The following is a 56,750-nucleotide window of genomic DNA, read 5'->3' as shown; positions in this document are numbered from 1 at the left end:
GTTGATCGTCGCGATGACCGCGGCGATCTGCCGGATGGCGTGTACCGCCCCGTCGGATTCGGTCTGGATCGCGGCGACCTGCGCGGTGATCTCCTGGGTGGCCCGGGCGGTCTCCTGGGCGAGGTCCTTCACCTCGGCGGCGACCACCGCGAACCCCTTGCCCATCTCGCCGGCCCGGGCCGCCTCGATGGTCGCGTTGAGGGCCAGCAGGTTGGTCTGTTCGGCGATCGAGGTGATCAGCGCGACGACCGTGCTGATCTGCGCGGACGCCTCGCCGAGCCGGGACACGCTGGTGTTGGTGTGCTCGGCGGTACGGGCGGCCTCGGCGGCGACCCCGGCGGCCTCGTTGGCGCTGTTCGCGATCTCCCGGATCGACACGCCCATCTCCTCGGCCCCGGCGGAGACCGCCTGCACCCCTTCGGACACCCGGCCGGCCGATGCGGACACCGTGCCGACCTGGGCGGAAGTCTCCTCCGCCGACACGGACAGCTCGCTGGAGACGGTGGACAGCTCCTCGGCGGCGGAGGCGAGGACATCGGCGCTGGTCCGCACCCGGCCGACCATGTCGCTCATCGCCTGGGCGGTGTGGTTGAGGGCGTCGGCCATCCGGCCGACCTCGTCGCGGCCGGTGACCTCGGCGCGGGCGGTGAGGTCACCGGTCCGGATCCGGTCCAGCACGGTCACGCACCGCGACAGCGGCCGTACGATCATCCGGCTCGCCCCGAGGGCGAGGACCACCCCGATCCCGGCGCTGAAGGTCAGCATCAGCAGCACCCGCCACCTGGTGCCCTGGTAGCGGCTCTCGGCGGCGGTCTCCTGCGCGGCGGTCTCGGCCACCGTCAGGTCGGACAGCCTGGCGAGCTGCCCCCGCACCTCGGTCATCAACGGGACGATCTGCCGGGTCCGCACGGCGTCGATCTTCGCCCGGTCGCCGGCGGCGGCGAGCGGCAGCAGCGTGCCGCTCAGCACGTCGGCGTACGACGCCCAGGCCATCCGGAACGCCTGCAACGCGGCGCCCTCGTCGCTGCCGGTCGGATAGCCCTGATATCCCTGCGCATACTGGTCGACCTGGTTCTGCGCGTCGGTCGGGGCGCCGGTGGCGGCCTGCCGGGCCGTGGCGTCGCTGGCGAGCAGGTCGTCGGAGGCCGCCAGCCAGGTCCGGTTGACGGCACTGCGCAGGTTGCCGATCGTCTCCAGTTCGAGACTGTTCTGGTAGCCGGCTTTCACCATGTTGTTGGTGGTGCCGAGACTGTCCATGGCGAACAGGCCGTCGGTCACGCTGAGCAGGGCGACGACGAGCACCGCGAACATGATCTTCATACCGACTCTGCGGTCGGACAGCAGCCTCACCGAATCACACTCTCACAGGTCACGGTGTCCGGGCCGTCGGTTGCCGCGCTGTGTAGGGTCGCCGGTTGTGAGTGACCTCAGCAGCATCCGGGTGATCGGCGGCCGGACGTACGACTTCAGCCGCCAGGCCGTCGTGATGGCGATCGTGAACCGGACGCCGGACTCGTTCCACGACAAAGGCCGCACCTTCGCCCTGGAGAAGGCCACCGAGGCGGTCCGTCACGCGGCCGCCGAGGGGGCCGACTGGATCGACATCGGCGGCGTCCCGTTCGCTCCCGGCCCCGAGGTCACCGCCGCCGAGGAGCTCGACCGAGTCCTGCCCGTCGTCGAGGCGGCCCGCGACCTGGCCGTCGTCTCGGTCGACACGTTCCGCCCCGAGGTGGCCGCCGAGGTGATCCGGCACGGCGCCGCCGTCGTCAACGACACGTCCGGGCTGCGCGATCCCGCGATGGCCGACGCGGTCGCCGGCACGGACGCGCAACTGGTCATCTGCCACAGCCTCGCCGCGCCGCGCACCCTCTACCCCAGTCCGCGATATCGGGATGTGACCGCCGAGGTCGGCGACTTCCTCCGGCAGAAGGTCGCGCTGGCCCTCTCCCGCGGCGTGCGCCCGGATCAGATCATCATCGACCCGGGCCATGACCTGAACAAGAACACCCTTCACTCGCTGGAGATCACCCGCCGCCTCGACGAGATCGCCGCCATCGGCTACCCGATGCTCGCGGCCCTGAGCAACAAGGACTTCATCGGCGAAACCCTCGACCGCCCGCAGCAGGAACGACTCGCCGGAACGCTGGCCACGGTCGTCTTCAGCCTGCTGCGCGGCGCACGGATCATGCGGGTGCACGACGTCCGGGCGGCCTCCGACGCGATCCGAATGACCGAGGCGATACTGGGGTGGCGGGAACCCGCCTACCTCAAACACAACATCTGAGATCCGCTTCTGATCGCCGGGCCGCGGCCCGGCATGCGGCGGTACGCCGTTCGTGCCCGGAGAAAGGCACAGCGTGTGCCGGTCGGAGGTCCGGCACACGCTGTCTTCGCTCCGCCGGGGGGACGGGCGGTGGTCACCGGGCCGCGGTCGTCGCGAGGTGGGTTCGGATCGGCCGGACGAAGCCGATGCCCTCGCCCGGCCGCTCAGCCCGGGATTGAAGGTCATCGTTGCATTCATGTTGCGGAAGGGCAACAGTTCACCCCCGATTGTTTCCATCCGACACACTTCGCGCCCGTTCAGCGGCGGGTCGACCCGTTTGGTGGCTACTGACATGATGCGGACGCAGCGACATCGCCGACTCCACCCGGACACCGCCCGCGAGCAGCGGCGCCACGTCAAGCGGGTGAAGGAGGAACCGGCCCGTGCCGCAGCCCGGTACACCGACGCCGGCCTTGCCCCGGCCGGTGGGTCCGCTACGAGGTGACGCGGGACCGGGGGTCGGGTCCGGCCGGTGGTCAGGCCTTGCGGGGCAGCCAGAGCCCCACCACCGCCCCCACCGCGATCACCGCCGCGCCGGTCAGCACCGCCGGCCGCGTACCGTCGATGAAGGCATCGAAGCTGCTGAAACCGCCCAGCGAACTGAAGATCGACGAGAGAGCCGCCACCCCGGCCGCCACCCCGAATTCGCGGATCGTGTTGTTGGTGCCGGACGCCACGCCCTGCTCGTTCACGTCCACGCTGGCCAGCACCATCGTGCTGACCGGGGCGAAGGTCAGCCCCATCCCGATGCCGGCGAGCACGAACGCCCCGATCAGCGAGGTGTAGGACGCGGTCACCGACAGTCCGAGGGCCATCCACAGCAGACCGGCCGCGAGGAACACCTGACCGGCGACGATCAGGATCCGCTGGCCGATCCGGCCGGCCAGCATGCCGGCCAGCGGCGCGACGATCATCGGGGCCGCCGTCCAGGGCAGGGTGCGCAGGCCGGACTGCAGCGGGCTGGCGCCCTGCACCACCTGGAAGAACTGGGAGAGCAGGAACACCGAGCCGAACGCACCGGCGGAGAAGGTCAGGGTCACCGCGTTGACCAGGCTGAAGCCGCGGCTGCGGAACAGGCGGAGGGGCAGCATCGGGGTCCGGTTGCGCGCCTGCCAGAAAAGGAAGCCGGTGAGCATCACGACCGCCGCGCCGAGCATGACCGGGACCCGGCCGCTGGTCCAGCCCCGGTCGGGGCCGTCGACGACGCCCCAGATCAGCAGCAGCATGCCGCCGGCGGACAGGATCAGGCCGATCGGGTCGAGCCGGCGGCCGTCGCCGCGGGATTCGTCGAGCGTGGTCGCGGCGAGCACGACGGCGACGACGCCGACCGGCACGTTCAGCCAGAAGATCCAGGACCAGTGCAGGCCGTCGACGACCGCGCCGCCGACGACCGGGCCGACGGCGACGCCGAGCCCGGTGATGCCGCCCCAGATCCCGACCGCCGCGTTGCGCAGGTGTGCCGGGACCGCCCGGGCGAGCAGGGTCAGCGCCAGCGGGGTGATCGCGGCCCCGCCCAGTCCCTGCACCGCGCGGGAGGCGGTGAGCTGCCACGCTTCGGTGGACAGCGCGGCGGCCGCCGAGGCGAGGGTGAAGACGACGATGCCGCCGAGGAACATCCGGCGCCGCCCGAGCCGATCGCCGAGCGCGGCGGCGGTGAGCAGGAACGCGGCGAACGGCAGCGTGTACGCGTTGACGAACCACTGCAGGTCGGTGATCGAGGCGTGCAGTTCGGTGCGGATCACCGGCAGCGCCGTGCTGACCACGAGGTTGTCCAGGGAGACCATGAAGGTCGGGATGCCGACGGCGGCGAGCACGGCCGCCAACGGCCGGGTCTTGGCGGGTGCTCGGGAAGCGAGGGTGGTCACGACGTACCCCTAAGTTGTTATCCGCTGATAACTAAGACCGTAAGCATCAACTGATAACCTGTCAACGTGTCTCGGATCCGTCTCACCGCCGCGGAACGCCAGGAGCAGATCGTCGCCGCCGCCCTGCAGGCCTTCGCCCAGGGCGGATATGTCGGCACGTCCACCGACGAGGTGGCCCGCCTGTCGGGCGTGTCACAGCCGTACGTGATCCGCATCTTCGGCTCGAAGCAGGAGCTGTTCCTGGCCACGGTCCGCTACGCCGGCCAGCGCATCGAGGCGACATGGCGGGCGGCCGCCGACCGGGAGCCGACTCTGGCCAGCCTGGGCAGCGCCTACACCGACCTGCTCGCCGAGCGCGAACTCCTCGCCGTCCTCCTGCACGGCTTCGCCGCCAGCGCCGACCCGGTCGTCGGCGACGCCGTCCGAGCCTGTTACGGCAACATGTACCAAACCGTCCGCGACCTCACCGGCGCCACCCCGGAGGAGGCCCGCGACTTCTTCGCCATGGGCATGCTGATCACCGTGCTCGGCACGATGCGCATCCTGGGCCCCGGCGCCGTCCCCCCACAACCGTGGATGACCTCGCTGCTCAGCACCTTCCCCGACCACACCGCCTGACCGCACCGCAGGGCAACCCCACGTCACCGTCAACCCCGCGGATGTACGCCGTAAGCCCACCCGCCGCGCCCCATCCCCGCCGCGCCCATCGCAGGCCGTGCCCCATCCCCGCCGCGCCCATCGCAGGCCGCGCCCCATCCCGTGCCGCCCCCGATCGCAAGCCGCGCCCCATCCCACGGCACGCGCCACCGCGCCGGTCTCATCCACATCGGCGGCTCGGCGGGACCGGCGTAGGTGGTGGCCGGGTCGAGTCCCACCCCCGAATGAGGACGGTGCATCACCGCAGTTGCGGCACGTGGCCGGCCCGGTCAGCGCCCGCCTCCGGCCGAGGACGGTGCACCACGGGTCGCCTGCTCAGGCCTCGATCGGCTGGGCGTCCGCCGGTGATCCGAGGCGGTGGCGCAGGTGTCGGACGTCCCGGCTGCAGAGCATGCCGACCACGGCGACGGCGATGAGCAGGGCCGCACCGACCAGCGTGCGCCGGACACCGACGGCTTGGGCGATCGGCCCCGCGAGCAGCTGGCCGATCGGAATGGCGATGAACGAGCCGAGCATGTCGTAGGAATAGACACGCGCCAGTCTCTCGGCGGGTACGTGTTCCTGCATGGTGGTCTCCCAGGCGATGCCGAACTGCTCCACCCCCACACCGGCGATGAATGCGGCGCCGAGCAGGAAGCCCGGCCGCGGCGCGAGGCCGAGGGTCAACAGCGGGAGTAGTTGGAAGGCCGCGCAGACGACGCCGAACAGCAGAAGGCGGCTGACCCGCAGTCGCAGGGCGACGAGGCCACCGACAATCATCCCGACGGTCTCCGCGGCCAGCACGAAACCCCAGGTCGCGCGGCCGAAGGTGGTGTTCGCGACGACGGGCCCCAGCGTGGTGAGTCCGCCGATACAGGCGTTGATCAGCGCGAATCCGGCCACCACGACCCACAGCCAGGTTCGCGAGCTGAATTCCGCCCACCCGGTCCGCAGATCGGTGACGATGCCTCCGCCACCGGGAGCCTCGTCAGGTGGGACGACGCCGGTTTCCGGCGGGTCCGGTAGGGGGTGAGCGCCGATCGGTTCGGTCGGCATCGTCCTGACGAACACGAACAGCAGAGCCGCGAGGAAGAAGGTGGCGGCGTCGCAGGCGATACCCCAGCTGGGCCCGACCGCGGCCACCAACACCCCACCGGCCGCCGCCCCGACGATGGCCACGCCGTTGAGGAACAACCGGCTCCAGGCATTCGCCTGCTGACGTTCCTCGGCGGGCACGGTTTGCGGTAGCAGCGCTGCCGATGCCGGCATCGCGAGCGCGCTGAACACGCCGTTCAACGCACTGAGTGTCGTCAGGACGGTCAGGGTGGCGGTGCCGGTCGAGAGCGTCGCGGCGATCGCCGCCTGGGTGACCCCCGCGGCGACGCTGGTGCCGACCATCACCAGGTGCCGCGGCAGGCGGTCGGCGAGCACTCCGCCGAAAAGCAGGAAGACGACGTTGGCGATGGTGCGGGACCCGATCACCAAGCCGAGCGCGCCGGGGGAATCGGTCAGGTCGAGGACGGCGAACGCCAACGCGATGGGAGCCATGGCGTTACCGAGGGAGCTGACCAACCGGCCGGACAGCAGGAATCGGAACGGTGCGTGTGCAAGAGGGCCGTGGACTCTCACGCCGTCGCCTTCATGGTGAACAGCGCGACCGTGGTGCTCGTGCGTAGCGCTCCCGGAGTGCGGGGTTTCTGCGCCGCCTCATGGAGGCCGCGGACGACCTCATTGATCCGGTCCCGAGCGGCACGCCACACCCGCGGATCGACCCACAGCTCGGCGTCGGCGAGGGCGTTGACACCACCGGGCTCGGCATGCTGCGCACGGCGTCCCAGCTCGCCGGAGATCGCGGCGTAGACGGCCCGGTCCGGCTCCGGCGCGCCACCGCCGGCAGACGCGCGGGCCGCATGAAGGGTGGCGTCGTACCGGTACCGCTTGGCCAGGCCACCGCGAATGCGCTCCGCACCGGCCAGCTCGATGACCCCGGCGGTGTACAGCGTGCGCAGGTGATAGGCGGCATTGGCGCTGTTCATCCCCAGCTCGCGGGCCACCTCGGCGGCCGTCATCGGTGCACCGGTGAGCAGCGACAGGATGTGCAGTCGGGCCGGGTGAGCGACAGCGCGCAGCGTCACCTGATCCTGCTTCCCACCAACCCGCAAAGACATGTTTGCGAGCCTAGGTGTCGGCCACCGGACTGTCCATTCCCGACGGTCGCGGCGCTGTCGGCTCCTGCGGTGCGCAGAGGCCTGCATCAGTGGGCCGAGCCGATGCGGCGATACCGCACCGGGGCACCGCTCAGGGCACCACCAGGAAGTCGGTCACGAAGCAGGCCACCTCGCCGTCCGCGGTCCGCCCGACGTAGGTCGGATAGAACCCGTCTCCCCACCCCGACTCCGCCATGATCAGGTTGGCTCCGGTGTCCGGGTCGATCACGTGGTCGAAGTGGCCCGGGATCGGCTCCTCCGGGAACTCGTCGGGGTCGAAGGTCTCCTCGAACTCCTCGGTGTCCCACCCGGCCAGGATCCGCGAGACGCTGAGGTCGGCGAAGCCGCCGGCCCCGGTCTCGACGCCGTAGCCGAAGAACTCGCCGGGCGCGAGATCCGCCGGCTCGTCGCTGGCGACCAGAGCCAGCTCCCACGACATGACCACGCCCGGTCGCACGGTGACCTGCAGCGCCGCCACCCGCCGCTGCCACTCGCGGCCCTCTTTCTCCAGGATCGCGACCCAGGCGGTGACCGGGTGGGTCCCGGGGGTGACGGGGACCGTGAACGGCTCCTCGTCCTCGTCGGTGACGCCCGGGTCGAAGGCGGCCAGCTGCCCGGTCGGCAGGACCAGGCTGCCGGCCGGGTGCGGCTCGACGACGTAGGTCACGTCGTCCTGAACGTGGCGGGAACCGGCCTCGAGGAGTCGGTCGAGATCAGACATGCGGGCAAGGTACCGGACCGGTACGACACCTACCCGATGTGCACCCAGACGTCATCCAGTGTTCCGTTGAACTGGTCGTTGTTCGGGCCGGCGCCTTTGCCGCCGACGGTGAGCGGGGAGGTGGTGTCGACCGCGACGGTGGGCGGGACGGCGACGCTGGCCTGCAGCACGTCGTCGACGAGCAGGGACAGGGTGGGGCCGGTGCGCCGGCACTCCAGGCTGTGCCAGCCGCCGTCGGCGATCGAGACCCGGCTGCGGGCGAGGTAGACGACCTGGTCGCCGAGGCCGCAGCTGGGTTTGCCGGAGATGCCGTCGACCTGCAGCTTGTACTGGCCGCCGCCGGTGGAGTAGCCCTTCTGCAGGATGTTCTCGCCGCTGGAGGTCTCGGCCGGGGCGAGTTGCACGCCGGCGCCGTAGCGGATGGGCCGGGTTCCCGGGTTGAGGTCGGGTCCGGAGGCGGTTTCCAGGACGAGGCGCGGGCAGGTGGGTCCGGTGCATCGGGCCGGGAAGCGCAGCGCCTGGCCGTTGCCGTGCGGCACGGCGGTCGTCGTGCCGCCGTGGCGGGTGACGGCGCGCAGCAGGTGGCCGTGGCCGGACCCGTCGTCGTAGGTGCCGTCGGCGACGGTCGAGTCGAAGTTGTACGACGCCACGTAGTCCGCGGTGGCCGGCGCGTCCTCGAGTCGCGGCCCGATCGCCCCGAACTCGGCGTACCGCTTACGGGGCAGCCCGCCCACGGTGGTGAAGTCGCCGACCGCGCTGACCGAGCTGATCTCCGGGTTGGCGGCCATCGACCGGGTGCCGGCGACGCCGTTGGCCTGCGGCGCCCAGTCGAGCAGGTTGCCCTGCGGGTCGACGGCGGCGAGTTTGCCGCGCGGCACCGAGCCGTCGGTGCAGCTGCCCTTGGCCCCGTTGTTGGTGGTGGTGCAGGCCTTGTCGAAGTGGCCGCCGACGTAGACGGTGCCGCCGAGCACGGTGATCGCCTGGGCGTCGCCGTCGAAGACCCGGGTCCACCGGGTGGCCCCGGTCCGGGTGTACGACACCGCCCGCCCGCCCTGCCCGCCGAGTGCCGCGTACACCCCGTCGGCGGCCGCGGCGAGCGCGAACACCTGGGAGACCGGCTTGGGCAGGAAGGTCGGGTCGAGGACTCCGGTGACCGGGTCGACCGCGCTGAGCCGCAGGGTGTATCGGGCGCCGTCGGTCCGGTGGAAGCTGCCGCCGAGGTAGATGCGGTCGGCGGCGGCCGCGATCGCGCGCACGGTGTCGTCGGTGGTCGGCGCCCAGGGGTCGAGGGCCCCGGTGCCGGTGTCGAAGGCGGCCAGGTTGGCCCGCGGAACTCCGTCGACCGCGGTGATCCGGCCGCCGAGGTAGACCTTGCCGTGTCCGGCGGCGAGCGCGGCGGGCTGGCCGAGGACGGTGTGCCGCATCGGGGTGAGCGCGCCGTCGGTGGCGCCGAGTCCGGCGATCGCGTCCCGCTTCACGCCGTTGATCTGGTCGAAGTCGCCGGCGGCGTAGACCGTGTCGCTGTCCACGGCGAGGGCGCGCACGGTGGCGTCGGCGCCGGGTTTCCAGTCGAGCAGCGCCCCGGTCCGGGAGTCGAAGGCGGCCAGCCGGGTGCGCGGCACGGTGCGGCCGCCGACGATGGCGCGGGTGAAGTTGCCGCCGACGTATACCGTGCTGCCGCGGTAGGCGACGGCGTAGACCGAGCCGTTGAACGACGGGGAGGTGACCGGGCTGGGCGAGACGAGGTCGGCGAACGCGGTGCCACCGGCAGCCAGTACTACCACCGTCGTACCGACTATGAAGGCATTTTTCGGGAATTTCGCCACGTTCGTAGCTAACTTCCCTACCGCGCAAAAGGTGTCGCGGCGCATTATGCTGCCGCGTACTGGAGTCGAGAAAGGGGAATGCCCGTGCGGATCGCCGTACCCGTCGCCCTGATCGCCACGCTGGCCCTGGCCGCCGGGTGCGAGGTGAAGGTCAATCCCGCCTCGATGCCGGCGCCGTTCAGCGTCGCGCCGGTCCCGTCCGCGTCGGCCGGCCAGCCGAAGTATGTCTGCACCGCGGTCTACAAGATCCTCACCGACGGCGCGGTCAAGCTGGCCGGATTCGCCGCCGGCAGCGACGACACCGCCACCGAGGGCCTGCAGAAGACCTTCGGCGACATGGCCACCCAGGTGCACGCGGCCGGGGCGAAGTCGGACGACGCCGCCCAGCGCGCCGCGGTGGACGAGGTGGCCGCGGCGCTGACCAGGGGGAGCCGGTCGGACGACCCGAAGGCGTTCCTGAACGGCGAGTTCAGCACCGTCGGCCAGAAGATCGACGGCACCTGCGGTTAGCCGCTAGACCACCAGGCTGAGCAGCATCACGCAGCCGAAGCCGACCACCGAGATGATCGTCTCCATCACCGACCAGGTCTTGACGGTCTGCCCGACGGTCATCCCGAAGTATTCTTTGACCAGCCAGAAGCCGGCGTCGTTGACGTGCGAGAAGAACAGCGAGCCGCAGCCGATCGCGAGCACCAGCAGCGACAGCGTCGGCCGGTCCAGGGTGGCCGCCAGCGGCGTGACGATCCCGGCCGCGGTGATCGTGGCGACGGTCGCCGAGCCGGTCGCGACCCGGATCCCGACCGCGACGAGGAAGCCGAGCAGCAGCGCGTTGATGCTCGCGTCCTTGGCCGCGTCGGCGATCACCCGGCCCACGCCGCTGTCGACCAGCACCTGCTTGAAGCCGCCGCCGGCGGCCACGATCAGCAGGATGCCGGCGATCGGGGGCAGCGCGCCGCCGACGATCCCGGAGGTCTCCCGGCGGTCGAAGCCGGCCCGGTGACCGAGGCTCCACATCGCCAGCAGCACCCCGAAGAGCAGCGCCACGATCGGTGTCCCCAGCACGTCGAGGACCTTCCGGACGCTGTTGTCGTCGGGCAGGGTGAGTTCCGCGACCGCCCGCGCGAGCATCAGCACCACCGGCAACAGTACGGTCAGCACCGCCGGCCAGAATCCGGGGTTGCGCCGCACGGCTTCCGGTTCCCGCTCCGCGGCACCGTCAGCATCAAGATCAACGTCAGGACGGCGCGGTACGTCGACGGGCACGCGCGCCGCGATGAGGTTGCCGAAGAGCGGGCCGGCGACGATCACCGTGGGAATCGCGCAGATCAGCCCGAAGATCAGGGTCAGCCCCAGGTCGGCGTGCAGGCTGTCGATCGCCACCAGCGGCCCGGGATGCGGCGGCACCAGTCCGTGCAGCACGGAGAGCCCGGCCAGCGCCGGAATCCCGATCCGCAGCAGCCCCACGTCGGTCCGCCGGGCCACCAGCAGCACGATCGGCACCAGCAGCACGACACCGATCTCGAAGAACAGCGGCAGCCCGACGAGCGCCGCCACCCCGGCCATCGCCCAGGGCAGGACGGTCCCGGAGACCCCGGTGACGAGCCGGTGCACGATCCCGTCGGCGCCACCCGACTCGGTCAGCAGCGCCCCGATCATCGAGCCGAGCGCGATCAGCACGCCCACGCTGCCCACCGTGCTGCCCAGCCCGGTGGTGAACGAGGTGACGATCTTGGCCGGGTCGGCGCCGGCCACCAGGCCGAGCACGCCGGTTCCGACGATCAGGGCGAGGAACGGATGCCACTTGGCCCCGGCGATGAGCAGGACGACCGCCGCGATGCCGAGCACCGCGGCGACGATCAGCTGGCCGGTGCCGGCATCGGTGATGGTCGACATGACGCGCGGTTACCCCGCCGTGGCGCTTTTCACGCCTGTTTCCGCAGCACCCCGTCCAGGGCCCGGGCCACCACGCGCGCCTCGTCGGTGGACATCAGCCCGGTGAAGTGCCGCCGGATCCCGTCCAGATAGATCGGTGCCGCCTCGCGCAGCCGCTGCCGGCCGGCGTCGGTGATCGCCGCGTGCGCCGAGCGCCGATCGTCCGGATTGGTCTCCCGGGTCGCCAGGCCGGCCGCGACGAGCTGGTCGACCACGCGGCTGACCCGGGTGCGGCTGACCACCGCCCGCTCCCCCAGCTCACCCATGCTGAGCCGGCCGTCCGGCGCGTGACGCAGCTCCAGCAGCACGTCGTACCACGTCAATGGCAGCCCACAGGCGCTCTGCAGGGTGCGGTCGAGGACCGGCACCACGGCCGCGTGCACCCGCAACAGCGCGGCCCAGGCGGCGGTTTCGGTGTCGCTCATCACCGCAGCCTACCGAAATCTTGTGCGTGCGCACGCATCAGGCGTAAAAATGTGCGTGCGCACGCACTATGAGACATCGAGGAGAAGACCGTGAAGCTGCTGCACATCGCCGCCTCCCCGCGCGGCGGGAAGTCCGAATCCCTGGCCCTGGCGGCCACCTTCCTGACCGCGGCCGCCGAGGCCCACCCCGGCCTGCAGATCGAGGAGTGGAACCTGTGGGACGGGACCCTGCCCGAGTTCGGGCCGGACGCGGCGGCCGCCAAGATGGCTGTCTTCGCCGGCGAGCAGCCGCAGAGCCCGGCGTGGGACGCCGCGGTCGCCGCGTTCCACCGGTTCGACGCGGCCGACCGCTACCTGTTCAGCGTGCCGATGTGGAACGCCGGCGTGCCGTACATCCTCAAGCAGTTCATCGACGTGGTCAGCCAGCCCGGCCTGGTGTTCGGCTTCGACCCGGCCGCGGGCTACACCGGCCTGCTGCGCGGCAAGAAGGCCGCGGTGGTCTACACCAGCGCGGTGTACGGGCCGGACCGACCGCCCGCCTTCGGCAGCGACTTCCAGTCCCGGTATTTCGCCGACTGGCTGCACTGGGCCGGCGTCACCGACCAGACCGAGATCCACTTCCGGCCCAACCTGGTGACCGCCGACGCCGGAACCGCTCGCAAGGCTGCCCACGCCGAGGCCCGGGAGCAGGGCAGGCTGTTCCTTTAGAGGGACGCTTTCACGGTGCGGGTCAGGTCGTCGCCGAGGACCTCCGGGGCCCCGGCGGCGACCGCGTCCAGCGCCAGTTTCGCCACCCCGGCCGGATCGGCCTTCTGCTCGGCCGGGACGCCGGCGGCCATGTCGGTGTCCATGTAGCCGACGTGCAGTCCGGTCACCGTGATCCCGGCCGGGGCCAGCTGCTCGCGGGTGGCGTTGGTCAGCGCCCAGGCCGCCGCCTTGGTCGCCGCGTAGGAGCCGAGCCCCGCCGGGTGCAGCCAGGACAGCACGGACAGGACGTTGAGCACCGCTCCCCCGCCGTTCGCCTCGATCACCGGCGCGACCGCCCGGGTCACCGCCAGCGGCCCGAAGTAGTTGGTCTCCATCTCGGCCCGGACCAGGTCCAGGTCGCCACCGAGCAGCGGCTGACCGCTGGCCGCGCCGGCGTTGTTGATCAGCAGGGTGACGTCGGGAGCGGCCGCGACGGCGGCGGCGATCGAGGTCGGGTCGGTGACGTCGAGGCGCAGCGGGATGGACCCGGGCAGGTCGACACTCTCCGGGCGACGGGCGGCGGCGTACACCTTGGCGCCGCGTTCGAGCAGCTGGGCGGCGAGGTGCCGGCCGAATCCGCGGTTGGCTCCGGTGACGAGGGCGACGGCGTTGTGAAGTTCCATGCGACTTAGATTACGGGCGTCATCTAAAAGTCCGCAAGGTAATAGATGACACACGTCATCTATACTGGGCGCATGGGACGGGTATCGCAGGCACAGGCCCGGGAGAACCGGGAGCGGATCGTCGCCACGGCCGCCGCCCTCTTCCGGGACCGGGGCATCGCCGGGGTCAGCGTGGCCGACGTCAGCGCGGCCGCCGGGCTCACCCACGGCGGCTTCTACAAACAGTTCACGTCGAAGGACGCACTGGTCACCGAGGCGATCGCGTACGCTTTCGCCGAGCAGGCCGCGCGACTGGGCGCACCGAGCCGGCCGGCGGACTTCATCCGTACGTACCTCTCCATGGAGCATCGGGACCAGCCTGCCGAGGGCTGCCCGACGGCCGGATTCGCCGGCGACGTCGCCCGCGCAGCGGGCGGCGAGACGGCCCGCGAGGCCTACGCCGCCGGGGTCGAGGCCTACGCGCGGATGCTCGGCGGCGCCGAACCCGACCTGGTCGCGGTCAGCACCATGGTCGGCGCCCTGATCCTGGCCCGCGCCACGGCCGGCACCACCCTCTCCGAACGCCTGCTGGACAGCGCCCGCCAGGCGCTAACCGAGCGGTAAACCCTGCTGGAGCAGGTCGAGGGCGTCGCTGAGCCGCTCGAAATCGGCCGGGTCGAGAGCGGTCTGCCCGATCATCCGGCCCGGCGGCAGCACCGCCAGGACCACCCCGGCGATCGCGCCGCCCATCGCCCGCACCCGCAGGTCGTCGGGCGGCAGGCCGGCGCGCTCACCGATCACCTCGGCGATCAGCTCGATCGCCTCGGTCATCTGGTGCAGCGCGCGGGCCCGCAGCTCGGGCACCTCGGCGAAGAGTTTCTGGCGGCGGCGTTCCAGCTCCCACAGTTCGGGGCTGACACGGCCGAACACGTCCCGCAGCGCCCGCCGGATCGCCTCGATCGGCGGCACCTCCGGCGGCTGGGCGCGGACCGCCGCCACCACCAGCGGGTCGTAGTCGTCGACCAGGATGACGTCCTCCTTGGCCGGGAAGTACCGGAAGAAGGTGCTCGGCGACACCTCGGCCGCCTCGGCGATCTGGTCCACCGTGGTCGCCGCGTACCCCTGCTCCTCGAACAGCCGCATCGCCTGCTCGCGGATCGTCGCCCGCGTCCTCGCCTTCTTACGCTCGCGCAGGCTCGCCGTCATACTCCTGATTCTGCCAGCAGCGCCGGGTCGGCGGCCGGGGCGTGGCGGGGCAGGATCACCACGAGCAGGACGCCGAGGGCGGCGACCACCCCGGTGGCGACCAGCGCGGTGTCCATGCCGTGGGTGAAGGCGCGCCGGATGGTGTCCAGCATGCCCGGGTCGCCGGCGCGCCGGGCCACGGCGACCCCGGCGGCGGCGCTGTCCCGGGCCGCGGCGGGCAGCCCGGCCGCGTCGATCCCGTCGCGATAGCCGGTGTTCAGCACGGTGCCCAGCACCGCGACGCCGATCGCGCTGCCGACCTGTCGCATCGCCTGCAGCAGCCCGGAGCCGACGCCGCTGCGCTGCGGGGTGAGGGCGCCCAGGGCGGCGTTCATCGATGGCGGCATCACGAAGCCGAGCCCGAGACCGGCGACCGCGACCCAGGCGGCCACGTAGCCGTATCCCGTGGTCACGCCGGTGCGGGCGCCGGTCAGCAGGGCGAGCGCCATCAGGGTCAGCCCGGTGGCGACCACGATCCGCGGGCCCAGCCGGGCGACCAGGCGGTCGGCGAGCCGGGCGCCGACGAGCAGGCCGCCGATCACCGGGAGCAGCCGGATGCCGGTGCCGAACGCGTCCTGTCCGCCGACCGCCTGGAACAGCTGGGGCAGCGCGAAGAGCAGGCCGAAGAAGGCGAAGCTGGCGACTGTGGCGAGGACCGCGCCGCCGGTGAAACCGCGCGAGGCGAACAGGTCGAGGTCGACCAGCGGGCTGCCGGCACGCCGCTGCCAGATCGCCAGGGCGATCAGGGACGCGAGGCCGGCGGCGACGGTCAGCAGCGAGCGCGGGTCACCGAAGCCGCGCTCCCCGGCTTCGATGATGCCGTACGTCACGCCGACCAGCCCGATCGCGGAGAGCGCCACTCCCGGGAGGTCGACCCGGCGGGTCCGGTCCCCGTGCGACCCGGGCACCCAGGCCACGACGGCGAGCAGCCCGAACGCGACGATCGGCAGGTTGATCAGGAAGACCGAGCCCCACCAGAAGTGGTCGAGCAGCCAGCCGCCGAGCAGCGGGCCGAGCGGGATGCCCAGCGCGTTGGCGGTGACCCAGATGCTCAGCGCCCGGGGCCGGGTCTGCTCGTCGAAGACGACGGTGAGCACCGCGCCGATCAGCGGCATGATCACCGCGGCGGCCAGGCCGAGCACCGAGCGGGCGGCGATCAGCTGCCCGGTGCTGCCGGCCCACGCGCACCAGGCGGAGGCGACGCCGAAGAGTGCCAGCGCGCCGAGCAGGAACCGTTTGCGGCCGAAGCGGTCGCCGAGCATGCCGGCCGGCAGCAGCGCGGCGGCCAGCACCAGCAGGTAGGAGGTGGTGAACCATTGCAGGTCACCGGTGGTGGCGTGCAGGTCGTGGGCGAGCGTGGGCAGCGCGACGCTGAGCACCGTGCCGTCCAGACCGACCGCGAGCGTGCAGAACGCCAGGGCGGCGAGCGCGAACCAGCGCGCTTTCGTGTTCTCCAGAAAATGACAGTAACTCTCAAAAAAAGGTAGCTTCCACTTTCCTCAGAGTCCTCTCAGGGTTGGGCGTGCCGCTCACGGGCGGTACCCGGCGTGTGTGAGGATCATGGATGGGGGTGGGGCTGACATGAAGAAGATCCTTGGCTGGGTGCTGTTGTTCCTGCTCGTCTTCTGGATCGGCACGAACCCGGGGCCGGCCGCCGACGTCGCCCGGAGCATCGGCGACGGGGTCGCCACGATCTTCACCAACATCGGCACGTTCTTCGTCAACCTGGCGAAAGGCTGACGCCGCCGTCCCCCCGGTAGTCCATTGACGACGGCGAGTGAGCCCGCCTACCGTCGGTCCGATCAGGATCTCCGACGACTCCGGACCGACGCCGATGACAACGCTGCCCAGCCCGCCGCTCGCCGCGCCGCTCACCATGCCGCGGTACGCCCGGACCAGTGACCGCCTCAGCAACACCACCCGGTATCTGTGCACCGCCGCCTTCCTGGTGCGCGGCTTCGCCGACCAGGTGGTCGACGAACTGATCGGCGAGATGCGCCGGTCCGTGCCGCCCTCGCACGGCTACGACCTCGACCCGATCGTCCGGCAGTGCTTCCGGGTCCGCCGCCGACACCTCTACCAGCAGCTCTGCGCCACCGTGCTCTACCTGGCCGCGCTCCTGCTCAGCCCACCGCTCACGCTCACCGTGACCGGGCTCGGCCTGATCGTCCGGCTGGCCCGCTCGGTGCGGCTGCGGGCGTTCCTGGCCCGCCACCGCCTCGGCTTCCTGCGCTGGTGGGTCGCCTGGTTCCTGGCCGGCATGCTGGTCGGGCTGCCGCTGACGCTGCTGTTCTCCCTCCAGAACCTCTTCCGGCAGTACCTCGACGAGAACACCGACACCACCGGCTCCGCCGCCGCGGCAGCCGCCACCGGTGGTGGCGGGAGCTCCCTGCTCGCCCTGTTGTGCCTGCTGGCCATCGTGGGGGTCACCTACGCGTTCCGCCGCGACGCGTACCGGGTCGTCACCACCGAGTTCGCCCCCGACGTCGCCCACGCCCGCACCCGGCTGCGCGACACCCTGGTCGAGGACCGGCTCGCGATGATCGCCGCAGCCCAGCGGGGCAACGTGGTGGTCCACCACGACGACCCGTTCCTCGGCTGCGGCGCGGTCGAGCAGGGCTGGTCGTTCAGCATGACGCTGCGGCCGCGGGACCCGTCCGGGATCCGCCCCGAGGAGCCGGTGCCGATCGACCCGGTGGCGCTGAACCGGCGGCTCAAACGGGCCATCGAGACGATGCGCGCCGACTGGCTCGACGAGGGACAGCGGGTCACCGGCCTGTCGGTCCGGCCGTACGTGGTGGCCGACGGCATTCGCGACGAGCACGATCCGGTGATCGACCCGGAGACCGGCATGCCGTACACGATGGCCGACGACCCCACCGTCGACGCGATCGTGGCCAGCCCGCAGGGCGGGCTCCGGCAGTACCTGCGGGTGGTGATCCCGGTGCGCGGCAAGGCGATCCGGGACGAGCACGGCCAGGTGATCCTCGGCGCGCAGGCGCTGGGCATCTCGGTCAGCGCGTTCGTGCACGTCGCGGTCGAGGGCGGGATGCTGTACGCCGAGTTTCTCGGCACCGTGCTGCCACCGCTGCGCGCCGAGTGCCAGGTCGCCGACACGCTGCGCCCGGAGAAGGTCGGCTCGTACGCGGTGGGCGGGGTGCTGCGCGGGGCGATCGTCGACGTGGCAGCCGGGCCGTACCGCCTGGCCCGGGCGCTCGGCCGGGTGGCCCGGCTGCGCTGGCGGATGCACACCTCGATCCGCCGCTCGCAGGAGTTCCGCACCCACGACTACGGCGCGCGGATCAGCGTCCGTGACCTGGCCTCGGCCCCGGAGGCGGAAAGCTACCTGCAGAGACTCGACGGCATCAAGTACGTGAAGCTGGTCGACCGGATCGTCGGCGAGGCGATCATCGACCACCTGATCGAGAACGGCGTCGACCCGCTCGAATTCCGCCAGGCGGTCAACCAGATCACGCTGCAGAACAGCAGCCTGGTCCAGGTGGGCACGATCCAGGGCGGGCAGAACAACTTCGGCGGCGACGGCAACGTGTTCACCACGACGGTAGGAGCGGCGCGTGCCTGACTCGAACACCTTCAACATCGGCGGCGTGAACGGCGGCCAGAACAACTTCGGCGGCGATCACAACACCTTCAACCAGCAGGTGTACGGCGTGGACGCGGCCGCCGTGGCGCAGCTTCTCGGCCGGGTGCGCGAGCATCTGGCCGACTTCCCGGACCCGGTGGCGGCCGGCCACGCGGTGAGCGAGCTGCAGGCGGCGCCGGCGGCCGAGTTGGCCCACCCGGGCCGGCTCCGAAGCCTGCTGGAAGACCTGCACCGGTACGCCCCGGACGGGACGGCGGCGCTGGCCGCGGTCGCCGCCCTGGTCGCCGCGGTGCACGGCGGCTGATCAGATGCCCTGCCGGTCCCGCGTCTGCAGGCCGAGCTGCCCGGCGATCGGATTCCACAGGCCCAGGAATTGCTCTTTCGCGCGGCCCGCGGAGTCCGACTCGCGGTCTCCGTCGGCGTCGTAGGCGCGGGTCGCCGGCGTATTCCGGCAATCGTTCGCCTGCTTTTCCTGAGCCCATTTCACATAATTCTGGTCGGCGGCCAGCGAATGCTCGAACGCCGATGTCAGCGCGCTTCGCAGGCTCTCCCCGTTCGGGAACGCGGACAGGTCCAGGGTGGCGAGCGTGTCCCGCTCGGCGGCACGCTCGTCGCCGGCCTCGCGCATCCGGCCGATCGCGGCGTACACGCCGGAGCACCCGTCGACCGACTTGATCGCCTGGTTGAGCTTGTCCCGGCTGGCCCTGCTCCGATCGAGCAGCTTATCGAGTGCGGCACCCTGGGCCTGCGGGTCGGCCGCGGCACTGCTGGGTCCGCCGTTCCCGCTGCTCGGGCCGCCATCCCCGCTGCCCGGGCCGCCATCCCCGCTGCCCGGGCCGCCATCGCCGTCGTCCGCGCCGGTCGCGCCGCCCCGCGCGGCGTCCGTCCCACCCCCGACCGGCCGGGCGGCCGCACTGGTCACCGCTCCGCTATCCGGCTTGCCGGATTTATCGCCTCTATCCTGCGCGAGCAGGTAGCCGCCGACCGCCCCGGCCAGCGCGAGCACGGCCACCCCCACCAGCACCGGCCGGGCCGGCGGGCGCGGCTCGACCAGCGTGTCCCGGAACCCCGGATCGGCCGCCGTCCCCGCGTCGTCGAACTCCACGGCCGGCGCCGGCCGGGGCCGGGGAATCGGCGGCGGCGGCACCGAAACAACGGCGGTGGAATCGCGCAGTGGATGCTCGCAGCTGTCGCAATAGTCGAGTGCCGGATCGTTGTCCAACCCGCAGGCCTGGCACCTCATTGATCGAGCATAGCCACATCGACCACGGTCACAGAACCCGCGAACGGCCCCGGAATACTCCGGGGCCGTCCATCGAGGATCGGAAATCAGACCGTCCGGGCCAGCCGATCGGCGAGCAGTTTCGCGAAGCGGGCCGGATCCTCCAGGTCGCCGCCCTCGGCGAGCAGGGCCGTCCCGTACAGCAATTCGGCGGTCTCCGGCAGAGCCGGATCCTCCGCGCCGCGCTCGTGCGCCGACCGCAGACCGGCGACCAGCGGATGGTGGGGGTTGAGCTCCAGGATCCGCTTCACCCGCGGGCCGTCCTGACCCATCGCGCGGTACATCTTCTCCAGCGCCGGGGTGATGTCGTCGGCGTCGCTGACCAGGCAGGCCGCCGAGGTGGTCAGCCGGTGCGACAGCCGCACCTCCTTGACCTGCTCGTCCAGCCTGTCCTTGAGGAAGCCGAGCAGCGGCCCGAAGTCACCCTCGGGCTCCTTCTCCGGCTCGTCCTTCTTGAGGTCGACCGAGCCGCGGGCGATCGAGCGCAGCTTCCTGCCCTCGAAGTCGGGGACCGCGTCGACCCAGATCTCGTCGACCGGGTCGGTGAGGATCAGCACCTCGTAACCCTGCTCGCGGAACGCCTCCATGTGCGGCGAGTTCTCCACCTGGGACCGGCTCTCGCCGGTCAGGTAGTAGATCTCCTCCTGGTCCTCCTTCATCCGCTCCACGTAGGCGGCGAGCGTGGTCGGCTCGGCGCCCGCGGTGGTGGCGAACGAGGCGATGTCCAGGATCGGCTTGTGGTTGTCCGGCTCGCTGAGCAGGCCCTCCTTGACCGCCCGGCCGAACTCGCGCCAGAACGTCGCGTACTTCTCCGGCTCGTTGGCCATCAGGTCCTTGATCGTGGACAGGACCTTCTTGACCAGCCGGCGGCGGATCATCTGGATGTGCCGGTCCTGCTGCAGGATCTCGCGCGAGATGTTCAGCGACAGGTCGGCGGCGTCCACCACGCCCTTGACGAAGCGCAGGTAGTCCGGGATCAGCTCCTTGCTGTCGTCCATGATGAAGACGCGCTTGACGTAGAGCTGCAGGCCACGGCGGGCGTCACGCTGGAACAGGTCGTGCGGGGCGCGGGACGGGATGAACAGCAGCGCCTCGTACTCGAAGGTGCCCTCGGCCTTCATGTTGATGATCTCGAGCGGGTCCGACCAGTCGTGGCTGATGTGCCGGTAGAACTGGTGGTACTCGTCGTCGGAGACCTCGCTGCGCGGGCGCGCCCAGAGCGCCTTCATCGAGTTCAGCGTCTCGTCGCCCATCCGGATCGGGAACGAGATGAAGTCCGAGTACCGCTTGACGATCTGCTTGATCCGCCACTCGTCGGCGTAGTCGAAGAGGGCGTCCTCCTCGTCCTTGGGTCGCAGTTGCAGCGTGACCGTGGTGCCGGTCGGCGCGTCCGGCGCGTCCTCGATCGTGTAGGTGCCCTCGCCGGCCGACTCCCAGCGGGTGCCGTGCCCCTCGGTGCCGGCCTTGCGGGTCACCAGCGACACCTTGTCGGCCACCATGAACGTCGAGTAGAAGCCCACCCCGAACTGGCCGATCAGCTCGGCGTCACCCTTGGACTCGGACGCCTCCTTCAGCTTGGCCAGCAGGTCGGCGGTGCCGGACTTGGCGATCGTGCCGATCAGCGCCACGACCTCCTCGCGGGTCATGCCGATCCCGTTGTCGCGGACCGTCAGCGTGCGCGCCTCGGCGTCCGCCTCGATCTCGATGTGCAGGTCGGACGTGTCCGCCTCCAGCCCGTCCTGCAGTTTGGCCAGGCGCAACTTGTCCAGCGCGTCGGACGCGTTGGAGATCAGCTCACGCAGGAAGATGTCCTTGTTCGAATAGATCGAGTGGACCATCAACTGCAGCAGCTGACGCGCCTCGGCCTGGAACTCCAACGTCTCCATCGTCACCCGTTTCCGTCCTTGTCCGGTGTTTCAGCCCGATCGTATGACGTGACCGGGCCGCTGCGGACGGCGCCACGGCATCAGCGGCAGCCCGGCCCCGCCGCGCGGCCCCTGACGATGCGGTACTTCGCGATGTCGCCGTCGACGTACGGCGTCAATTGCCTGATCGACGTCGGGTCGGCGTCGTGCACCGCGATGTACGCGACGATCGCCGACTCCACGGTGCGGCAGGTCGCCCTGTCGGCCACCACCTGGGCGTCGGCCCTCAACTTCTCCGGATTTAACGCTACGTAAGAGGCACCGCCAGCACTGACAGTGACTGCACATGCCGTAGCTATCTCGATCAAACGCACAGATGCAGGCTAGTTACCATCACCCGGGGTAACAGCTAGCCGTTCGGACAAGGTCGACAACACGGACAGCGACTGTGCCATCTCGCGGGAATGAATCCCGGTGAACCTTTACGCGCCGCCTGCCGCTTTTATACCGTGGTTACCCCGAGCAACGGTCTGATAACGCTGGAGGAACCCATGCGTCGTGCCGCTGTCGTTCTCGCCCTCGTCGTCGCCGGTCTGTGGATCGCCTCGCCGGCCCAGGCGTTCGCCCACAACAACGTCCACAACGTGTACTTCCACGCCGTGCTCGACGCGCTGACCCTGCTGGTCGTGGCGTCCCCGGTGTGGACCGCGATGCTGTGGAGCGGCCGCCGCAGGTGGCTGATGGCCGCACTGATCGCGGTGGTGCAGATCCCGGTCGCGGTGATCGGTTTCGTCCCGATCATCAACCCGTACCTGCACCTGGCCCTGTTCCTGCTGGCCATCGGCCTCACCGCAACCTCACTGCGCATCGTCCGCAACCGGTCCCGCGCCGCCGCCGGCGTCCCGGCCCCGAAACCCCGCTAGCCGCCCCGCCGCACCCTCACCTGCACTCCTGGTGCACCCGCGGCCCGCACCGCACCCGCGCCGCCCGCTTTCCGCCCGGCGCCACCCGCGCCCTCAGCCGCACTCCTCGCGCATCCATTCGCCCGTGGAGGCGCGAACGGCCAGGCCGATCACGGCCTGGCCGTCCTTTATGAGCCGCACGTCGGGACACCCGGCTTCCGCCGGAAACCAACTTCCGGATTTCGCGCGTACGGCGTTGTGCCGGCAATGCTCCTCGTCGACGTACCCCCACGCGAGCAGCAACTCGCGCCCGCCCAGCGAATACCGCCCCACGCTGGCGACCCGGTCCCCGTCGGCCCGGCGGAAGAACTCGGCCCGCAGCCCCGGCACCCGCTGCCCGTCCAGCGAGGCCTGCTCTTCCGTACGGTGCAGCTCGAATTCCGACATTTCAGGAAATTTCACGGTATGAGTGAACCATGGTCGGGTCACCTCGATCTCGTCATCCGTTGTGATCCGCATTTAACCTGGCTGTCGGTGAGCGCCACCACAATGGCCTGGTGGTGACCGAGACGATGATGCCGGTCAACGGCATCCAGGTGTGCCTGGAAACCTTCGGTGAACGCACCGATCCGCCTCTCCTGCTGCTCGCCGGGGAGGCCAGTTCGATGGACTGGTGGGATGACGAGTTCTGCCGCCGCCTGGCCGCCGGCGGTCGCTTCGTCATCCGCTACGACCATCGCGACACGGGCCGCTCCACCGCGTTCCCACCCGGCGCCGCCTATTCCGGCACCGACCTGATGCACGACGCGCTCGGTGTCCTCGACGCGCTCGGCGCCCCCGCCGCGCACCTGGTCGGCCTCTCCCTGGGCGGCGCACTCGCCCAGCGCATCGCCGTCGAACACCCGCGCCGCGCCCTCACCCTCACGTTGATCGCCACCAGCGCCGGCCTCCCCCCGGACGCCATCCCGGTCCTGGCCGGCGCCCCCACTCTCCCGCTCCGCACCTCGGCCGGCACCTCGGTCGCCGTCCGCACCGCCCCCGACGACGTCAACTGGTCCAACCGCCGCGCCGCGGTAGCCGGCCTGATCGCCGAGGCCCTTGCCCGGGGCGGCCCGTTCACCCCCGACGAGCAGCAGTTGCGCCGCCTGGCCGAACGAGTCTTCGACCGCTCCTGCGACCTCGGCACCGCCCGCCGCAACCACCAGCGAGCCGGCTACGGCCCCCCGATCCACGACCGGCTCCCCACCATCACCACCCCCACCCTGATCCTGCACGGCACCCTCGACCAGCGCGTCCCCGCCCACCACCCCCGGGAGCTGGCCCGCCTCATCCCCCAGGCCCGCCTGATCTGGCTGGACGGCGTAGGCCACGAACCCCCACCCCGAGCCCTATGGCCCCAGATCCTCCCCGAAATCCTCCGCACGCCTTGACCGAACAACACGCCCTTCACCAAACAACCAAAAAACAAGAAATACATTCAAGGTCGCCCGGAAAACACCCTGAGGCAGCCCCGCTCGAAGATGCACGACAAGTCCCGGTCAGCTCCGAAAAACCTTCCCTCGATGCGCAGAGGAAACAGGCCACCAGGGCCGGAATCGGGGCCTGAAACCGGTCAGGGTCGAAACCTGGGGCCGGAGCCCGAAACCGGAATCCGAGCCGATGCCGGGGCTGAGGCGGAGCCGAACCATGGACCGGGGCTGAGACCGGGGCCGGAGTCGCTCGTGCTCGCGCTAAAATTGATCTTCCTCGTCAGAATGATTTCGCGCCGCAGTGCGATCCCGCATCCGCGTAACCTCAGACCGACTGAACCACGACAACCGCCCCACACGGCCCGGCCCGCGGTCCTCACCGCTGCCCAGGCCCCGCCCGCAGCCCACCCAACAGCATCAGGCCCGCCCCCACCGACCCCGCGCAAGCCGCCAGATACCCCAGGAACAGCGTCGGCGCCGCCGAGAAACCCATGCTCGCGAGGAGTGTCACCAGCACCAGCGCCGCCCCCGGGCCGCCGGCGCACAGCACCCACCCGGCCCCCTTCTGCGATCCGGACCACCGCGACGACCCGCTCGCGACCAGCATGCCGGCCGCCGAGCCCACCACCGGCAGCACGAAGTTCCCGCCCACGAGCAACGCGATCGCCGTGAATTCGGCGCCGCCGACGAGCGGCACCGTCGGCGCCGCGATGACGGGTGCCGGGTGGCGCGGCGGGCGCAGCGGCAGATAGCCGCGCCGGGCCGCTTCCGCGAGTTGTCCCGGGGTACCCATCCTGGACAGCACCGGTCCGGGGTCGGCCCCGGGTTCCTGCCGTGCGGCCAGGTAGTCGGTGACGGTCCGCATGAGTTCGTCGCGCGGGCCGGGTGGCAGATCCTCGCTCGCGGTCCACAACTCGGTCAGGTATTCGAGCACGAGCGTGTCGGCGTGGGCCAGCGGTGCTGTCGTCATCTCGGGTCTCCTTCTCGAAGCTGCTGTCCAGCATCGATCGGGGCGAGCGCCGGGCACATCGGACCGGGGTGGTATTCCGCGACCCCGGAGTCCGACTTTCGGCCTATGGTCACAGGTATGCGTCTGGTTTCCCTGCTGCCCTCGGCCACCGAGATCGTCTATGCGCTGGGGTTGGGTGACAATCTGGTCGGGGTCACTTTCGAGTGTGACGAGCCGGCCGAGGCCCGCTCGTCGAAGACGGTGGTGGTCGGCGGGCGGGACACGCACGGCATGTCGCCGGTCGAGATCGACGATTATGTGCGTACGCAGATGGCCGCCGGCGGTGATCTGTACACCCTGCACGCGGACGCCCTCGCCGGCCTCTCCCCCGATCTGATCCTCACCCAGGACCTCTGTCGGGTCTGCGCGCTCCCGTCCGGCCATGTGGACGACGCGCTGACGCATCTGGGCTGCCGCGCCGAGGTGCTCAGTCTCGACCCGTATTCGCTGCCCGACGTGCTGGCCTCGTTCGTCGAGGTGGCCACTGCCGCCGGCGTACCCGATCGGGGCCGGGAACTCAGAGCGGGCCTGGAGCGGCGGCTGGACGCGGTGGCGGCCGCGGTGGCCGGCCGGCCGCGGCCCCGGGTGGCGATCGTGGAGTGGGTGGATCCGCCGTTCACCGGCGGGCACTGGGTGCCGGATCTGATCGTCGCGGCGGGTGGTGAGCCGGTGGCGGCGCGGGCGGGGAAGCGGTCGGTGCAGGTGTCGTGGGCCGAGCTGACCGCCGCGCAACCGGAGATCGTGCTGGTCACACCGTGCGGCTATCACCTGGACGGCGCGGTCCGGCAGGCGGAGTCGGTGCTGCCGCACTTCCCGGACGCGCAGGTGTGGGCGATCGACGGCGACGGCCTGGTGGTCCGGCCGGGTCCGCGGCTGGTCGACGGGGTGGAGGCGATCGCCACGATCCTGCATCCGGACGCGGTGCCGGCGGCACGCCAGGGAGCGGTCAGACGCGTCCAGTGATCAGGTCGAACTGACGCTGGACCGCGGACTCCCGGTGCAGCCACCTGATGTCCCGGCCGAAGGACCAGGTCAGCGACGCCAGGGCGAAGGCCAGCGTGCCCACCGCGGCCCACTCCGGCAGCAGCCCGGTCGCCACGACCGCGAGCAGCACGCCCTGCTGGGCGGCGACCACCTTGCGGGAGAAGCGCGCCGGCAGCGCGCCGTTCAGCCACGGGTACGCCCAGGAGGCGGCGACGAAGGCGTACCGGAATCCGCCGATGGCCAGCGCCCACCAGCCGTGGCTGACCGCGGCGTACCCGCTGAGCACCAGGATCAGGAACGCGTCGACCTCCATGTCGAAGCGCGCGCCGAGCGACGACGACGTGCCGGTGCGGCGGGCGACCTGTCCGTCGACGCCGTCCATGGCGAGCGCGACGGCGGCGATCGTGACCAGCGGCCAGACCGGCGCCGGGTGGCCGAGGACGGTGCCGGTGACCATGGCGGCCACCCCGCCGGTGAGGATGGCCCGGCCGAAGGTGACCAGGTTGGCCCAGCCGAGGAAGCTGAGCCCGGCCCGGTCCAGGGCCATGCCGAGCAGACCGCAGAGGACGGCGCCGTAGGCGATTCCGGCGAGCCCACCGGCCAGCGTGAGTCCCGTCGTCGCGGCCAGCAGCGCGATCAGCGCGAGCTGGGCGGCGAACCCGGCGAAAGGCGCCCGGGACGGGGTCGTCGTGGCGGTAGTGATGGTCACCGTGCCTCCTGGACTTAGGGTCTAACCGCTGTCCTCCACTCACACGCTTGTCGAGGACTTTCGGTTCAGAGGAGTTGGTTCGTGTTCGACGCGAGGGCCTTTTGGTTGGCTTGCCCCGGATCGGGGGAGATACGCACGGAATCGGTGCGGGATCCGGGTCCGGGTGAGGTGCTGGTGCGCACGCTGCACTCCGGCGTGAGCCGCGGTACGGAGACGCTGGTGTTCCAGGGCCGGGTGCCGGAGAACCAGTGGTCGGCGATGCGGGCGCCGTTCCAGGAGGGCGACTTCCCGGCGCCGGTCAAATACGGCTACCTCAACGTCGGCACGGTAGAGGAAGGTCCAGCTTCCCTGAAGAATCGGACAGTCTTCTGCCTGTTCCCGCATCAGACCCGATACGTGGTGGGGCACCGGGAGATAACCGTCGTGCCCGACGGCGTCCCCCCGGAGCGGGCGGTCCTGGCCGGCACGGTGGAAACCGCCGTCAACGCCGTCTGGGACGCCAACCCCCAGCTCGGCGACCGCATCACGATCGTCGGCGGCGGCATGGTCGGCTCCTCGGTGGCCGCCATCCTCGCCGCCTACCCCGCCGCCGAGATCCAGCTCGTCGACGCCGACCCCGGCCGCAGGACCGTCGCCGACGCCCTGGGCGTGGACTTCGCCCTCCCCGACGACGCCGCGGACGGCCGCGACCTGGTGATCCATGCCAGCGCCAACCCGGCCGGCCTGGCCCGCAGCCTGGAGCTCGCCGCCCCGGAGAAGACCGTCGTCGAGCTCAGCTGGTACGGCGACCGCGAGGTCCCCCTGCGCCTGGGCGAGTTCTTCCACTCCCGCCGCCTCACCATCCGCGGCAGTCAGGTCGGCGGCATCCTCCCGCAGCGGGGCCGCACGTACGCGCAACGCCTGGACCTAGCCTTGAATCTCTTGCGGGACGACCGTTTCGACGCCCTCCTGACCGGCCGGTCCGCGTTCGACGAGCTGCCCGAGGTGATGCCGAGGCTGGCCGACGGCAGCCTGCCGGCGCTGTGTCACGTGATCGACTACCCCACCGGGAATTGATCTTTCCGGACCGGGTAACCGTTGTCCTGCAAAGATCCTTCAGACCGAGGAGTGCCCTTGTTCAGCGTCACCGTCCGCGACCACATCATGATCGCGCACAGCTTCTCCGGGGAGGTCTTCGGACCTGCGCAGCGGCTGCACGGCGCCACCTTCGTGGTCGACGCCACCTTCCGCCGCCCGGAGCTGGACGAGGACAACATCGTCGTCGACATCGGCCTGGCCAGTGAGAAGCTGCACACCATCTGCTCCGGCCTGAGCTACCGCAACCTGGACGAGGACCCGGAGTTCACCGGCGTCAACACGTCCACCGAGTTCCTGGCCAAGGTGATCGCCGACCGGCTGGCCGTCCGGATCTCCGCGGGCGAACTCGGCCCGGGCGCCACCGGTCTCACCGGCCTCCAGGTCACCCTGCACGAGTCGCACATCGCCTGGGCGAGCTACGAGCGAACCCTGCGGTGAACACCCCGCTCCACGTGGTGCTGCCGGGCGGCATCGACGACCCGGCGGCACCGAGCGGCGGCAACCGCTACGACCGCCGGGTCCTGCGGGAGATCACCGCGAACCGGGCGCGCGGCACGCAGCGCGAGCCGGCTGCGGCTCCGCTCGATCATCCGGCGGTACGCGAGACCGCTCTGCCCGGCTCCTGGCCACGCCCCGCCGCGGACGCCCGCCGGCGCCTGTCCCGGACCATGGCGGCGATCCCCGACGGGCACACCGTGCTGCTCGACGGCCTGGTCGCGTGCGGCGTCCCGGAACTCCTCGCCCCGCACGCCCGTCGGCTGCGTCTGGTGATCCTGGTCCACCTGCCGCTCAGCGACGAGACCGGCCTCTCCCCAACCGCGGCCGCCGAACTGAAGGCCCTGGAGGGCCGCGCCCTGCACCTGGCCGCCGGGGTGATCGCCACCAGCGACCAGGCCGCCGCGCACGTCGCCGGCATGCACGGCATCGCCCGGGTGCACGTCGCGGCTCCCGGCGTCGATCCCGCCCCGCCGTCGACCGGCTCCCCCAGCGGCCGCCACCTGCTCTGTGTGGCGTCGCTCACCCACCGCAAGGGCCAGGACGTCCTGCTGCGTGCTCTGGGGACCCTCACCGACCTGGACTGGGAGTGCACCTTCGCCGGCGCGGGCCCGATCCCCGCCCATTCCGGGAACGTCCGGTTCACCGGGCCGCTCGCCGGGGCGGACCTCGAGGCCGCCTACGCGAACGCCGACCTCTTCGTTCTGCCGTCGCGCGCGGAAACCTACGGCATGGTGATCACCGAGGCGCTCGCGCACGCCCTCCCGGTGGTGGCCACCCACGTCGGCGGCGTCCCGCAGGCGCTCGGCGGCACCCCGGACGGCGTACCCGGCAAGCTCCTGGCCCCGGACGACCCGGACGGGCTCGCGGACGTCCTGCGCGCCTGGCTCACCGACAGCGACCTGCGGGCGCGCTGGCGGCGCCGGGCCGTCGCCCGCCGCGCGACCCTGACCGGCTGGGACGAGACGGCCCGCCGGCTCACCACGATCCTGAGAATCATCGAGGAAGGAACTCCATGACCGGAGAATTCAGCGCCGACTGGCTGGCCCTGCGCGAGCCCGCCGACGCCGACGCCCGCGCGGCCGACCTGGCCGGCCTGCTGCCGCATCCGGTCAAGGTGATCCGCGACCTGGGCTGCGGCACCGGGTCGATGGGCCGGTGGCTGGCGCCCCGGCTGCCGATGCCGCAGTTCTGGATCCTCACCGACCGCGACCACGACCTGCTGGAGATCGCCGCCGACCGGATGCCGGACGGGGTGAACGTGGCGATCGACGAGCGCGACGTGACCGCGCTGACCCGCGACGACCTGACCGGGGCCGACCTGGTCACCTGTTCGGCGCTGCTGGACGTGCTGACCGCCGCCGAGGTGGACCGGCTGGTCGAGGTGTGCGCGCAGGCCCGGGCGAACGTGCTGTTCACCCTCTCGGTGACCGGGGTGGTGCGGTTGACGCCCCCCGATCCGCGCGACGACGACGTACGACAGGCTTTCAACGACCATCAGCGTCGTGACGCGCGTCTCGGACCGGAGGCCGGGGACTACGCCGCGGCCGCCTTCGCGAAGGCCGGTGCGCGCATCCTCACCCGGGAGAGCCCCTGGCGGCTCGGCGCGGCGCGGCCCGAACTGACCGCCGAATGGTTGCGCGGCTGGGTCGGTGCGGCCGCCGAGCAGCGTCCTGATCTGCGCTTCGATGACTATCTGGCGGAGCGTGCGGCGGCCCTTCCGGAGATCTCGGTGGGCCACAAGGATGTTTTAGCGATCTTCGACTGAACCGAGTCACGGCGGTCGGGCGTACTAGTCCCTGAGGGATCGACGAGGGGACGGGAAAGTGACGACGCGATCGTTCTGGGCATGGGTGCGCCTGCTCGGCGGTGCCGGGATCATCGTGCTGGTGCTGTGGCGACTCGGCACCGGCGCCTTCCTGGACGGGCTGCGGGTGCTCGACGCCGGCACGCTCGCGCTGGCCTTCGGGATCGGCGTGGTGACCACGGTGCTCAGCGCGTGGCGGTGGTGCCTGGTGGCCCGCGGGCTGGGCCTGAAGCTGTCGCTGCGGGACGCCACCGCCGACTACTACCAGGCGCTGTTCCTGAACGCGGCACTTCCCGGCGGGGTGCTCGGCGACGTCGGCCGGGCCGTCTCGCACGGCCGCGAGGAGGGCGACGTGGGGCGCGGCGTGCGCGCGGTCGTCCTGGAACGCACCGCCGGGCAGCTGGTGCTGCTGGTGGTCGGCGGGGCGGTGCTGTTCACCGTGCCGTCGCCGGTGCTGACCGTCCTCGGCGAGCACGGGGAGACGGTCGCCGTGGTCGCCGGCACGGTCGCGGTCGTCGCGCTGCTGACCGTCGGGGTGCTCCGGCGGGCCCGGCGGGGCAGCGTGAAACTGGCCGGCGCCACCCGCACCGGGGCCGCCGAGATCCGCTCCGGCCTGCTGGCCCGCCGCAACTGGCCGGGCGTGCTGTTCGCCTCGGCCATGGTCCTCGCCGGGCACCTGGCGACCTTCCTGGTCGCGGCCCGGGTCGCCGGGAACGGCGCGTCGCTGCTGCGGCTCGCCCCGATGCTGCTGCTGGCGCTGCTGGCGATGGGCATCCCGCTGAACGTCGGCGGCTGGGGGCCCCGCGAGGGCGTGCTGGCCTGGGCCTTCGGCGCGGCCGGGCTGAGTGCCGAACAGGGCGTGACGATCGCGGTCGCCTACGGCATCTGTGCCTTCGTCGCGGCGGCGCCGGGCGCGATCGTGGTCGCGGTCCGTGCCGCGCGGAAACTGCGGCGGCCGGTTGCGGCCCGACCCGATTCGCGCGTACGGTCGACCACCCCCGCCGCGCCCCTGGTCACCGCCGAGCCCCTGCCGGCAGGGCCGGTGCGGGTGCGTCGCGCGACCACGGTGCGGCAACCGGCGTACAGCAGCGGGGTCGGGGTTTGATCCGCTCAGCTGAAGCGGTCGGAGAGCGCGTAGCGGAGCAGCACCACGTCGCCGATCTGGCGGACCTCGGCGAGCCGCGCGCGATTCTTCGGCCCGGCCGGGAAGTCGCCGTCGTGCACGAACCGCGGCGCGCGGGAGTCCCCGACGAAGAACGGCGCGATCACCAGCTGCAACTCGTCGGCGAGGTCGCCGGTGAGGAACTGGGTGTGCATGGTGCCGCCACCCTCGACCATCAGCCGGCGCACGCCGCGCCGGGCCAGGTCGGCGCTGACCCGGCGGACGTCGACCGGGTCGCCGCCGTCCACCACGGTGGCCGCCGCGCCCAGCCGGTCCCGGGTCGCCGCCAGCGCGCCGGTGGCGCAGTAGACCAGTTTCGCCGACTCGCCCGCGGTGAAGAACGCCGCCTCCGGGTCGAGGTCACCGCGACCGGTCACGGTCACCTTCACCGGATTCGCCGGTTTCCCCCGGACCAGCCGCCGCGCCCGGCGCTGCGCCGAGCGGATCAGCAGACGCGGATTGTCCTGGCGGATCGTCGAGGCACCGACCAGGATCGCGTCACAGCCGGCGCGGACCTCGTCGACCCGGTCGAAATCCGCGTCGTTCGACAGGAGCAGGCGGTCCGCGGACGTGTCGTCGAGATAGCCGTCGATCGACATCCCGCAGCTCAGCAAAATGTAAGGACGCTCATCCATCGTGCGTCCACGATAATCCGCGGTGTGCGGCGGCCGATCTTCGGGCACAGCCTCTGCCACAGCGCCAAAAATGAGGAGGACCGATGGTGAAGGCCAGCATCCGACGACAGGTGACCGTGCCGCTGCGGTTTTCCGACGGATACGCCACCACCGCCCAGGTGATGACCTTCGACGGGCTGGCGGACGGCCGCGAGCACCTGGCGCTGGGCCTCGGCGACTGGCGGCGGGCGCTGACCAAGTCGGCGGCCGGCGGCCGGGCGCCGCTGGTCCGCCCGCACAGCGAGTGCCTGACCGGCGACGTGTTCGGCAGCCAGCGCTGCGACTGCGGGCCGCAGCTGCGCGAGGCCGCCGAGCGGATCACCGAGCAGGGCGGCTTCCTGCTCTACCTGCGGCAGGAGGGGCGGGGCATCGGGCTGTACGCCAAGCTGGACGCGTACGCGCTGCAGGACGACGGGCTGGACACCTATGAGGCGAACCTGGCGCTGGGGCGCGGCGAGGACGAACGCGACTACACGGCGGCGGCGCAGATGCTGCAGGCGGTCGGCGTCGACCGGATCCGGCTGCTCAGCAACAACCCCGACAAGGCCCTGCAGCTGGAAGGCCTCGGCGTCGCGGTGACCCAGCGGATCCCGACCGGGGTGCACGTCTCCGCGGCCAACGTCCGGTACCTGCGGGCCAAGGCGTCGCACACCTCGCACACCATCGAACTGCCCCTGGCCGAGTGACCCCCGGGTCCGCGTGGCGCGGTTTCCGGCACGATGGCATGGTGACGGGCGTGGACATTCCGGCGGGCGGCGATCTTCGGGCGATGCTGTCCGCGGTGGATCAGCTGCCGTTCATCGTGGCCGTTTTCGAGGGACCGGAGCTGCTCCTGGTCGGCGCGAACGCGGCGACCAGGGCGGTGCTGCCCGGGCGGGACATCATCGGCCGGCCCTGCCGGGAGGTGCTCAGCGACCTGGCCGGGCAGCAGTTCGTCGACGCGTACTACCAGGTGTACCGGACCGGTGAGCCGATCGCCGGCCAGCAGTGGCGGGCCCACCTGGACATGCCGGACGGCTCGGTGCACGAGATGTTCGCGACCTTCACCATCGTGCCGTGGCGCGACCCGGACGGGACACTGCGCGGGGTGATCGGCGCCGCGTTCGACGTCACCGAGATCGCCCGCACCCGGCAGGCCGCCGAGGCCGAGGCCGCCCGGCTGCGGCAGCGCTACGAGCAGGGCCGGGACGTGATCACCGAGCTGCAGCGGGAACTGCTGCCACCAGGGCTGCCGGTGCTGCCCGGCCTGCAGGTGGCCGCGAGCTACCTGCTCGCCGACGCGGACACCGCGGCCGGCGGCGACTGGTTCGACGCGGTGGCCCGGCCGGACGGGCGGGTGGCCCTGGTCGTCGGCGACGTGGTCGGGCACGGCATCACCGCGTCCGGCGCCATGGGGCAGCTGCGGGCGGTGCTGCGGGAACGCCTCGACTCCGGCGCGCCGATCGAGGAGGCGCTGGCGGCCGCCGACCGGTTCGCCGGGCGGATGCAGGCGGCGCACGCGGCCACCGTGTGCCTGGTGCTGCTCGACCCGGCCGGCGGTGCGCTGGACTACTGCACGGCCGGACACCCGCCGCCGCTGGTCAGCGGACCCGACGGGACCACCCGCTACCTCGCCGCCAGCGGCGGGTCGCCGCTCGGCACCGGCGGGGTCTTCCCGATCCGGCACGACCGGCTGGCGACCGGGGACCTGCTGCTGCTCTACACCGACGGGATCGTGGAACGGCCCCAGGCCGGCGGGCCGCAGCCCGCGGAGCTCGCCAAGGTGGTCGCGGACGCGACGGCCGGGCGGGCGCTGCGCGAGCCGGGCAGCACCGCGGCCGACCGGGTCTGCGGGCAGGCCATCGAACTGCTGGTGCGGGCCGGCGGGCATGCCGACGACATCACCCTGCTCGCGGCGCAGCGGGTTCCGGTCGTACCCGAGCTGGCCCTCGATCTTCCGGCGAAGCCGACCGAGTTGCGCGGGGTGCGGGCCCGGCTGGGGCGGTGGCTGGCCGAGCTCGGCGCGTCCGCGCAGGACGTGTTCGTGCTCCAGCACGCGCTCGGCGAGCTGACCACCAACGCGATCGAGCACGGCGGCGGGCGGACCGTCACGGTCCGGGCGGTGCTGACCGCGGCCGGGCGGGTCGAGGCGGTCGTCACCGACCACGGCGGGTGGCGGGCGCCCTCCCGGCAGCCGATCCGCGGCCGTGGCCTGGCCCTCACCGCCCAGCTGGTGGAGAGCCTGCACGTCGAGCCCGGCCCGCACGGCACGGTGGCCACCGTCCGGCACCCGCTGAGCCGCCCGGCCCGGCTGCTCACCCGTTTCGACGACGCTCCGCGCCGGGCCGAGCCGCCCGCCGCGATGACCGTCACCGAGCTGCCCGGCGGCGACGAGGCACGGGTCCGGGTCGACGGGCCGGTGGACAGCACCTCCGCGGTCGCGCTGCGGCAGGAGCTGCTGCGCCGTAGCCGGGGCGGGAACGTGCCGATGACCGTCGACCTGACCGGGGTCGACCACCTGGCCAGCGCCGGGGTGTCCGCGCTCTACCTGATCGCCGAGCAGCACCACGACCGCAAAGCCCCGCTGACCCTGATCGCGGCCCCGGACAGCCCCTCGCGGCACATCCTCGACCTGGTCGGGCTGCCGGTAACCCCATAGGGGTCGTCCACAGGGCTGGGCAGAATGTCGGTGCGGCTCACTACTATCGCGGGGTGACTTCGGCTCCCGCTATCCCCGTCTCCAGTGCCACCGACGCGCTCAACCGCATCTTCGGTTATCCGGATTTCCGCGGCCGGCAGCGCGAGATCGTCGAGCACGTGATCGACGGTGGTGACGCCCTGGTCCTGATGCCCACCGGCGGCGGCAAGTCGCTGTGCTACCAGATCCCCGCCCTGGTCCGCCCCGGCACCGGTGTGGTGATCTCCCCGCTGATCGCCCTGATGCAGGACCAGGTCGACGCCCTGCGCACGCTCGGCGTCCGGGCCGGCTTCCTGAATTCGACGCAGGACCTCGACGAGCGCCGCCTGGTCGAGGCCGAGTTCGTCGCCGGCGAGCTCGACCTGCTCTACGTCGCGCCCGAGGGCCTGGGCACCGCGGGCGTCCAGCGGCTGCTCGACCGCGGGCAGATCTCGCTGTTCGCGATCGACGAGGCGCACTGCGTCTCCCAGTGGGGCCACGACTTCCGCCCCGACTACCTGTCGCTGTCGATGCTGCACGAGCGCTGGCCCGACGTGCCGCGGATCGCGCTGACCGCCACCGCCACCACCGCCACCCGCGACGAGATCGCCCGCCGGCTGCAGCTGACCGACGCGCGGCACTTCACCGCCAGCTTCGACCGGCCCAACATCCAGTATCGGATCGTCCCGAAAAATGATCCGAAGCGCCAGCTGCTCGACCTGCTGCGCACCGAGCACCCGGGCGAGGCCGGCATCGTCTACTGCCTGTCCCGCGCCTCCGTCGAGAAACACGCGGAATACCTGTCCGCCAACGGCGTCCCCGCGCTGCCCTACCACGCCGGTCTCGACGCCCGCACCCGCGCCGAGCACCAGTCCCGCTTCCTGCGCGAGGACGGCCTCGTCATGGTCGCCACGATCGCCTTCGGGATGGGCATCGACAAGCCGGACGTCCGCTTCGTCGCCCATCTCGACCTGCCGAAATCCGTCGAGGGCTACTACCAGGAGACCGGCCGCGCCGGCCGCGACGGCCTGCCGTCCACCGCCTGGCTCGCCTACGGCCTGCAGGACGTCGTCCAGCTCCGCAAGATGATCGACGGCTCGGAGGGCGACGCCAACTTCCGCCGCAACGCCAACCGGCACCTCGACGCGATGCTCGCGCTGTGCGAGACGGTGTCCTGCCGCCGCGTCCAGCTCCTGGCCTACTTCGACCAGGAGGCCGCATCGTCGTCGTGCGGCAACTGCGACACCTGCCTCACCCCGCCCGAGTCGTGGGACGGCACCGTCCCCGCCCAGAAACTGCTGTCCACCGTGCTGCGCCTGCACCGCGAGCGCAACCAGAAGTTCGGCGCCGGCCAGTCGATCGACATCCTGCTCGGTAGGAAGACGGACAAGGTCGCCCAGTTCCGCCACGACCAGCTCAAGGTCTTCGGCATCGGCGCCGACCTGCGCGAGGCCGAGTGGCGCGGCGTCGTCCGCCAACTGCTGGCCGGCGGCTACCTGGCGGTCGAGGGCGAATACGGCACGCTGGTCCTCACCGACCGCAGCGCCGCCGTCCTGCGCGGCGAGGTCACCCTGATGATGCGCCGCGAGCTGGCCCGTCCCCGATCCGCGTCCAGCGCCCGCTCATCGTCGGGTTCGGGCTCGTCCAGCTCCCGCTCGGCCGCACCCGCTCCCGCCGACTTCCCGGCCGAAGCCGAGCCCCTCTTCGAAAGGCTCCGCGCCTGGCGGGCCGGCATCGCCCGCGATCAGGCCATCCCGCCTTACGTCATCTTCCACGACAAGACGTTGCGCGCCATCGCCGTCCTCGCCCCCGCCACGCTCGACCAGCTCGCCACCGTCAGCGGCGTCGGCCAGAGCAAGCTCACCAAGTTCGGCGACGACGTCCTCGCCGTGATCCGTGGCGAGACCCCGTCCCCCACCCCGCCGCCCGGCGACTCGCCCGTCCCCGGCACGCTCCCCGTCACCACCACCGGGCCTGCCCACGGTGGGCTTCCCGGCACGGCCACTGCGGCTGCCCGTGGCGCGCTTCACGCAGCCGAGCCGGCCCCTGACACACTTCCCGTCTCCGAGCCGGCCCGCGGCACGCTCCCCGCAGCCGGCGCACGTCCCGTCCCTGAGCCGGCCCGCGGCACGCTTCCCGCAGCCGACGCGCGTCCCGTCCCCGAGCCGGCCCGCGGCACGCTTCACCCAGCCGACGCACGTCCCGTCCCCGAGCCGGCCCGCGGCACGCTTCACCCAGCCGACGCACGTCCCGTCTCCGAGCCGGCCCGCGGCACGCTTCCTTCCGCCGGACCGACCGCCTCCTTCGAGGATGACTTCCCCCGGTATGAGTACACCGACGAGGACGAGCCCTTCTTCGACTGACGAACCTTCCCACCTGCCCGCGGCTGCCCTTTACCGGACCGCCGCGGGCTGCCGGACTGACAGTTCGCCGTATTTCGCCAGCGCCGCCGACAGGTCGACGGTCCGCCCGCCCAGGGTGGCGTCCAGGAACGCGGCGCTGGTCTCCACTGTCATCCGCACGCTGCCGTTCCCCCCGAGCGAACCCACCAGCGACGGGACCGGCGGCAGATAAAGGGGCGCATCGGTGAACGTGAGATGCGCACTCCCCGGCACGGTGAGCCGATACCCGCCCGCCCCGCCGCCTTCGAGCACTGTCATCACCCGCGCGACATAGTCGGCATCCGCCCGATCCCGAATCTCATGGGTAACCACCAGAACGGGCTGCCGTACCGCCTTCTGATCGGTGTCGAGCCCACCGTCCAGATCGATGACCGCCTTGAACCGCGGATCCCCTTGAGCAGCCCGCACAGCCGCCGCCCCACCCAGCGAATGCCCGGTGACCGCCGCCCGACCGACATCCAGCCGGCCAGCCAACTCCCCGGCGACGCCCTCCTCACCGCCGCCGACACCGCCACCCGCACGGCCGGGCTCGCCGCCGTCTGCCGGTGCACGGTGGTCGAATGCTGCCTTCCCGCCGCGGCCAGCAGGCTCGCCCATCCCGCCACGGCCGGCAGGCTCGCCCATCCCGCCACGGCCGGCAGGATCGCCCATCCCGCCACGGCCGGCAGCATCGCCCATCCCGCCACGGCCGGCAGCATCGCCCTCCTCGCCACGGCCGGCAGCATCGCCCTCCTCGCCACGGCCAGCAGGATCGCCCTTGTCCAGGCGGCCGAGTTGGGTCAGGACGAAGCTGAGGTCCGCGGCCCGCACCGACGTCCAGGAGATTCGCCGACGGTTGTCCTCGGTCCGGTCCCCGCTGGCCGCGATGCGCGTCCGGACGGTACTCCCGTCGGCGAGTACGACCGCGGCCGAGTCATACGGGTGGTCCACCCCGGCCACGACGTAGCCTCGGCTGGCCAGTTCCTCAGCCCACGCCGTGTTCTGCGTGCGTACCCCGCCGAGCCCGGGCGAGAACAGCACCACCGGGAAGCGACCGGTTGCCGGTTGCGCCCCGACCACCGCGTGGGTCCGTGCCCGGGTAGGCCCGTCGAGCAGAAACCCCGGCACCCCGAGATAGTCAGCCACCCCATCAGCGACGATTTCAGCTTCGCGACGATTCCGCCCCAGGTACTGCGCCCGAACCGCATCCGGCGCCACCCGCTGCGCCGGATACCACAGCTGCACCACCACCGCGCGCCGATCGCCGGCGTCCGGCGTGGCCGCCTCCCCCCGCGCCGGATCCGTCCACTGCAGCACTGTCGTCCCCACCGCGGACGCCCCGGACAGCGCCGGAAACACCGGCACCGGCAACGCCCAGGCGGCCGCCCCGGCCCCGATCACCAGCCCCAGGGCCACCACCGAACCGGGCAACGCCATCGACCGCCGAACCCGCCGATCCTCCTCCCCACCCCCGGCAGCCCCCTCACTCCGCCCGTCCGAGGCTCGCAAAGCCTCCCGGCTCCCCACATCGGCAGCCTGCAGAGCCGCACCGCTCCCGCCGCCCGAAGCGCCCGACACCTCCCCGCCTCGGCCACCCGAACCCCGCGGACTTTCCCCGCTCCCCGCCTCAGCGGCGCGCCGAGCCGCACTCCTCCGGTCCGAAGCGTCCGATACCTCCGCGCTTCCCCCGCCCGAAGCGCGCAGAGCCCCGCCGCTACGCGCCTTCGTAGCGCGCCGGACTTCAGCACTGCGGCCATCGCTGGCGGACAGGGCGATGCGACGCTTCCGGAGCCACACCGCAACGGTTGCCGCGACCACAAGCAGGTCCGTGCCCAGCACCAGAAGGACCGGCCAACGGGTGCCCGGCACGGTGAAGGCCGCGCCGACGATCGTCACGGCGGCGGCGCTGAGAGCAGTGCGGCGCCGTGCGGCCGTCGGCAGCCATCGGGCGAGCACCAGCACCGCCGAGGCCGCCACGACAGCGAAGTCAGCGATGGTCATGTGCAACCCGGGGATCATGATCGTCAGCACAGCCACAGCATTCACAGGGCTGACTGAGCGCACCCTGAGCCCGGCTGAGCGCACCCTCAGGCCGGCCGAGCCCGCCGGACCCGAACCCCGGCCGGATCAACGCACAAGAGCATCATCGAAAGAACGTGGGCACGCCGGGCGGCGCTGAAGGCCGAACGGCAGACGTGATCGGCGCGGATCAGGCGGTGATGTTGACCATCCAGGGGACGCCGTATCTGTCGACAAGCTGGCCGAACTCGTCGCCCCACATCTGTTTCTCCAGGGGCAGGCTGATGGTGGCGCCGTCGGCGAGCTTGTCCCAGAAGGCGCGCAGGTTGTCGGAGGCGTCGCCGCTGATGCTGACCGAGTTGGCGTTGCCCGGGGTGAACGGCATGCCGGGCGCGGTGTCGGAGGCCATCAGGGTGTAACCCTGCGGCGTGTCCAGCATCGCGTGCATCACCTTGTCCTTGATCGACTCGTCGGGGACGCCGAACTCCCCGAACGTGGTGACCTTCAGATCGCCACCGAAGATCCGCTGATACGTCTCCATGGCCTCGCGGGCGTTGCCGTCGAAGGTCAGATACGGGTTGAGCCGGGACGCCATCGCTGACTCCTCTGCCGAAGGAAGCTGTCCTCAGGGACGCTAGACCCACCCCCCGACATTTTCGCCGGGGATCGACAGCCGTACCCGGACGAGACCGCGACAGGGTAAAGCGGGCGGCCCCGTTTCCGCCGCGTAGTGGTCACGGGGCCGCCCGGACGGCCGGCGGTCGTGCGGCGAACCGCCGCACGCCCACCGCCGCCAGCTGGTGATGCCGGTCTACCGGTGGTCGGATCCTTCGGACTCGACCGCCGCCCGCCCGGCTTCAAGCCGCGCGATCGGCACCCGGAACGGCGAGCACGACACATAGTCGAGCCCGACCTCATGGAAGAAGTGCACCGAATCCGGGTCCCCGCCATGCTCCCCGCACACGCCGAGCTTGAGTCCCGGCCGGGCGGCCCGCCCCTCTTCCGCGGCGATCCGCACGAGCCGCCCCACGCCCTCGGTGTCGATCGACTCGAAGGGGCTGATCCCGAAGATGCCGAGTTCCAGGTAGCGCCAGAAGAACGCCCCTTCCACGTCGTCGCGGGAGAAGCCCCAGCCCATCTGGGTCAGGTCGTTGGTACCGAAGGAGAAGAATTCGGCCGCTTCGGCGATCTGCCCGGCGGTCAGCGCCGCCCGCGGCACCTCGATCATCGTGCCGATCAGCACCGTGACGCCGGAGTCGCCGATCACCTCGGCGATGATCTTCTCGGCTTCGGCGCGGACCGTTTCCAGTTCCTGTACCGCGCCGACCAGCGGCACCATGATCTCCGGGCGCGGGTTGCCGCCCTCGGCCGCGAGCGCCACCGCGGCTTCCGCGATGGCCCGCACCTGCATCGCGAAAAGACCGGGAATGACCAGGCCCAGTCGTACGCCGCGGAGCCCGAGCATCGGGTTCTGCTCGTGCATTTTGCGGACCGCGGCCAGCATCTTTTCGTCGTGTTCGAGCCGCTGGCCCTGCTCGTGCGCGACCGCCACCTTGACCGCGAGCTCCTCCAGGGACGGCAGGAACTCGTGCAGCGGCGGGTCGATCAGCCGGATGGTCACCGGCAGCCCGTTCATCTCGCGCAGGATCTGCAGGAAGTCGGCTCGCTGCAGCGGCTGCAGGGCGGCCAGCGCGTCGGTCCGGTCGGTGTCGGTGCGGGCGAGGATGAGGCGTTCGACGAGCTCCCGGCGGTCGCCGAGGAACATGTGCTCGGTCCGGCACAGGCCGATCCCCTGGGCTCCGAACCGGCGGGCCCGGGCCGCGTCGGTGCCCGTGTCGGCGTTGGTCCGCACGGACAACCGCCGTTTCTGATCGGCATGCGTGATGATCCGGTGCACGGCGGCGACCAGCGGGTCGTTGGCCTGCGTCGGGTCCAGGTCGCCCTCGAAGTACTGCACGACCTCGCTCGGGCGCACCGGCACCTCGCCGAGGTAGACGCGGCCGGTCGTGCCGTCGATCGAGACGACGTCGCCTTCGCGGATGGTGTGCGCGCCGATGGTGACGGTGTCGCGTCCGACCTCGATCTCGTCGGCACCGCAGACACAGGTCTTGCCCATGCCGCGGGCGACCACGGCGGCGTGCGAGGTTTTGCCGCCCCGACTGGTGAGGATGCCCTTGGCCGCGATCATGCCCGGCAGGTCGTCCGGGTTCGTCTCACGACGTACCAAAATGACTGATTTTCCTTCGGCGGCGGCGGCGACCGCGTGCGCGGAGGTGAAAACCACCTCGCCGGCGGCCGCGCCCGGGGATGCGCCGACGCCGCGGGTGACCGATTCCGGCGATCCGGAAAGGTCGAAGCGCGGGAACATCAGCTGGCCGAGCTGGCTGCCGGTGACGCGGGTGAGCGCCTCGTCGAGGTCGATCACGCCCTCGTCGACGAGTTGTGCGGCGATGGTGAACGCGGCGGCCGCGGTCCGTTTGCCGACCCGGGTCTGCAGCATCCACAGTTTGCCGCGTTCGATGGTGAACTCGATGTCGCAGAGGTCGCGGTAGTGGCCCTCGAGGATGGCCATGATCCGCAACAGTTCGTCGTAGCTGCGCTTGTCGAGGTTCTCCAGCTCGGCGAGCGGCAGCGTGTTGCGGATTCCGGCGACCACGTCCTCGCCCTGCGCGTTGGCCAGGTAGTCGCCGTAGATGCCCTGCTCGCCGCTGGCCGGGTTGCGGGTGAACGCGACGCCGGTGCCGGAGTCGTCGCCCAGGTTGCCGAAGACCATCGCCACCACGTTGACCGCGGTGCCCAGGTCGGCCGGGATCCGCTCCTGTCGCCGGTAGAGCACCGCGCGGTCGGCGTTCCACGACCGGAAGACCGCCTCGACAGCCAGGTCGAGCTGCTCGCGCGGATCCTGCGGGAACTCGTGCCCGGTGTGTTTCACGAACACTTTCTTGTACGCCGTGACCAGCGCCCGCAGATCCTCGGCGTCGAGCTGCACGTCGTCCTTGACACCCTTGGCCACCTTCGCCTGGTGCAGAGCGTCCTCGAACTCCGCCCCGGGCACGTCGCACACCGTCTTGCCGAACATCTGGATCAGGCGGCGGTACGAGTCCCAGGCGAACCGGTCGTTGCCACCGGCCTGCCGGGACAGCCCGGCCACCGACTCATCGTTGAGACCGACGTTGAGGACGGTCTCCATCATCCCGGGCATCGAGAACTTGGCGCCGGACCGGACCGAGACCAGCAGCGGATCGGCCGGGTCGCCGAGCCGGCGGCCCATCGCCTGCTCCAGCGTCGCCAGGTGCGTGTCGATCTCCCCGGCCAGCCCGTCGACATGCGTACCGGCGCGCAGGTATTCCTGACACGCCTCGGTGGTGATGGTGAATCCGGGCGGGACCGGGAGGCCGAGGTTCGTCATCTCCGCGAGATTGGCGCCCTTGCCACCCAGCAGGTCTTTGAGGTCCTTGTTGCCCTCGTGGAAGTCGTAGACGAACTTCATGCCGCAGCCACCTCCGCCTAAGAATCCTCGGCTGCACGCCATCGTGCCCCGGGATTCGTAAGGCTAAGCGCGGTTGCGGCGAATAGTTAACGTTCCGTGGACTTTTCCACAGCGGTACGGAGTCGCGTGCTCAGATCGCGCTCTCTTCGCGCAGAACCGAGCAACGGGAGGGATGAAATTGCCGTTGGGCCGGCAGAAGCCCCGGAAACAAAAAGGGCGCCGCTGCGAATTCCACGGGGGAAGAACTCGCAACGGCGCACCGCGAACATTAGACCAACCGCGTCCGGCTGTCTATCCCACGCGCTGGACGACCGAGCCGACCAGCCTTTTCCAGTCGCTCTCGAAGCCGGCGGCGGCCTCCGACTTGTCCAGCTGATAGATCGCGTAGGTGTCCACCAGCACCACGTTGCGCGTGGTCAGCACGGCCACCGCGGTGTCCGCGGCACCGGGGTGGGACGCCTCGTACTTCTTGTGCCGGACCAGGACAAACCCGCTCCAGCCGCCCTCGTCGAGCGGGCGCACCTCAACCGTCTCGGTGTAGGCCGGCTCCGACTTGTCCGAGGTCACCGTCGCCGGCACGGACGCCGTCGGCGGGCAGCCGTCGGCCACCGCGCGCAGCAGCGCCTGCCCGGCCTGCGCCGCCGTCGTGTCCGGGTAGACCAGGGCGAGCTGCTCCAGCGTCTGCGCCCCCTGCTCCCCCTCGTCGGCGAAGGACGACGACACCGGGTCGGCCCCGGGCGGCAGCGCCGGCGGGGTGCTGGTCCCGCCGCAGAAGCTCACCAGCGACGGCGTCCCGGCGCTGGCGTCGGTCTCCGGCGCGGTCCAGGTCGGACCGATCTCGGCGGCCTGCAGGAACGCGCCCCGCATGGTGGTCACGTCGATCCGGCCGGAGTCCGGCTTGTCGTCGTCCGAACTGCTGCAGCCGGCCACCGCGACCAGCGCGAGAGCAGCGGCGACAGCGACCCGGAACGGTCTGGCGGTCACGAGCATCGGGCCATCTTGGCAGACTCCGGCCGCCCGGCGAAAAGGTTGTCCACAGGTTCGACACGGCGTGAGCCACCGCCCACCCTCGGTCCGGGGTTTTCCACAGGCCGGCGGTCGCCCGTCGCGTTCGGCGTCGATCACCGCTAGCGTTGCGGTAGGCGTCAGCGAGGAGGCCTGGGGATGACCGACATCGATGCATTGGCGGCTCGGCTGCGCGCTGAGCTGGGCGCCGACCGGGTCCTGACCGACCGGCAGGAGCTGCGGACCTACGAGTGCGACGGGCTGGCGCACTACAAGGTCATCCCGGCTCTGGTGGCGCTGCCGCGGACCGCGGCGCAGGTGGCCGCGGTGGTCCGGGCATGTGCCGACACCGGGACACCGTTCGTGGCCCGCGGGTCGGGCACCGGGCTGTCCGGGGGTGCGCTCCCACACGCCGACGGGGTGCTGATCGTGACCTCCCAACTGCGCCGGATCGTCGAGGTCCGGCCGGAGGACGAGCGGGCGGTGGTCGAGCCCGGGGTGATCAACCTGCAGGTGACCAGGGCAGCCGCCCCACACGGCTACTACTACGCGCCCGACCCGTCCAGCCAGCAGATCTGCTCGATCGGCGGCAACGTCGCGGAGAATTCCGGTGGCGCCCACTGCCTGAAATACGGCTTCACCACCAACCACGTCACCGGGCTGGAGGTCGTCACCCCGGACGGCGAGCGGGTCCGGCTGGGCGGCCCGGCGCCCGACACACCGGGCTACGACCTGCTCGGCGCGTTCGTCGGGTCGGAGGGCACGCTCGGGGTGGCGACCGAGGTCACCGTGCGGCTGACCCGGCTGCCCGAGACGGTCCGCACCCTGCTGGCCGGATTCGGCTCCACCGACCAGGCCGGGGCCGCCACCTCGGCGATCATCGCGGCCGGCGTGCTCCCCGCGGCGATCGAGATGATGGACGAGTTGGCCATCGCGGCCGCCGAGGCGGCCGTGCAGTGCTCCTATCCGGCCGGCGCGGGCGCGGTGCTGATCGTCGAGCTGGACGGGCCGGCGGCCGAGGTCGCAGCGCAGTTCGACGAGGTGAGCGCGCTCTGCGAGAGCAACGGCGCGTTCGAGACCAGGATCGCGGCGGACGACCAGGAGCGGGCGCTGATCTGGCGCGGGCGCAAGTCGGCGTTCGCCGCGGTCGGCCGGATCAGCCCCGACTACATCGTGCAGGACGGGGTGATCCCGCGGATGTCGCTGCCGGTGGTGCTGCGGCGCATCGGCGAGGTCGCGGCCGAGCACGGGGTGCGGGTGGCGAACGTGTTCCACGCCGGCGACGGGAACCTGCATCCGCTGGTGCTGTTCGACGCGCAGATACCGGGGCAGGCCGAGCGCGCCGAGACGGTGTCCGGGGCGATCCTCGACCTGTGCATCGAGCACGGCGGCTCGATCACCGGGGAGCACGGGGTCGGGGTGGACAAGGCACGGTACATGCCGCGCATGTTCAGCGACGCCGACCTGGAGACCATGCAGCTGCTGCGGTGCGCATTCGACCCGGACGGGATCGCCAATCCGGGCAAGGTCTTCCCCACCCCGCGGCTGTGCGGGGAACGCCCCGGCCGCCGGTCGGGCGCCCACCCGCTGCACACCGCCGGCGTCGCGGAGATCTTCTGATGGCCGCGCTGGACGAGCTGACCGCACCGGCCGGGGACACCGACCTGGTCTCCGGGGTGCCGGCCCGGCTCGTCGCCGCGCCCCGGGACACCGCGGAGGCGGCCGCGCTGATCACCGCGGCCCGCGGCCTGAGCGTGGTGATCCGCGGCGGCGGCACGAAACTCGACTGGGGTCCGCCGCCCCGCGAGCTGGACCTCATCATCGACACGCGGCGGCTGGCCGGGGTGGTCGAGCACGCTGCCGGGGATCTGATCACCGTGGTCCGCGCCGGCACGCCGATGGGCGATCTGCACCGGCTGCCCGGGCAGCAGCTGGCGCTCGACGCGCCGCCCGCGGCGACGGCCGGCGGCACGGTCGCGGCGAACGCCTCCGGGCCGCGGCGGCTGCGCTACGGCACCGCCCGCGACCTGCTGATCGGGATCACCGCGGTGCGTCCGGACGGGACCGTCACCAGGGCCGGCGGCCGGGTGGTCAAGAATGTCGCGGGTTACGACCTGGGCAAGCTCTACACCGGCGCCTTCGGCACCCTCGGGCTGATCACCGAGTGCGTCTTCCGGTTGCATCCGGTGCCGGGTTCACATGCTTTCGTACGGGTGAGCGCTCCCCCCGGGCACGCCGCCAAGGTCCTGGCCGGCCAGTTCGCGGCCAGCGCCTGCGAGGTGAACGCCGCCCCCGGCGCCGAACCCGAACTCGCCGTGCTGCTCGAAGGCACCGCCGCCGGGGTTCGGGAGCGCGCCGCCGCGGTCGCGGCCCTGCTCGGCGGGAAGGTGTCCGCCGAGGCACCGGAGTGGTGGGACGTGCCGCCCTGGCCGCCCGGCGGCGTCGGGCTCAAGCTGACCGGCGCGCTGTCCCAGGTGCCGGCGCTGGTGGCGACCGCGGTCGGGGCCGGCGCGACGGTCCGCGGGTCGGCCGGCGCCGGGGTGCTCTACGCGGGCCTGCCGGCCGATCCGGCGACCGCCCCGGACGGCGCGGTCGAGGCCGGGCGGGCGGTCGAGCTGCTCCGGGCGGCGGCGGTCCGGGCCGGCGGGCACACCGTGGTGCTGACCGCGCCGGCCGGGGTGCGGGAGACCCTCGACATGTGGGGCCCGGTTCCCGGCCTGGCCCTGATGCGCCGGGTCAAGGACCAGTTCGACCCGGGCCACCGGTTCGCCCCGGGCCGCTTCGTCGGCGGCATCTGATGTCAGTCGCAGAGGACGGCGAAGCGGCGGGCGGACGGCGGGCGGACAGCGGCAGGCGGCGGGCGGCGGCGGACGGCGGCGGGCGGACAGCGGCGGCGGGCGGACAGCGGCGGCGGGCGGACAGCGGCGGACGGCGGCGGCGGGCGGACGGGGCAGTCGGCGGGCCGGTGGTCGTGGAGGTGGCGGGGCGTGAGTGAGGGAGGCGGCTGATGGCGGACGTGGACGCTACCCACGGCACCGGGGCGGTGCCGCCCGACGCGCTGCGCGCGGCCGAGACCGGGAGCAGCGGTGGGGCCTTCGACGAGCTGCACCCGCCGCGCGCCGACCTCGTGTCCGACTGTGTGCACTGCGGCTTCTGCCTGACCACCTGCCCCACCTACGTGCTCTGGGGCGAGGAGATGGACTCGCCGCGCGGGCGGATCCACCTGATCGCCCAGGGCCTGGAGGGTGAGCCGCTCAGCGAGTCGATGGTCGGCCACTTCGACAGTTGTCTGGGCTGCATGGCCTGCGTGACCGCGTGCCCGTCCGGGGTTCGCTACGACCGGCTGATCGAGGACACCCGGGCCCAGGTCGAGCGGCGGCACCCGCGCCCGGCACGGGATCGGGCGTTGCGCGCGGCGATCTTCGCGGTGTTCCCCTATCCACGGCGGCTGCGACTGTTGCGGGGGCCGTTGTGGGCGTACCGGACATCGGGCCTTCAGCGTCTCGTCACCCGTAGCGGCCTGCTGGACCGCTTCGCACCGACCCTGGCCACGCTGGAATCGCTGGCGCCGGGCGTTCGCCGGGTGCCGCGGCCGCCGCGCCGGGTGGCGGCGCGCGGGCAGCGCCGGGCGGTGGTCGGGATGCTGACCGGTTGTGTCCAGTCGGCATTCTTCCCGGAGGTGAACTCCGCGACCGTCCGGATCCTCGCGGCCGAGGGCTGCGACGTGCTGATCCCGGCCGCGCAGGGCTGTTGCGGGGCGCTGAGCGTGCACAACGGGCGGCGGGCGGAGGCGGAGGGGTTCGCCCGGCGGCTGATCGACACGTTCGAGCGGTGCGGGATGGACTTCTTCGTGGTGAACGCCGCGGGGTGCGGGTCATCGCTGAAGGAGTACGGCGAGTTGCTGGCCGAGGATCCGGCGTACGCGGCTCGGGCCGCGGCGTTCGCGGCCAAGGTGCGGGATCTTGCCGAGCTGCTCGCCGAGCTGGGGCCGGTCGCTCCGCGACATCCGTTGCCGCTGACGGTGGCCTATCACGACGCCTGCCATCTCGGGCACGCGCAGGGCGTCCGGGCGCAGCCGCGGGCCCTGCTGCGCGGCATTCCGGGTCTGGAGCTGCGAGAGATCGCCGACCCGGAGATCTGCTGCGGCTCGGCCGGCGTCTGGAACGTGCTGAACCCGGAGCCGGCCGCCGAACTGGGCGACCGCAAGGCCGCCGCGGTCCTCGACACCGGCGCGGCGCTGCTGGTCACCGCGAACCCGGGCTGCCTGATGCAGGTCGCGGCCGCGGTCCGCCGGCGCGGCGGCAGGATCGCGCTGGCGCACACCGCCCAGGTCCTCGACGCCTCTCTGCGAAATCTGGGAGCCGCCGCCCTGACCGACCACTGACACCCGGCCCGACAGCCGAAGCCCGGCCCGCAGAGCCGGAGCCCGACCGCAGCCCCAGAGCGCGGCCCGGCCCGGCTCGGCCCGGCTCGGCTGGGCCCGGCTGGGCCCGGCCCGGCCCGCAGAGCACGACGGCCGAACCGCGAAAGGCGCCGGGCGCGCCAAGGCAGGCGCGCGGCGAACAAGCGCGGGCACGCGGAGGCAGACGCGCGGCAAACAAGCGCGGACACGCGGAGGCAGACGCGCGGCAAACAAGCGCGGGAGGAAGGAAGCCCGGCAGCACGGTGAGCCCAGGCAGCACGGTGAGCCGGACGGCTCGGTGAGCCTGGGCAGCACCGTGAGCGAGACAGCACGGTGAGCCCGGGCAGCACCATGAGTAGGACAGCACGGTGCGCCCGGGCAGCACGGTGGGCCCGGCAGTCCGATAAGTCAGTCGGTCTGGTGGGTGAGGATGGCCGGCGCCGGTGACACCGGGGCGTCCACCGACGGGTCATGGCGGAACAGCGCGCTCGGCCACCACATCCAGCGGCCCAGATCCAGGCTCAATGCGGTGACCAGCACGGACCGCACGATCAGGGTGTCCAGCAGGACGCCGAAGGCGACCGCGAAGCCGATTTCGGCGAAGGCGACCAGCGGCAGGCTGCCGAGGGCGGCGAAGGTACCGGCCAGGACGATGCCGGCCGAGGTGATCACGCCGCCGGTGGCGCCGAGGCCGATCAGGGCGCCTCGGCGGGTGCCGTGATCGCGGGCCTCCTCGCGGACCCGGGTCATCAGGAAGATGTTGTAGTCGATGCCGAGAGCAACCAGGAAGACGAAGACGAACAGCGGGAACGCGGTGTCCTCGCCGGCGAAGTGGAACACGTGCCGGAAGATCAGGGCGCTGACCCCGAGGGCGGCGGCGAAGGACAGGACCACGGTGGCCATCAGCAGGATCGGGGCGATCAGGGCGCGCAGCAGGATGGCCAGGATGGCCAGCACGACGAGCAGCACCAGCGGCAGGATCAGCCGGTTGTCGTGCTTGTTCGCCTGGTTGATGTCGAGTTTCAGGGCGGTGGTGCCGCCGACCTTGGCACCGGTGCCGGCCAGGGCGGTGCGGACCGCGCGGACGGTGTCCTCGGCGGCCTGCCCGTCCGGCGCCGACGTCAGCGTGCCCTCGAACCTGACCAGGTTGTTCTTCACGGCCGGCTCGCCGACCTGGCTGATCCCGGCGGTGCCGGCGAACGCGGCGCGCACCGCGTCCTGGTGGGCCGGGTCGGTGATCACCACGACCGGGTCGCCCTGGCCGGCCGGGAAGTGCCGGCTCAGCACTTCGAGGCCGGTCACCGACGGCTGTGTGCTGGTGAACGAGTCCTGCTGGCTGAGCCCGTTCGCGTTGAGCTGCAGCAGGCCGAGCGCCATCGCGCCGAGGGCGAGCGCGGTGGCCAGCCACACCTGGCGGGGGCGGCGGGCGATCCGGCCGCCCATCCGGGCCCACAGCCCGGTCGCGGTCGGCTCCGGGGTGCCGAAGCGGGGGCGGACCGGCCAGAACAGCCACCGGCCGCAGATCACCAGCAGGGCCGGGAGCAGGGTCATCATGGCGAGCAGGCCGACCACGATGCCGAGTGCGGCGACCGGGCCGAGGCCGCTGGTCGCGTTCACCTCGGCGAGCATCAGGCAGGACATGCCGATCGCCACGGTCGCGGCGCTCGCGATGATCGCCGGGCCGGCGCGGTGCAGGGCGAACATCATCGCCTCGTGCCGGTCCTCGTGCCGGCGCAGCTCCTCCCGGTAGCGGGCGACCAGCAGCAGGGCGTAGTCGGTGCCGGCGCCGAAGACCAGCACGGTCAGGATGCCGGCGCTCTGCCCGTTGACCACCAGCCCGGCGTGCTTGGCGAGCAGGTAGATCACCGCCTGGGCGCTGGTCAGTGCCACGCCCGCGGTGATGATCGGGAGCAGCCAGAGCACCGGGCTGCGATAGGTGACGAGCAGGATGATCGCGACCACGATCAGCGTGGTGTAGAGCAGGGTGCCGTCGATGCCCTGGAACGCGCTGGCCGAGTCGGCCGCCACCCCCGCCGGTCCGGTCAGGTAGACGCCGAGGCCTCCGTCCCCCGTACCGGAGATCGTCTTGATCCGGTCCACCGCCTCGGTGATCTTGTCCCAGCCGCCGGCGTCGACCCTGATCGGCGCGATGACCTGCAGCGCCGCCCGGTCGGGCGCCGGGACCGGACCGATCACCTGGCCGGTGACTCCGGGGACCGTGGCGATCGCCCGGGCGTCGGCGGCCGCTTTCTGCAGGTCGGCCGGGGTGGTGCCGCCGGCCCGCTCGTAGACCAGGATGGCCGGCACGATGTCGTCCGGCTGGAATTGTTTCTGCAGGTCGGCGACCTGGGTGGCCTCGGCCGAGCCGGGCAGCCAGGAGGCGTTGTCGTTCTTTTCGACGCCGCCGAGCTTGCCGGCCAGCCCGCCGGCGAAGACCAGCACCACGATCCACAGTGCCAGCACGATCCATTTGCTGCGCCGGCCGCAGACCAGCCGGGCCACCGTACCTGTCGTCATCGCTTTCTCCCCCCGAGGCAAAGACGGGCGCAGCGTAGGCACTTGGGAAGATCAAGATGAAGCCCCGCGGGGGCAGATCAGGGAAACCTCAGGGATGGTGTACGACCCGGGGCTTACGTCGCGCGGTGTCCAGTACGGACGGCGAGGTATCCGCGGGACGGGCATAATCAATCGGGTGACCAATTGGGAGTATGCGCGGCTGGAGTATCGCGCGGCCGGCACGCTGGGCACCGACCGGTTCATGGACTGGACCGCCACGTTCCATCACCCGGGCGGGGTGCTGCGCTGGGGCACCGACGAGCGCTTCGATGATTTGCGCCATCTGAACCGGGCGGGTGCGGCGGGCTGGCAGGCGTACAACCGCGCGGTGATCCACGTGAAGGACGAGCCGCACCGGTTGAGCAGCGTGACGTATTCGATGCGCCGCCCGATCCCGGTCGACGGCCCGTAGTTAACCTCTACGGGTGGCCAAGGAGAACGGGACCAAGCTGATCGCCTCGAACAAGAAGGCGCGGCACGACTACGCCATCATCCGGACGTACGAGGCCGGTCTGGTGCTGGCCGGCACCGAGGTGAAGACGTTACGCCTGGGCCGCGCGTCGCTGGTCGACGCGTTCGCCCAGGAGCACGAGGGCGAGCTGATGCTGTACAACCTGCACATCGCGGAGTACGGCTTCGGTAGCTGGACGAACCACGCCCCGCGGCGCACCCGGAAACTCCTGCTGCACAAGGCCGAGATCATCAAGATCCTGAATACGCTGAACGACGGCAGCGGGCTGACCCTGGTGCCGCTCTCGCTCTACTTCAAGGACGGCTGGGTCAAGGTCGAGCTGGCGATCGCGCGCGGCCTCAAGTCGTACGACAAGCGCCAGGTCCTGGCCGAGCGGGACGCCAAGAAGGAGATCGCCAAGGAGATGGGCCGCCGGCTGAAGGGCCGCCGGTAACGGGCGGCCCGACGACGGGAACGCCCCGCCCCCGGGTGACCGGGAGCGGGGCGTCGTGGTGCCGGTGACTCAGCTGCCGGTGCCGCTGGACGCGCCCGGCTTGGCCGCCAGGCCGTACTGCTGGCAGGCCTGCAGGAACTTCGCGGTGCAGAGTTCCTTGGAAGTGACGAACTGGTCCTTGATCACCGTCTCCACCATGTTCTGGGCGGTCACCAGCGTCGGGGTGAGCAGCTCGGACGGCACGTAGGCGCCGGTCTCCGGGTCCTTCACCTTGTCCCGGGCGGTCGCCTTGCCGCTCTTGACCAGGGCGATCGCCAGGTCGGCCGCCTTCTGGGCCTCCTGCTTGGTGGCCTTGTACACGGTCATGCACTGGTCGCCGGCGAGGATGTTCTGCAGGCCCTGCACGGTGGCGTCCTGACCGGTGACCGGGATGCCGGTCTTGCCGTTCTTCTTCAGCACCTCGATCGCCGCGTTGCCCAGGCCGTCGTTGGCGGCGAGCACCCCGTTGATCGTCGGCCACTGCTTCAACATCTGCGTGAAGATCGCCTTGCCCTCGTTGTTGTCCCACTGCGGGACGAACTGGTCGGGCCCCTTCACGAAGTCGCCGCCGTCGTACTTCTCCTGCAGGACCGCGTCGTACCCGGCCTTGAACAGGGTGGCGTTGTTGTCGGTGGGCGAGCCGTTCAGCTCGGCGATGACCGGCTTGCTGACGCCCTTGTCCTTCAGGCACTGGATCAGGCCGGTCGCCTGGAACTGGCCGACCTTCTCGTTGTCGAAGCTGACGTAGTAGTCGGCGCCGCCGTTGAGGGTCAGCCGGTCGTAGTCGATGACCGGGATCTTCTTGGAGTGGGCCAGGTCGATCACCCACTTGGCGCTGACCGAGTCCAGGTTCGCGATCATCAGGACCTTGATGCCGCTGTCCAGCATCGCCTTGGCGATGCCCTTGAACGCGTCCGCGTTGCCCTCGGCGTTCTGGATCTCGTACGGCACGTTGGCCGACTTGAACGCGGCCTTGAGGTATTTCGGGTCGTCGTTGCTCCAGCGGGTGGAGCTCTGGGTGTCGGGCAGCACGATGCCGACGCCGCCCCTGCCCTCGCCGGACGAGGTGGCATTCGAGTGGAGACCCGCGTCGCTGCCGCTGGCGTCACCGTCGTTCGAGCCGCCGTCACAGGCCGTAAGGGTGACCGACGTCAACAGACCGGCGGCGGCAAGTGCGATCAGTGCCTTGCGCATGGCAGTAGGAATCCTCTCCGGGGTGGAGCCCGACCTGCATGGGGGGTGCCGGGCAACCGGACCAGTATCGGCCAGTGGGCCACGATGGCACCATCGGGTGTAGGCCTGAGTGCAAGATTATTCACTTCGCCAGGTGTCACCGGCAAGACATCACCCGCGGTATTGACGGCTCCCTTTCTTCGAAGGCGCCCGGCGCGGGCCGCCGGGCGCCTTCGGTCAGCCGTTCCGCTACGGGATCGGCGCCGCGGCGCGGCGGGACCGGCGCCGGTTACCAGTTGACGGCGATGTACTTCGACTCCAGGTATTCCAGCAGGCCCTCGTGACCGCCCTCGCGCCCGATGCCGCTCTGCTTCACCCCGCCGAACGGCGCGGCCGGGTCGCTGACCAGCCCCCGGTTGAGGCCGACCATGCCGGCCTCGATCCGCTCGCTGACCCGCAGCCCGCGCGCCAGGTCACCGGTGTAGACGTAGGCCACCAGGCCGTACTCGGTGTCGTTGGCCAGTTTGACCGCCTCGTCCTCCCCGGTGAACGTGACGATCGGGGCGACCGGGCCGAAGATCTCCTCCCGGAGGATCGCCGCGTCCGGGCCGACGCCGGTCAGCACGGTCGGCGGGTAGTAGAAGCCCGGCCCGTCCGGGCGGCTGCCGCCGGTCACCGCGGACGCGCCGGCGTCCAGGGCACCGCGCACCAGGGCGTCGACCTTGGCCACGGTGTCCTCGTTGACCAGCGGCCCGACCTGGGTGTTCGCCTCGGTGCCCGGGCCGACCACGAGCGCCGACATGCGCTGGGACAGCTTGCGGGCGAATTCCTCGGCGACGCCGGACTCGACGAAGAACCGGTTCGCCGCGGTGCACGCCTCGCCGCCGTTGCGCATCTTGGCGATCATCGCGCCGTCGACCGCGGCGTCCAGGTCGGCGTCGGCGAAGACCACGAACGGGGCGTTGCCGCCCAGCTCCATCGAGGTGTTGACGACGTTCTCGGCGGCCTGGGCGAGCAGGATCCGGCCGACCTCGGTGGACCCGGTGAACGACAGCTTGCGGACCCGGGCGTCGCGCAGCATCGCCGCGACCACCTTGCCGGAGCTGCGCGAGGGCAGCACGTTGACGACCCCCTCGGGCACTCCGGCCTCGGCCAGGATGCCGGCCATCGCCAGCGCGGTCAGCGGGGTGTCGCTGGCCGGTTTGAGCACCACGGTGCAGCCGGCCGCGAGCGCCGGGCCGATCTTGCGGGTGGCCATCGCGGCCGGGAAGTTCCACGGGGTGACCAGCACGCACACGCCGACCGGCTGGCGGGTGACCAGGATCCGGTTGGTGCCGCCGGGGGCGCCGGTCAGGTTGCCGTCGATCCGCACCGCCTCCTCGGCGAACCAGCGGAAGAACTCGGCGGCGTACGTCACCTCGCCCTTCGCGTCGACCAGCGCCTTGCCGTTCTCCAGGCTGATCAGCCTGGCCAGCTCACCGGCCCGCTCGGTCATCAGCTCGAAAGCCTTGCGGAGCACCTCGCCGCGGGCGCGCGGCGGGGTGGCCGCCCAGCCGGCGCCGGCCGCCGCGGCCGCGTCGACCGCCGCGATCGCGTCCGCCTCGCCGCCGTCGGCCACCGTCGCCACGGTGTCCCCGGTCGCCGGGTCGAGCACGTCGAACCGGTTCCCCGAGGACGCGGGCACCCATGTGCCGCCGATGAACAGTTCGGTTTCCACAACAGCTCCTCTTGCCAAGGTCCGGTTACGCCCCCAGCATTCCCCGCATCCGGTCGTGCCGCCACGCTTCCGGGATTGGCCCCCTCCGGAGCGGGCCGGGGCGGTTAGCGTGAGCAGCGTGACCGTGGGATTTCTCGGGCTCGGCGTGATGGGCCGGCCGATGGCGCTCAACCTGGTCCGGGCCGGGACCGACCTGGTGGTCTGGAACAGGTCCGCCGCGGCGCGCGACGAGCTGCGGGCGGCCGGGGCGGCGGTGGCCTCCGGGGTCACCGACCTGTTCGCCCGGGCCGATGTGGTGCTGATGATGCTGGCCGACGACCGGGTCGCCGACGAGGTGCTGGGCCGGGACGGCCCGGGCTTCGCGGGCATGCTGGCCGGGCGCACCCTGGTGCACATGGGCACGACCGCGCCGGCCTGGTCGCGCGGACTGGCCGAGCAGGTGGCCGACGCGGGCGGGCACTACGTGGAGGCGCCGGTCTCCGGCTCCCGGGTGCCGGCCGAGAACGCCGAGCTGGTCGCGATGCTGGCCGGGGCCGGCGCCGACCTGGACCGGGTGACGCCGGTGCTGGGCCCGATGGTCCGGGAGACGGTCCGCTGCGGCCCGGTGCCGAACGGTCTGCTGATGAAGCTGTCGGTGAACACGTTCCTGATCAGCATGGTGACCGGCCTGGCCGAGGCGTTCCACTTCGCCGAGCGGCACCGGCTGGACCGGGCCACCCTGCTCGCCGCGCTGGACGCCGGCCCGATGGCCAGCCCGGTCTCCCGGCTCAAGGGCCGCAAGCTGCTCGACGGCGATTTCGCGGTGCAGGCCTCGATCCGCGACGTCCTCTACAACAACCACCTGATCGTCGAGGCCGCCGAGACGGCCGGGATCCCGTCCCCGCTGCTGGACACCTGCCTGGAGCTGTACGCGGAGACCGCCTCGGCCGGGCACGGCGCCGAGGACATGGCCGCCGTCATCCAGGCCCTGCGGGCCCGCTGACCATCCGGGCGGCGATCGCGGCCAGGGCCGGCGGCTCCAGCCGGTCGGGCAGCGAGCCGAGGTCGTCCGGGTGGATCCAGGCGTGTCCCAGCAGGTCGGCCTGCTCATAGGGGAGCAGGCCGGCGCGGGAGACCGCCGGGGAGGCGTCCGGATAGAAGGCGGCGAAGAACTGTTCCGCGCCGACGAAGCGGCGGCCTTTCCACACCGTGTCGCGGTCGACGTCGACGTGCTCCGGCAGGATCCGGTCCGGGTCGAGGCCGGTCTCCTCGGTGAGCTCGCGACGGGCCGTCTCCAGGGGTGTCTCGCCGGGGTCGATGCCGCCACCGGGGGGCTCCCAGAGGCGTACCCCGGAAAGGGGATCCTGCCAGTGCATCAGCAGGATCCGGCCGTCGGCGTCGAAGCAGAGCACCCGGACGGCCGGGCGGTGGGCGACCTCCATGACCACAAGCCTAAGCTGAGCCGAGTGGCGAAGTACTTCGACGTGCACCCGGACAACCCGCAGGCGCGCAGCATCCAGCAGATCGTCGAGCTGATCGGTGCGGACGGGCTGATCGCCTATCCGACCGACTCGTGTTTCGCGCTGGGCTGCCGGATGGGCAACAAGGACGGGCTGGACCGGATCCGGGCGATCCGGCACCTGGACGACAAGCACCACTTCACCCTGATGTGTCACGACTTCGCGCAGCTCGGGCAGTTCGTGCAGATCAACAATGCGCTGTTCCGGGCGATCAAGGCGAGCACCCCGGGGCCGTACACGTTCATCCTGCCGGCCACCAAGGAGGTGCCCCGGCGGCTGCTGCACCCGAAGAAGAAGACCGTGGGGGTACGGATCACCGGGCACACCACCGCGCAGGCGATCCTGGCGGCGCTGGGTGAGCCGCTCGTCTCCAGCACGCTGCTGCTGCCCGGCGAGCCGGAGCCGATGACCCAGGGCTGGGAGATCAAGGAGGCGCTCGACCACGCGGTGGACGCGGTGATCGACTCCGGGGAGTGCGGCACCGAGCCGACCACGGTGATCGACCTGTCCGAGGGGGTGCCCGAGGTGCTCCGGGTGGGCGCCGGCGATCCCGGCCGGTTCAGCGGGTGACGGGCGAGAGCGCGGTCAGCGGCACCGCGCCGGCCAGCGCCAGCATGCCGGCGTCGTTCGGGTGCAGGTGGTCGCCGGAGTCGTAGGCGGCCGCCAGCCGTTCCGGGTCGGCGCCGTCGCGGACCGCCGCGTCGAAATCGGCCACCGCGTCGAACTCGCCGCCCTCCCGGATCCACCGGTTGAGCGTCAGCCGGGCGCTGCGGTGTGCCGGCTCGTCGTACATGCTGCCGCCGAACGGCAGCAGCGTGCCGCCGACCACCGAGAGCCCGGCCGCCCGGGACCGCCGCAGGAGCGCCCGGTGCCCGGCGATCAGCGCCTCCGCGGTCGCCCCGCCGGAGCCGATGTCGTTCACCCCGATCAGCGTGATCACGTGCGACACCCCGGGCTGGTCCAGCACGTCCGGGTCGAACCGGCGCAGCCCGGCCGGGCCGTACTGCCGGCGGACGGTGGGCGGCGTGGCCTGGGCCAGGGCGCCGACCGGTGCCGCGCCGCGTACCTCGGCGCCGGTGAGCAGGCGGTTGCCGCCGATCCCGGCGTTGAGCACGCCGAGCGGCAGTCCGGCGGCCCGGACCCGGGCGGCCAGCAGGTCGGGCCACCGCCGGTCGGCGTCCAGCGTCGTCTGCGTCCCGCAGGTGATCGAGTCGCCGAAGGCGACCACCGCGGAGCTCGGTCCGGCGGTACGCACGCTGACCCCGCCGAGCAGCACGTAGCGGGTGATCACAGCGCCGGCGGGCGGGGCCGGCGCGGCGGCGACGTTGCCCGTCAACACC

General features: G+C 71.7%; 52 protein-coding genes and 1 pseudogene (2 of these 53 cut by a window edge). 26 read left to right on the top strand and 27 right to left on the bottom strand.

Annotated elements, in window-relative coordinates:
- On the bottom strand, window positions 1–1,320 hold the 5' portion of the coding sequence (locus ACSP50_RS12710) for a methyl-accepting chemotaxis protein (protein WP_014690003.1). 237 nt of this gene lie to the left of the window's left edge; the window shows 1,320 of its 1,557 coding nt (coding positions 1–1,320); its start codon is at window positions 1,318–1,320; the stop codon falls past the left edge of the window.
- Between the two features lie 166 nt (window positions 1,321–1,486).
- Between ACSP50_RS12710 and folP the strand changes: the two genes are divergently transcribed.
- The gene (gene folP, locus ACSP50_RS12705; RefSeq protein WP_369793953.1) at window positions 1,487–2,284 is read left to right on the top strand and encodes a dihydropteroate synthase; all 798 of its coding nucleotides are present in this window, start codon (window positions 1,487–1,489) and stop codon (window positions 2,282–2,284) included.
- 515 nt (window positions 2,285–2,799) lie between these two features.
- On the opposite strand, the gene ACSP50_RS12700 is transcribed toward folP, so the two are convergent.
- Window positions 2,800–4,188: an MFS transporter gene (locus ACSP50_RS12700; RefSeq protein ID WP_014690005.1), complete on the bottom strand. Its 1,389-nt coding sequence runs from the start codon at window positions 4,186–4,188 to the stop codon at window positions 2,800–2,802.
- A gap of 66 nt (window positions 4,189–4,254) precedes the next feature.
- On the opposite strand from ACSP50_RS12700, the gene ACSP50_RS12695 reads away from it, so the two are divergent.
- Window positions 4,255–4,806 (top strand): TetR/AcrR family transcriptional regulator, encoded by a 552-nt coding sequence (locus tag ACSP50_RS12695; RefSeq protein ID WP_014690006.1) that lies wholly within the window; start codon window positions 4,255–4,257, stop codon window positions 4,804–4,806.
- Between the two features lie 354 nt (window positions 4,807–5,160).
- Here the strand turns inward: ACSP50_RS12695 and ACSP50_RS12690 are convergent, their stop codons facing one another.
- The 4 genes from ACSP50_RS12690 to ACSP50_RS12675 form a co-directional block, all read right to left on the bottom strand.
- The gene (locus tag ACSP50_RS12690) at window positions 5,161–6,453 is read right to left on the bottom strand and encodes an MFS transporter (protein WP_014690007.1); all 1,293 of its coding nucleotides are present in this window, start codon (window positions 6,451–6,453) and stop codon (window positions 5,161–5,163) included.
- Window positions 6,450–6,992 (bottom strand): winged helix-turn-helix domain-containing protein, encoded by a 543-nt coding sequence (locus ACSP50_RS12685; protein WP_014690008.1) that lies wholly within the window; start codon window positions 6,990–6,992, stop codon window positions 6,450–6,452. The genes ACSP50_RS12690 and ACSP50_RS12685 overlap by 4 nt, the downstream gene beginning before the upstream one ends.
- A gap of 130 nt (window positions 6,993–7,122) precedes the next feature.
- A complete protein-coding gene (locus tag ACSP50_RS12680; protein ID WP_014690009.1) occupies window positions 7,123–7,752 on the bottom strand; it encodes a DUF4241 domain-containing protein in 630 nt (209 codons plus the stop codon).
- Window positions 7,753–7,781: 29 nt separating this feature from the next.
- Window positions 7,782–9,536 (bottom strand): LamG domain-containing protein, encoded by a 1,755-nt coding sequence (locus ACSP50_RS12675; RefSeq protein ID WP_231956917.1) that lies wholly within the window; start codon window positions 9,534–9,536, stop codon window positions 7,782–7,784.
- Between the two features lie 120 nt (window positions 9,537–9,656).
- Here ACSP50_RS12675 and ACSP50_RS12670 point away from each other — a divergent pair, with 120 nt between their 5' ends.
- Window positions 9,657–10,088 (top strand): hypothetical protein, encoded by a 432-nt coding sequence (locus ACSP50_RS12670; RefSeq protein ID WP_014690011.1) that lies wholly within the window; start codon window positions 9,657–9,659, stop codon window positions 10,086–10,088.
- Window positions 10,089–10,091: 3 nt separating this feature from the next.
- On the opposite strand, the gene ACSP50_RS12665 is transcribed toward ACSP50_RS12670, so the two are convergent.
- Entirely contained in the window at window positions 10,092–11,471 is a 1,380-nt protein-coding gene (locus ACSP50_RS12665; RefSeq protein WP_014690012.1) for a GntP family permease, read from the bottom strand.
- Window positions 11,472–11,500: 29 nt separating this feature from the next.
- Window positions 11,501–11,935, bottom strand: coding sequence for a MarR family winged helix-turn-helix transcriptional regulator (locus tag ACSP50_RS12660; protein WP_014690013.1), 435 nt, complete (start codon window positions 11,933–11,935; stop codon window positions 11,501–11,503).
- 90 nt (window positions 11,936–12,025) lie between these two features.
- Here ACSP50_RS12660 and ACSP50_RS12655 point away from each other — a divergent pair, with 90 nt between their 5' ends.
- Window positions 12,026–12,643, top strand: a complete 618-nt coding sequence (locus ACSP50_RS12655) for an FMN-dependent NADH-azoreductase (RefSeq protein ID WP_014690014.1) — start codon at window positions 12,026–12,028, stop codon at window positions 12,641–12,643.
- On the opposite strand, the gene ACSP50_RS12650 is transcribed toward ACSP50_RS12655, so the two are convergent.
- A complete protein-coding gene (locus ACSP50_RS12650) occupies window positions 12,640–13,305 on the bottom strand; it encodes an SDR family oxidoreductase (RefSeq protein WP_014690015.1) in 666 nt (221 codons plus the stop codon). The two genes, ACSP50_RS12655 and ACSP50_RS12650, sit on opposite strands and share 4 nt — an antisense overlap.
- A gap of 72 nt (window positions 13,306–13,377) precedes the next feature.
- Between ACSP50_RS12650 and ACSP50_RS12645 the strand changes: the two genes are divergently transcribed.
- Complete coding sequence (locus ACSP50_RS12645) at window positions 13,378–13,908, top strand: TetR/AcrR family transcriptional regulator (RefSeq protein ID WP_043511444.1); 531 nt, start codon at window positions 13,378–13,380, stop codon at window positions 13,906–13,908.
- On the opposite strand, the gene ACSP50_RS12640 is transcribed toward ACSP50_RS12645, so the two are convergent.
- Together ACSP50_RS12640 and ACSP50_RS12635 are read right to left on the bottom strand one after the other, a co-directional pair.
- On the bottom strand, window positions 13,894–14,490 hold the full coding sequence (locus tag ACSP50_RS12640; protein WP_014690017.1) for a TetR family transcriptional regulator: 597 nt from the start codon (window positions 14,488–14,490) through the stop codon (window positions 13,894–13,896). The genes ACSP50_RS12645 and ACSP50_RS12640 overlap by 15 nt on opposite strands.
- Window positions 14,487–15,908, bottom strand: a complete 1,422-nt coding sequence (locus tag ACSP50_RS12635; protein ID WP_014690018.1) for an MFS transporter — start codon at window positions 15,906–15,908, stop codon at window positions 14,487–14,489. The genes ACSP50_RS12640 and ACSP50_RS12635 overlap by 4 nt, the downstream gene beginning before the upstream one ends.
- 202 nt (window positions 15,909–16,110) lie before the next feature.
- Between ACSP50_RS12635 and ACSP50_RS42990 the strand changes: the two genes are divergently transcribed.
- From ACSP50_RS42990 to ACSP50_RS44780, 3 genes are all read left to right on the top strand, one after another.
- Window positions 16,111–16,269: a hypothetical protein gene (locus tag ACSP50_RS42990; protein WP_014690019.1), complete on the top strand. Its 159-nt coding sequence runs from the start codon at window positions 16,111–16,113 to the stop codon at window positions 16,267–16,269.
- Window positions 16,270–16,363: 94 nt separating this feature from the next.
- The gene (locus tag ACSP50_RS12630; RefSeq protein WP_014690020.1) at window positions 16,364–18,112 is read left to right on the top strand and encodes a hypothetical protein; all 1,749 of its coding nucleotides are present in this window, start codon (window positions 16,364–16,366) and stop codon (window positions 18,110–18,112) included.
- Window positions 18,105–18,437 carry a hypothetical protein gene (locus ACSP50_RS44780; protein ID WP_014690021.1) on the top strand — a complete coding sequence of 111 codons (333 nt, stop codon included), beginning with the start codon at window positions 18,105–18,107 and terminating at the stop codon, window positions 18,435–18,437. Before ACSP50_RS12630 ends, ACSP50_RS44780 begins: the two co-directional genes overlap by 8 nt.
- On the opposite strand, the gene ACSP50_RS12620 is transcribed toward ACSP50_RS44780, so the two are convergent.
- The 3 genes from ACSP50_RS12620 to ACSP50_RS12610 all read right to left on the bottom strand — a co-directional run bounded on the left by ACSP50_RS12620 (window position 18,438) and on the right by ACSP50_RS12610 (window position 21,654).
- Complete coding sequence (locus tag ACSP50_RS12620) at window positions 18,438–19,376, bottom strand: hypothetical protein (protein WP_155123484.1); 939 nt, start codon at window positions 19,374–19,376, stop codon at window positions 18,438–18,440.
- Window positions 19,377–19,462: 86 nt separating this feature from the next.
- Window positions 19,463–21,307 carry a molecular chaperone HtpG gene (gene htpG, locus ACSP50_RS12615; RefSeq protein WP_014690023.1) on the bottom strand — a complete coding sequence of 615 codons (1,845 nt, stop codon included), beginning with the start codon at window positions 21,305–21,307 and terminating at the stop codon, window positions 19,463–19,465.
- A gap of 74 nt (window positions 21,308–21,381) precedes the next feature.
- Complete coding sequence (locus tag ACSP50_RS12610; RefSeq protein ID WP_080127798.1) at window positions 21,382–21,654, bottom strand: hypothetical protein; 273 nt, start codon at window positions 21,652–21,654, stop codon at window positions 21,382–21,384.
- 177 nt (window positions 21,655–21,831) lie between these two features.
- Here ACSP50_RS12610 and ACSP50_RS12605 point away from each other — a divergent pair, with 177 nt between their 5' ends.
- Window positions 21,832–22,203 carry a hypothetical protein gene (locus tag ACSP50_RS12605; RefSeq protein WP_014690025.1) on the top strand — a complete coding sequence of 124 codons (372 nt, stop codon included), beginning with the start codon at window positions 21,832–21,834 and terminating at the stop codon, window positions 22,201–22,203.
- A 93-nt stretch (window positions 22,204–22,296) separates the two neighbouring features.
- Here the strand turns inward: ACSP50_RS12605 and ACSP50_RS12600 are convergent, their stop codons facing one another.
- Window positions 22,297–22,701 (bottom strand): hypothetical protein, encoded by a 405-nt coding sequence (locus ACSP50_RS12600; RefSeq protein ID WP_014690026.1) that lies wholly within the window; start codon window positions 22,699–22,701, stop codon window positions 22,297–22,299.
- 38 nt (window positions 22,702–22,739) lie between these two features.
- On the opposite strand from ACSP50_RS12600, the gene ACSP50_RS12595 reads away from it, so the two are divergent.
- A complete protein-coding gene (locus ACSP50_RS12595; protein WP_099343752.1) occupies window positions 22,740–23,612 on the top strand; it encodes an alpha/beta fold hydrolase in 873 nt (290 codons plus the stop codon).
- A 415-nt stretch (window positions 23,613–24,027) separates the two neighbouring features.
- On the opposite strand, the gene ACSP50_RS12590 is transcribed toward ACSP50_RS12595, so the two are convergent.
- Window positions 24,028–24,621: a hypothetical protein gene (locus tag ACSP50_RS12590; protein ID WP_014690028.1), complete on the bottom strand. Its 594-nt coding sequence runs from the start codon at window positions 24,619–24,621 to the stop codon at window positions 24,028–24,030.
- A 117-nt stretch (window positions 24,622–24,738) separates the two neighbouring features.
- On the opposite strand from ACSP50_RS12590, the gene ACSP50_RS12585 reads away from it, so the two are divergent.
- A complete protein-coding gene (locus tag ACSP50_RS12585) occupies window positions 24,739–25,623 on the top strand; it encodes a cobalamin-binding protein (protein WP_014690029.1) in 885 nt (294 codons plus the stop codon).
- Here ACSP50_RS12585 and ACSP50_RS12580 read toward each other — a convergent pair.
- Window positions 25,607–26,353 (bottom strand): CDP-alcohol phosphatidyltransferase family protein, encoded by a 747-nt coding sequence (locus ACSP50_RS12580; RefSeq protein WP_014690030.1) that lies wholly within the window; start codon window positions 26,351–26,353, stop codon window positions 25,607–25,609. The genes ACSP50_RS12585 and ACSP50_RS12580 overlap by 17 nt on opposite strands.
- Window positions 26,354–26,434: 81 nt before the next feature.
- Between ACSP50_RS12580 and ACSP50_RS12575 the strand changes: the two genes are divergently transcribed.
- Genes ACSP50_RS12575 through ACSP50_RS12555 form a run of 5 tightly spaced genes read left to right on the top strand, consistent with a single transcriptional unit; the run spans window position 26,435 to window position 30,837 of the window.
- Entirely contained in the window at window positions 26,435–27,409 is a 975-nt protein-coding gene (locus ACSP50_RS12575; protein WP_014690031.1) for a zinc-binding alcohol dehydrogenase, read from the top strand.
- A 57-nt stretch (window positions 27,410–27,466) separates the two neighbouring features.
- A complete protein-coding gene (locus ACSP50_RS12570) occupies window positions 27,467–27,868 on the top strand; it encodes a 6-carboxytetrahydropterin synthase (RefSeq protein ID WP_014690032.1) in 402 nt (133 codons plus the stop codon).
- A complete protein-coding gene (locus ACSP50_RS12565; protein ID WP_014690033.1) occupies window positions 27,865–28,944 on the top strand; it encodes a glycosyltransferase family 4 protein in 1,080 nt (359 codons plus the stop codon). The genes ACSP50_RS12570 and ACSP50_RS12565 overlap by 4 nt, the downstream gene beginning before the upstream one ends.
- On the top strand, window positions 28,941–29,693 hold the full coding sequence (locus ACSP50_RS12560; RefSeq protein ID WP_014690034.1) for a class I SAM-dependent methyltransferase: 753 nt from the start codon (window positions 28,941–28,943) through the stop codon (window positions 29,691–29,693). The genes ACSP50_RS12565 and ACSP50_RS12560 overlap by 4 nt, the downstream gene beginning before the upstream one ends.
- 58 nt (window positions 29,694–29,751) lie before the next feature.
- The gene (locus ACSP50_RS12555) at window positions 29,752–30,837 is read left to right on the top strand and encodes a lysylphosphatidylglycerol synthase transmembrane domain-containing protein (protein WP_014690035.1); all 1,086 of its coding nucleotides are present in this window, start codon (window positions 29,752–29,754) and stop codon (window positions 30,835–30,837) included.
- 5 nt (window positions 30,838–30,842) lie between these two features.
- Here ACSP50_RS12555 and ACSP50_RS12550 read toward each other — a convergent pair whose 3' ends face one another.
- Window positions 30,843–31,529 carry a dihydrofolate reductase family protein gene (locus tag ACSP50_RS12550; protein WP_043511456.1) on the bottom strand — a complete coding sequence of 229 codons (687 nt, stop codon included), beginning with the start codon at window positions 31,527–31,529 and terminating at the stop codon, window positions 30,843–30,845.
- A gap of 83 nt (window positions 31,530–31,612) precedes the next feature.
- On the opposite strand from ACSP50_RS12550, the gene ribA reads away from it, so the two are divergent.
- The 3 genes and pseudogenes from ribA to recQ all read left to right on the top strand — a co-directional run.
- Window positions 31,613–32,254, top strand: a complete 642-nt coding sequence (ribA, locus tag ACSP50_RS12545; protein ID WP_014690037.1) for a GTP cyclohydrolase II — start codon at window positions 31,613–31,615, stop codon at window positions 32,252–32,254.
- A gap of 50 nt (window positions 32,255–32,304) precedes the next feature.
- Window positions 32,305–34,206 carry a SpoIIE family protein phosphatase gene (locus ACSP50_RS12540; protein ID WP_231956915.1) on the top strand — a complete coding sequence of 634 codons (1,902 nt, stop codon included), beginning with the start codon at window positions 32,305–32,307 and terminating at the stop codon, window positions 34,204–34,206.
- Window positions 34,207–34,259: 53 nt separating this feature from the next.
- Window positions 34,260–36,140 (top strand): annotated as a pseudogene (gene recQ, locus ACSP50_RS12535) (DNA helicase RecQ); the annotation flags it as partial.
- Window positions 36,141–36,617: 477 nt separating this feature from the next.
- Here recQ and ACSP50_RS43360 read toward each other — a convergent pair.
- The 4 genes from ACSP50_RS43360 to ACSP50_RS12515 form a co-directional block, all read right to left on the bottom strand.
- Window positions 36,618–38,636 carry a hypothetical protein gene (locus ACSP50_RS43360; RefSeq protein WP_197688130.1) on the bottom strand — a complete coding sequence of 673 codons (2,019 nt, stop codon included), beginning with the start codon at window positions 38,634–38,636 and terminating at the stop codon, window positions 36,618–36,620.
- A gap of 178 nt (window positions 38,637–38,814) precedes the next feature.
- Window positions 38,815–39,219: a VOC family protein gene (locus ACSP50_RS12525; protein WP_014690041.1), complete on the bottom strand. Its 405-nt coding sequence runs from the start codon at window positions 39,217–39,219 to the stop codon at window positions 38,815–38,817.
- 216 nt (window positions 39,220–39,435) lie between these two features.
- Entirely contained in the window at window positions 39,436–42,114 is a 2,679-nt protein-coding gene (gene ppdK / locus ACSP50_RS12520) for a pyruvate, phosphate dikinase (protein ID WP_014690042.1), read from the bottom strand.
- 291 nt (window positions 42,115–42,405) lie between these two features.
- A complete protein-coding gene (locus ACSP50_RS12515) occupies window positions 42,406–43,104 on the bottom strand; it encodes a hypothetical protein (protein WP_014690043.1) in 699 nt (232 codons plus the stop codon).
- A 174-nt stretch (window positions 43,105–43,278) separates the two neighbouring features.
- Here ACSP50_RS12515 and ACSP50_RS12510 point away from each other — a divergent pair, with 174 nt between their 5' ends.
- From ACSP50_RS12510 to ACSP50_RS12500, 3 genes are all read left to right on the top strand, one after another.
- Window positions 43,279–44,739, top strand: coding sequence for an FAD-linked oxidase C-terminal domain-containing protein (locus ACSP50_RS12510; protein ID WP_014690044.1), 1,461 nt, complete (start codon window positions 43,279–43,281; stop codon window positions 44,737–44,739).
- Complete coding sequence (locus tag ACSP50_RS12505) at window positions 44,739–45,917, top strand: FAD-binding oxidoreductase (protein ID WP_080127797.1); 1,179 nt, start codon at window positions 44,739–44,741, stop codon at window positions 45,915–45,917. Before ACSP50_RS12510 ends, ACSP50_RS12505 begins: the two co-directional genes overlap by 1 nt.
- Before the next feature lie 209 nt (window positions 45,918–46,126).
- A complete protein-coding gene (locus ACSP50_RS12500; protein ID WP_014690046.1) occupies window positions 46,127–47,503 on the top strand; it encodes a (Fe-S)-binding protein in 1,377 nt (458 codons plus the stop codon).
- A 426-nt stretch (window positions 47,504–47,929) separates the two neighbouring features.
- Here the strand turns inward: ACSP50_RS12500 and ACSP50_RS12495 are convergent, their stop codons facing one another.
- Window positions 47,930–50,038 (bottom strand): MMPL family transporter, encoded by a 2,109-nt coding sequence (locus ACSP50_RS12495; RefSeq protein WP_014690047.1) that lies wholly within the window; start codon window positions 50,036–50,038, stop codon window positions 47,930–47,932.
- 175 nt (window positions 50,039–50,213) lie between these two features.
- On the opposite strand from ACSP50_RS12495, the gene ACSP50_RS12490 reads away from it, so the two are divergent.
- Window positions 50,214–50,489 (top strand): hypothetical protein, encoded by a 276-nt coding sequence (locus ACSP50_RS12490; protein ID WP_043511458.1) that lies wholly within the window; start codon window positions 50,214–50,216, stop codon window positions 50,487–50,489.
- Window positions 50,490–50,502: 13 nt separating this feature from the next.
- Complete coding sequence (gene smpB, locus ACSP50_RS12485) at window positions 50,503–50,982, top strand: SsrA-binding protein SmpB (RefSeq protein ID WP_014690049.1); 480 nt, start codon at window positions 50,503–50,505, stop codon at window positions 50,980–50,982.
- Between the two features lie 69 nt (window positions 50,983–51,051).
- Here smpB and ACSP50_RS12480 read toward each other — a convergent pair whose 3' ends face one another.
- Both ACSP50_RS12480 and ACSP50_RS12475 read right to left on the bottom strand, forming a co-directional pair.
- A complete protein-coding gene (locus ACSP50_RS12480) occupies window positions 51,052–52,215 on the bottom strand; it encodes a sugar ABC transporter substrate-binding protein (RefSeq protein ID WP_014690050.1) in 1,164 nt (387 codons plus the stop codon).
- Window positions 52,216–52,483: 268 nt separating this feature from the next.
- On the bottom strand, window positions 52,484–53,911 hold the full coding sequence (locus tag ACSP50_RS12475; RefSeq protein ID WP_080127796.1) for an NAD-dependent succinate-semialdehyde dehydrogenase: 1,428 nt from the start codon (window positions 53,909–53,911) through the stop codon (window positions 52,484–52,486).
- 118 nt (window positions 53,912–54,029) lie between these two features.
- Between ACSP50_RS12475 and ACSP50_RS12470 the strand changes: the two genes are divergently transcribed.
- Window positions 54,030–54,893 (top strand): NAD(P)-dependent oxidoreductase, encoded by an 864-nt coding sequence (locus ACSP50_RS12470; protein WP_043514024.1) that lies wholly within the window; start codon window positions 54,030–54,032, stop codon window positions 54,891–54,893.
- On the opposite strand, the gene ACSP50_RS12465 is transcribed toward ACSP50_RS12470, so the two are convergent.
- Window positions 54,868–55,332, bottom strand: coding sequence for an NUDIX hydrolase (locus tag ACSP50_RS12465; protein ID WP_014689554.1), 465 nt, complete (start codon window positions 55,330–55,332; stop codon window positions 54,868–54,870). The genes ACSP50_RS12470 and ACSP50_RS12465 overlap by 26 nt on opposite strands.
- 24 nt (window positions 55,333–55,356) lie before the next feature.
- Between ACSP50_RS12465 and ACSP50_RS12460 the strand changes: the two genes are divergently transcribed.
- Window positions 55,357–55,980 carry an L-threonylcarbamoyladenylate synthase gene (locus tag ACSP50_RS12460; RefSeq protein ID WP_014689553.1) on the top strand — a complete coding sequence of 208 codons (624 nt, stop codon included), beginning with the start codon at window positions 55,357–55,359 and terminating at the stop codon, window positions 55,978–55,980.
- Here ACSP50_RS12460 and ACSP50_RS12455 read toward each other — a convergent pair.
- Window positions 55,970–56,750: the 3' portion of an SGNH/GDSL hydrolase family protein gene (locus ACSP50_RS12455; RefSeq protein ID WP_014689552.1), read on the bottom strand. Its footprint extends 461 nt past the window's final position; the window shows 781 of its 1,242 coding nt (coding positions 462–1,242); its start codon lies beyond the right edge, outside the window — the gene reads right to left on this strand; the stop codon is at window positions 55,970–55,972. The two genes, ACSP50_RS12460 and ACSP50_RS12455, sit on opposite strands and share 11 nt — an antisense overlap.

It is taken from the genome of Actinoplanes sp. SE50/110, from assembly GCF_900119315.1.
Lineage (GTDB): Bacteria > Actinomycetota > Actinomycetes > Mycobacteriales > Micromonosporaceae > Actinoplanes.
The sequence above is the reverse complement of the archived record's forward strand: the minus strand, read 5'-3'. Positions and strand labels throughout refer to the sequence as shown.

Bases quoted from the DNA above. Each gene is read 5' to 3' on its own strand.
- ACSP50_RS12600 (WP_014690026.1), bottom strand. From the start codon at position 22,701: ATGCGGATCACAACGGATGACGAGATCGAGGTGACCCGACCATGGTTC.
- ACSP50_RS12620 (WP_155123484.1), bottom strand. From the start codon at position 19,376: ATGAGGTGCCAGGCCTGCGGGTTGGACAACGATCCGGCACTCGACTAT.
- ACSP50_RS12585 (WP_014690029.1), top strand. From the start codon at position 24,739: ATGCGTCTGGTTTCCCTGCTGCCCTCGGCCACCGAGATCGTCTATGCG.
- ACSP50_RS12550 (WP_043511456.1), bottom strand. From the start codon at position 31,529: ATGGATGAGCGTCCTTACATTTTGCTGAGCTGCGGGATGTCGATCGAC.
- ACSP50_RS12500 (WP_014690046.1), top strand. From the start codon at position 46,127: ATGGCGGACGTGGACGCTACCCACGGCACCGGGGCGGTGCCGCCCGAC.
- ACSP50_RS12480 (WP_014690050.1), bottom strand. From the start codon at position 52,215: ATGCGCAAGGCACTGATCGCACTTGCCGCCGCCGGTCTGTTGACGTCG.
- ACSP50_RS12495 (WP_014690047.1), bottom strand. From the start codon at position 50,038: ATGACGACAGGTACGGTGGCCCGGCTGGTCTGCGGCCGGCGCAGCAAA.
- ACSP50_RS12510 (WP_014690044.1), top strand. From the start codon at position 43,279: ATGACCGACATCGATGCATTGGCGGCTCGGCTGCGCGCTGAGCTGGGC.
- ACSP50_RS42990 (WP_014690019.1), top strand. From the start codon at position 16,111: ATGAAGAAGATCCTTGGCTGGGTGCTGTTGTTCCTGCTCGTCTTCTGG.
- ACSP50_RS12640 (WP_014690017.1), bottom strand. From the start codon at position 14,490: ATGACGGCGAGCCTGCGCGAGCGTAAGAAGGCGAGGACGCGGGCGACG.
- ACSP50_RS12650 (WP_014690015.1), bottom strand. From the start codon at position 13,305: ATGGAACTTCACAACGCCGTCGCCCTCGTCACCGGAGCCAACCGCGGA.
- ACSP50_RS12660 (WP_014690013.1), bottom strand. From the start codon at position 11,935: ATGAGCGACACCGAAACCGCCGCCTGGGCCGCGCTGTTGCGGGTGCAC.
- ACSP50_RS12505 (WP_080127797.1), top strand. From the start codon at position 44,739: ATGGCCGCGCTGGACGAGCTGACCGCACCGGCCGGGGACACCGACCTG.
- ACSP50_RS12590 (WP_014690028.1), bottom strand. From the start codon at position 24,621: ATGACGACAGCACCGCTGGCCCACGCCGACACGCTCGTGCTCGAATAC.
- ACSP50_RS12515 (WP_014690043.1), bottom strand. From the start codon at position 43,104: ATGCTCGTGACCGCCAGACCGTTCCGGGTCGCTGTCGCCGCTGCTCTC.
- ppdK (WP_014690042.1), bottom strand. From the start codon at position 42,114: ATGAAGTTCGTCTACGACTTCCACGAGGGCAACAAGGACCTCAAAGAC.
- ACSP50_RS12685 (WP_014690008.1), bottom strand. From the start codon at position 6,992: ATGTCTTTGCGGGTTGGTGGGAAGCAGGATCAGGTGACGCTGCGCGCT.
- ACSP50_RS12665 (WP_014690012.1), bottom strand. From the start codon at position 11,471: ATGTCGACCATCACCGATGCCGGCACCGGCCAGCTGATCGTCGCCGCG.
- ACSP50_RS12680 (WP_014690009.1), bottom strand. From the start codon at position 7,752: ATGTCTGATCTCGACCGACTCCTCGAGGCCGGTTCCCGCCACGTTCAG.
- ribA (WP_014690037.1), top strand. From the start codon at position 31,613: ATGGTGAAGGCCAGCATCCGACGACAGGTGACCGTGCCGCTGCGGTTT.
- ACSP50_RS12525 (WP_014690041.1), bottom strand. From the start codon at position 39,219: ATGGCGTCCCGGCTCAACCCGTATCTGACCTTCGACGGCAACGCCCGC.
- ACSP50_RS12465 (WP_014689554.1), bottom strand. From the start codon at position 55,332: ATGGAGGTCGCCCACCGCCCGGCCGTCCGGGTGCTCTGCTTCGACGCC.
- ACSP50_RS12670 (WP_014690011.1), top strand. From the start codon at position 9,657: ATGCCCGTGCGGATCGCCGTACCCGTCGCCCTGATCGCCACGCTGGCC.
- ACSP50_RS12560 (WP_014690034.1), top strand. From the start codon at position 28,941: ATGACCGGAGAATTCAGCGCCGACTGGCTGGCCCTGCGCGAGCCCGCC.
- ACSP50_RS12630 (WP_014690020.1), top strand. From the start codon at position 16,364: ATGACAACGCTGCCCAGCCCGCCGCTCGCCGCGCCGCTCACCATGCCG.
- ACSP50_RS12645 (WP_043511444.1), top strand. From the start codon at position 13,378: ATGGGACGGGTATCGCAGGCACAGGCCCGGGAGAACCGGGAGCGGATC.
- ACSP50_RS12605 (WP_014690025.1), top strand. From the start codon at position 21,832: ATGCGTCGTGCCGCTGTCGTTCTCGCCCTCGTCGTCGCCGGTCTGTGG.
- folP (WP_369793953.1), top strand. From the start codon at position 1,487: ATGGCGATCGTGAACCGGACGCCGGACTCGTTCCACGACAAAGGCCGC.